The sequence below is a fragment of the Leptolyngbya sp. CCY15150 genome, from assembly GCF_016888135.1.
In the GTDB taxonomy this organism is placed as follows: Bacteria; Cyanobacteriota; Cyanobacteriia; order RECH01; family RECH01; genus RECH01.
This window is the reverse complement of record NZ_JACSWB010000289.1, coordinates 115,343-157,228: the sequence shown is the minus strand read 5'-3', so window position 1 is coordinate 157,228 and position 41,886 is coordinate 115,343. Positions and strand designations below refer to the sequence as shown.

Annotated in this window: 40 protein-coding genes (1 of these 40 running past the window's edge); 16 read left to right on the top strand and 24 right to left on the bottom strand. The window is 52.6% G+C overall.

Annotated elements, in window-relative coordinates; genetic code table 11:
* Window positions 1-1,073: 1,073 nt before the first annotated feature.
* From JUJ53_RS22990 to JUJ53_RS22975, 5 genes are all read right to left on the bottom strand, one after another.
* Entirely contained in the window at window positions 1,074-2,147 is a 1,074-nt protein-coding gene (locus tag JUJ53_RS22990; protein WP_204154381.1) for a TIR domain-containing protein, read from the bottom strand.
* A gap of 166 nt (window positions 2,148-2,313) precedes the next feature.
* Window positions 2,314-3,267 carry a patatin-like phospholipase family protein gene (locus JUJ53_RS22985; protein WP_204154380.1) on the bottom strand — a complete coding sequence of 318 codons (954 nt, stop codon included), beginning with the start codon at window positions 3,265-3,267 and terminating at the stop codon, window positions 2,314-2,316.
* Between the two features lie 184 nt (window positions 3,268-3,451).
* On the bottom strand, window positions 3,452-3,586 hold the full coding sequence (locus tag JUJ53_RS25275; RefSeq protein WP_275415834.1) for a hypothetical protein: 135 nt from the start codon (window positions 3,584-3,586) through the stop codon (window positions 3,452-3,454).
* Window positions 3,587-3,598: 12 nt separating this feature from the next.
* Window positions 3,599-5,818: a DUF1796 family putative cysteine peptidase gene (locus JUJ53_RS22980; RefSeq protein ID WP_204154379.1), complete on the bottom strand. Its 2,220-nt coding sequence runs from the start codon at window positions 5,816-5,818 to the stop codon at window positions 3,599-3,601.
* A gap of 325 nt (window positions 5,819-6,143) precedes the next feature.
* Complete coding sequence (locus tag JUJ53_RS22975; RefSeq protein WP_204154378.1) at window positions 6,144-6,809, bottom strand: class I SAM-dependent methyltransferase; 666 nt, start codon at window positions 6,807-6,809, stop codon at window positions 6,144-6,146.
* Between the two features lie 538 nt (window positions 6,810-7,347).
* Between JUJ53_RS22975 and JUJ53_RS22970 the strand changes: the two genes are divergently transcribed.
* Window positions 7,348-7,752, top strand: coding sequence for a four helix bundle protein (locus tag JUJ53_RS22970; RefSeq protein WP_204154377.1), 405 nt, complete (start codon window positions 7,348-7,350; stop codon window positions 7,750-7,752).
* Between the two features lie 114 nt (window positions 7,753-7,866).
* Here JUJ53_RS22970 and JUJ53_RS22965 read toward each other — a convergent pair whose 3' ends face one another.
* The 3 genes from JUJ53_RS22965 to JUJ53_RS22955 form a co-directional block, all read right to left on the bottom strand.
* Window positions 7,867-8,643 (bottom strand): sulfite exporter TauE/SafE family protein, encoded by a 777-nt coding sequence (locus tag JUJ53_RS22965; RefSeq protein ID WP_204154376.1) that lies wholly within the window; start codon window positions 8,641-8,643, stop codon window positions 7,867-7,869.
* Window positions 8,644-8,718: 75 nt separating this feature from the next.
* Entirely contained in the window at window positions 8,719-9,249 is a 531-nt protein-coding gene (locus JUJ53_RS22960) for a rhodanese-like domain-containing protein (RefSeq protein WP_204154375.1), read from the bottom strand.
* A gap of 56 nt (window positions 9,250-9,305) precedes the next feature.
* Window positions 9,306-10,013, bottom strand: coding sequence for an MBL fold metallo-hydrolase (locus JUJ53_RS22955; protein WP_204154374.1), 708 nt, complete (start codon window positions 10,011-10,013; stop codon window positions 9,306-9,308).
* Between the two features lie 201 nt (window positions 10,014-10,214).
* Here JUJ53_RS22955 and JUJ53_RS22950 point away from each other — a divergent pair, with 201 nt between their 5' ends.
* Complete coding sequence (locus tag JUJ53_RS22950; RefSeq protein WP_239125304.1) at window positions 10,215-11,435, top strand: esterase-like activity of phytase family protein; 1,221 nt, start codon at window positions 10,215-10,217, stop codon at window positions 11,433-11,435.
* Between the two features lie 269 nt (window positions 11,436-11,704).
* Window positions 11,705-12,406, top strand: coding sequence for a hypothetical protein (locus JUJ53_RS22945; protein WP_204154373.1), 702 nt, complete (start codon window positions 11,705-11,707; stop codon window positions 12,404-12,406).
* A 390-nt stretch (window positions 12,407-12,796) separates the two neighbouring features.
* On the opposite strand, the gene JUJ53_RS22940 is transcribed toward JUJ53_RS22945, so the two are convergent.
* Window positions 12,797-14,059, bottom strand: a complete 1,263-nt coding sequence (locus JUJ53_RS22940; protein WP_204154372.1) for a hypothetical protein — start codon at window positions 14,057-14,059, stop codon at window positions 12,797-12,799.
* 547 nt (window positions 14,060-14,606) lie between these two features.
* Here JUJ53_RS22940 and murF point away from each other — a divergent pair.
* The gene (murF, locus tag JUJ53_RS22935; protein WP_204154371.1) at window positions 14,607-15,968 is read left to right on the top strand and encodes a UDP-N-acetylmuramoyl-tripeptide--D-alanyl-D-alanine ligase; all 1,362 of its coding nucleotides are present in this window, start codon (window positions 14,607-14,609) and stop codon (window positions 15,966-15,968) included.
* A 71-nt stretch (window positions 15,969-16,039) separates the two neighbouring features.
* Window positions 16,040-17,014 carry a protein-methionine-sulfoxide reductase catalytic subunit MsrP gene (gene msrP, locus JUJ53_RS22930; RefSeq protein WP_204154370.1) on the top strand — a complete coding sequence of 325 codons (975 nt, stop codon included), beginning with the start codon at window positions 16,040-16,042 and terminating at the stop codon, window positions 17,012-17,014.
* Between the two features lie 468 nt (window positions 17,015-17,482).
* Here the strand turns inward: msrP and JUJ53_RS22925 are convergent, their stop codons facing one another.
* From JUJ53_RS22925 to JUJ53_RS22910, 4 genes are all read right to left on the bottom strand, one after another.
* Window positions 17,483-17,914: an aspartyl protease family protein gene (locus JUJ53_RS22925; RefSeq protein ID WP_204154369.1), complete on the bottom strand. Its 432-nt coding sequence runs from the start codon at window positions 17,912-17,914 to the stop codon at window positions 17,483-17,485.
* Complete coding sequence (locus JUJ53_RS22920) at window positions 17,907-18,125, bottom strand: hypothetical protein (protein ID WP_204154368.1); 219 nt, start codon at window positions 18,123-18,125, stop codon at window positions 17,907-17,909. The genes JUJ53_RS22925 and JUJ53_RS22920 overlap by 8 nt, the downstream gene beginning before the upstream one ends.
* Before the next feature lie 197 nt (window positions 18,126-18,322).
* Entirely contained in the window at window positions 18,323-18,973 is a 651-nt protein-coding gene (locus JUJ53_RS22915) for an NADPH-dependent F420 reductase (RefSeq protein ID WP_239125303.1), read from the bottom strand.
* Between the two features lie 11 nt (window positions 18,974-18,984).
* Entirely contained in the window at window positions 18,985-19,755 is a 771-nt protein-coding gene (locus tag JUJ53_RS22910; RefSeq protein WP_204154390.1) for a type 1 glutamine amidotransferase domain-containing protein, read from the bottom strand.
* 69 nt (window positions 19,756-19,824) lie between these two features.
* Between JUJ53_RS22910 and JUJ53_RS22905 the strand changes: the two genes are divergently transcribed.
* Entirely contained in the window at window positions 19,825-20,772 is a 948-nt protein-coding gene (locus JUJ53_RS22905) for a LysR family transcriptional regulator (protein ID WP_204154367.1), read from the top strand.
* 247 nt (window positions 20,773-21,019) lie between these two features.
* Here JUJ53_RS22905 and JUJ53_RS22900 read toward each other — a convergent pair whose 3' ends face one another.
* The 7 genes from JUJ53_RS22900 to JUJ53_RS22870 all read right to left on the bottom strand — a co-directional run bounded on the left by JUJ53_RS22900 (window position 21,020) and on the right by JUJ53_RS22870 (window position 25,664).
* Window positions 21,020-21,700, bottom strand: coding sequence for a hypothetical protein (locus tag JUJ53_RS22900; protein ID WP_204154366.1), 681 nt, complete (start codon window positions 21,698-21,700; stop codon window positions 21,020-21,022).
* On the bottom strand, window positions 21,700-22,083 hold the full coding sequence (locus JUJ53_RS22895) for a RusA family crossover junction endodeoxyribonuclease (RefSeq protein ID WP_343328019.1): 384 nt from the start codon (window positions 22,081-22,083) through the stop codon (window positions 21,700-21,702). Before JUJ53_RS22895 ends, JUJ53_RS22900 begins: the two co-directional genes overlap by 1 nt.
* 190 nt (window positions 22,084-22,273) lie before the next feature.
* A complete protein-coding gene (locus tag JUJ53_RS22890; RefSeq protein WP_239125301.1) occupies window positions 22,274-22,840 on the bottom strand; it encodes a DUF4145 domain-containing protein in 567 nt (188 codons plus the stop codon).
* Window positions 22,841-23,282: 442 nt separating this feature from the next.
* A complete protein-coding gene (locus JUJ53_RS22885) occupies window positions 23,283-23,735 on the bottom strand; it encodes a ferredoxin (RefSeq protein ID WP_204154363.1) in 453 nt (150 codons plus the stop codon).
* Window positions 23,736-23,877: 142 nt separating this feature from the next.
* Window positions 23,878-24,264 (bottom strand): DUF1257 domain-containing protein, encoded by a 387-nt coding sequence (locus tag JUJ53_RS22880; RefSeq protein WP_204154362.1) that lies wholly within the window; start codon window positions 24,262-24,264, stop codon window positions 23,878-23,880.
* A 68-nt stretch (window positions 24,265-24,332) separates the two neighbouring features.
* Window positions 24,333-24,554: a DUF2997 domain-containing protein gene (locus JUJ53_RS22875; protein WP_204154361.1), complete on the bottom strand. Its 222-nt coding sequence runs from the start codon at window positions 24,552-24,554 to the stop codon at window positions 24,333-24,335.
* A 504-nt stretch (window positions 24,555-25,058) separates the two neighbouring features.
* A complete protein-coding gene (locus tag JUJ53_RS22870) occupies window positions 25,059-25,664 on the bottom strand; it encodes a hypothetical protein (protein ID WP_204154360.1) in 606 nt (201 codons plus the stop codon).
* Window positions 25,665-26,028: 364 nt separating this feature from the next.
* On the opposite strand from JUJ53_RS22870, the gene JUJ53_RS22865 reads away from it, so the two are divergent.
* The gene (locus tag JUJ53_RS22865; RefSeq protein WP_204154359.1) at window positions 26,029-26,526 is read left to right on the top strand and encodes an HNH endonuclease; all 498 of its coding nucleotides are present in this window, start codon (window positions 26,029-26,031) and stop codon (window positions 26,524-26,526) included.
* Between the two features lie 181 nt (window positions 26,527-26,707).
* Window positions 26,708-27,247: a tetratricopeptide repeat protein gene (locus JUJ53_RS22860; protein WP_204154358.1), complete on the top strand. Its 540-nt coding sequence runs from the start codon at window positions 26,708-26,710 to the stop codon at window positions 27,245-27,247.
* A 22-nt stretch (window positions 27,248-27,269) separates the two neighbouring features.
* Here the strand turns inward: JUJ53_RS22860 and JUJ53_RS22855 are convergent, their stop codons facing one another.
* On the bottom strand, window positions 27,270-28,028 hold the full coding sequence (locus JUJ53_RS22855) for a phycocyanobilin:ferredoxin oxidoreductase (protein ID WP_204154357.1): 759 nt from the start codon (window positions 28,026-28,028) through the stop codon (window positions 27,270-27,272).
* Window positions 28,029-28,251: 223 nt separating this feature from the next.
* On the opposite strand from JUJ53_RS22855, the gene JUJ53_RS22850 reads away from it, so the two are divergent.
* Together JUJ53_RS22850 and tatA are read left to right on the top strand one after the other, a co-directional pair.
* Complete coding sequence (locus JUJ53_RS22850) at window positions 28,252-29,064, top strand: serine/threonine-protein kinase (RefSeq protein ID WP_204154356.1); 813 nt, start codon at window positions 28,252-28,254, stop codon at window positions 29,062-29,064.
* Between the two features lie 412 nt (window positions 29,065-29,476).
* Window positions 29,477-29,659, top strand: a complete 183-nt coding sequence (gene tatA / locus JUJ53_RS22845; protein ID WP_204154355.1) for a twin-arginine translocase TatA/TatE family subunit — start codon at window positions 29,477-29,479, stop codon at window positions 29,657-29,659.
* A 39-nt stretch (window positions 29,660-29,698) separates the two neighbouring features.
* On the opposite strand, the gene JUJ53_RS22840 is transcribed toward tatA, so the two are convergent.
* A complete protein-coding gene (locus JUJ53_RS22840; protein ID WP_204154354.1) occupies window positions 29,699-29,998 on the bottom strand; it encodes a DUF3593 domain-containing protein in 300 nt (99 codons plus the stop codon).
* Between the two features lie 118 nt (window positions 29,999-30,116).
* Between JUJ53_RS22840 and JUJ53_RS22835 the strand changes: the two genes are divergently transcribed.
* Window positions 30,117-32,219: a DNA methyltransferase gene (locus JUJ53_RS22835; protein ID WP_204154353.1), complete on the top strand. Its 2,103-nt coding sequence runs from the start codon at window positions 30,117-30,119 to the stop codon at window positions 32,217-32,219.
* Between the two features lie 12 nt (window positions 32,220-32,231).
* Here the strand turns inward: JUJ53_RS22835 and JUJ53_RS22830 are convergent, their stop codons facing one another.
* Window positions 32,232-34,889, bottom strand: a complete 2,658-nt coding sequence (locus JUJ53_RS22830; RefSeq protein ID WP_204154352.1) for a hypothetical protein — start codon at window positions 34,887-34,889, stop codon at window positions 32,232-32,234.
* 530 nt (window positions 34,890-35,419) lie between these two features.
* Here JUJ53_RS22830 and JUJ53_RS22825 point away from each other — a divergent pair.
* Both JUJ53_RS22825 and JUJ53_RS22820 read left to right on the top strand, forming a co-directional pair.
* A complete protein-coding gene (locus JUJ53_RS22825) occupies window positions 35,420-36,757 on the top strand; it encodes a homoserine dehydrogenase (protein WP_204154351.1) in 1,338 nt (445 codons plus the stop codon).
* 176 nt (window positions 36,758-36,933) lie between these two features.
* Window positions 36,934-37,455, top strand: coding sequence for a hypothetical protein (locus JUJ53_RS22820; protein ID WP_204154350.1), 522 nt, complete (start codon window positions 36,934-36,936; stop codon window positions 37,453-37,455).
* Between the two features lie 181 nt (window positions 37,456-37,636).
* Here JUJ53_RS22820 and JUJ53_RS22815 read toward each other — a convergent pair whose 3' ends face one another.
* A complete protein-coding gene (locus JUJ53_RS22815) occupies window positions 37,637-39,937 on the bottom strand; it encodes a bifunctional (p)ppGpp synthetase/guanosine-3',5'-bis(diphosphate) 3'-pyrophosphohydrolase (protein WP_204154349.1) in 2,301 nt (766 codons plus the stop codon).
* 575 nt (window positions 39,938-40,512) lie between these two features.
* Between JUJ53_RS22815 and patD the strand changes: the two genes are divergently transcribed.
* The 3 genes from patD to JUJ53_RS22800 form a co-directional block, all read left to right on the top strand.
* Window positions 40,513-40,908 (top strand): heterocyst frequency control protein PatD, encoded by a 396-nt coding sequence (gene patD / locus JUJ53_RS22810; protein ID WP_204154348.1) that lies wholly within the window; start codon window positions 40,513-40,515, stop codon window positions 40,906-40,908.
* An 82-nt stretch (window positions 40,909-40,990) separates the two neighbouring features.
* Entirely contained in the window at window positions 40,991-41,545 is a 555-nt protein-coding gene (locus JUJ53_RS22805) for a zf-TFIIB domain-containing protein (RefSeq protein WP_204154347.1), read from the top strand.
* 65 nt (window positions 41,546-41,610) lie between these two features.
* Window positions 41,611-41,886, top strand: the 5' portion of a protein-coding gene (locus JUJ53_RS22800; protein ID WP_204154389.1) for a GH1 family beta-glucosidase. The gene runs 1,098 nt beyond the window's last position; 276 of the gene's 1,374 nt are visible here — the first part of the coding sequence; it begins with the start codon at window positions 41,611-41,613; its stop codon lies beyond the right edge, outside the window.

Below are 41,886 nucleotides of genomic sequence, written 5' to 3'. Positions count from 1 at the left end.
CGTGGGACAGGTCATCTCAATGGTCATGGGTCTGACTCCCTTCTAATCGCAATGGCGTAGTCTGATTTTCCTCCGTCCCGTACATTAATGCACTACCGATATAGTCTTTTGTGCTCAGTGCGATTCATTCTCTAGGTTTTCTGGCTATAGCAAACAAAGGGTGGTACTGTTCAACGTGTGATGATTTGCATCTCTAGAATCCCTTAAGACAGTATGTTCTAAACCACCATCATTACTGATATCAAGTCCGGTTGATCGGCCATTTATTAAAGATCATGATGGAACCTAAGAATTGATATAGTATCTAGCACTACCTAGTGGGTTTAAGTAGACTCGCATTAAATCTGCTTGAGCATGTAATGTCTACTGCACTGCCCTTATTAAAAAAAAATCATAAGCGGGACTGCCACAGATTTAAATCAATAGCATGGCTACCCGACTTTAAGACTGGAATCTTTGCGAAGACAGAGAGAAATAAATAATCAAGCATGTCAAAATCAGTTTTTAGTCATGATCATGTTACAAACGAATATCATCATCTTTTGGTGTCTTTTCGTATCTTCTTTGATTTGCCTTATTTTTTTTATGTCCTATGAGAATTCTCCGAATTCCCTGGAAAAATGGCATTGCTAGAAGTCCTGTCAAGAATCCTGCAATAAAAGAGGCTTGTCGAAAGCCTTGAATAAGATCTAATATGAATCTCATTTTTTTCTGCCCGATACTGTTGTTTCAACTCTCTTTTAAACTTACAGCAGCTCCGAGATTAGTGAGGTGCATCTGAAGCCTTGAAAGACAAACATTACAGCAGTGAACCTGTGCCTCACCAAAGCAAGAAATGCTGTATATTTGCAAGTAATGAAATTAACATATATGCTTTCCGGTTGTCTCACATTTTTTTTCGGAAAAAGGATGTTTTGCAGACATTGATAAGAGGCTCCATTGAGTTACATGGTTTTTCTTTCATGACTCACACAGGCCGTCCGGAAGATTTTAAATTTTCGCGCAACAATAAATAGTTTCTCTAGAAGTTCAAGGGCAATGGACAGAAATGCGATCGCCCAGCGGAGAACCCTCTACTTTTTTGCCTGCAACGACTCCACCGCCCGCCGAATCCCCTTCACTGCATCCAGCAACGCCTCATCCTGATCAGCCCACTTGGTCACCGGCTTCGCATCCTTCGGCAACACCTGCAGCTTACTAAATGGCGATCCTTGCCAATCACAGGGCTTCATGATGATCGGAATCACCCGCGCCGTGCCTGCCTCGTGGCGCTCCATCGCCCGCTGCATCTCCTTGTCAAAACAATAGTCTGAGTTAATAAACCGAGGCGTAATCAACAGCAGAATGATCCCCGCCGACTCCAAGCGCGCCTTAATTTCTGCATCCCACTCCGCCCCCGCCTCAATCTGCCGATCCTGCCAGGGTTGGATCTTGCCCTCCCGCCGCAGCCCCGCCAAGTGAATGTATAGCTCATCCTTGAGATCCTCATCTCCATGGGAATAGGAAATAAACACCTCAATCGGCTCGGTCGAAGGAGCTGGGTTTATCGACATCTTGTCTAGTTGTGTAGGTTGGGGCGATCGCTCAGATTTTAGCAATACCGGCGTCAGATGTCCTGCGGCCCCCTCCAACTGCATCGCGCTGCAGCCCAATCGATGGGCAAAGTCCACATCCCGTCCTGCCCCTAGTGCATCATAAAAGCCTACGGAAAAAGCGATCGCCCCCCGATCACCGATGGCGGCATTCATGCCAATCACGTAGGGAATATGTTGAGCGATCGCCTGGGCTTGCACCTGCGAATAACAGCCATTCAGCACTACACAGGTAAGCTGATCCGCAAACAAGGCAAACAGAGCCGCCAACGCTGTGCCATCTACCAACTTAGCCTTGCCAGCAGCATCCTCAAACACCAGCCCTGCTTCCCCTTCCCCATGTCCCGAAAAATGCACAATATGGGGTTGGGTATCCAACATTGCCCGTTGAATATCCCGCGGCCGCACCGCCGATCGCTGCTCTAGCCGAAACTGGTCGCGGTGCTGGGCCCGCCGCAGCCCCTCATCGATATCCCGCAGTTCTTGGTCAAGCCGCAGGCGACTTGTATCCTTAGGATTGGCAGATAGGAATAGGATGGTTTGGGTAGGATTCATAGGAGACGGCGTTGGTGTCGAGACATCAGGTTGCCTCCAATTATGACCCGAGACCTGGAAACTTGCGATGATCTGGGAAAGCGATCGCTCTTAGATAGGTTCATCAGGGAGCGATCGCCCGCCATCGCATCACAACGACCATGAACTGCTATGCTGCCATAGGTCGCTAGACCGGCTGCAATGTATCTTGGCTCAAGATCTTACAGATTCTTTCTAAGTCATCTGTGTGAGCTTGAATGAGTTTTGTGGCTTCAAGCTTCAGATTTTCAATGTTGTTATCCGTGACATTATCCATATCATCTGAGGCAGTATCTAGGCTTGTTTGCAATCGGATATAGCCATCATCGAGAAGCATATTCATTTGATAATGGGATGCATCTGCCACCCCATCAAACATACAGTCCAGCAGGGGAATTAGCCAGCCAGCCTTACCCCAATTCTTCGCCTCATGATGGAAAATCTTTCGGACTAATTCCCCAGTCCCTAGAGATAAGAAAAAGAAGTCCTGTTCGTCAGGAAATAGCTTTTTAGCTTCAACGTAGGCAGATACTGACGGAGAGTTGATAAATACACCACCATCTACCAAAGCCTTGATAGTATCGCCAATAGGGATTAGTGCAGGTTCAAAGTAGGTGGGTGCTGCTGAGGTTGCCCGTGCAGCATGTTTCATCAGCACTGAGCTAAACTCTTCCCGCCAACTTTTGAAGAAAAGCGGCTCCCTATTTTCAATATCGTAGCTGGTAATCAGCGTTTTGGTTAACCCTGTGCCGAGGGTGTCATGACTGAAATACTCATCTAAAACGCGATCGAGACCCTCATGGGAATATAGCTCATCGATTAATCCACCCACGGAAGCTATCCCTTTCCAAAGCGAACGAGGGAATATTTCCTTACCTCGGGATTGATAGATTTCTGCCAAGTCGTGGGCAGAGTACTTAGGCTTACCGGTTTCGCCTTGCTTGGAAAAACCTAGAGCCAAGATGCCTCCGGTTGAGGTGCCAGAGATTAAGTCAAAACACTCAGCAACGGTCTTGCCGGTCTTTTCTTCGATATGAGCGAGGACAAGAGCGGGAATAAGTCCTCGAATACCGCCTCCATCAATACTTAAAATTTTCTTCATGATCGCCTCCTATAAGCAAGGATTATTTTACTCAGGCAAAAATGTTCATCTAGCGCCAACCATATAGGCCAGATGAAATATTGCCCTAGATTCTCGAAAAGATCATTAACGTAAGGATACTCGCTTAACATCTCAGACCTAGATAATTAGGCTGCAAAATTTAGTATAAACCGCTTTTGTGATCTTATGAAAGACCGTTTAAATCATTAATATTACCCGCAAACAGGGAGGCGATCGCCCCCACAGTCCCGGCAGGCGATCGCTCCTGATCAATCACGGCACTCCCAGGCAGCGATCGCCCGTTAGAATCATGACCCATGGCGATCGCGGGTCACTGCAGCGACAGCGACGGCACCGTAGGCGGGCACCAAAACAGATTCTTACTTGATACGCCTAGGGACTCCAAAATATTGCGTAAAATTTCCGTGCGGTCAAGCCAATGATCTAAATCGTCATACATCCGGTCAGGGTTGAACTCTTGGCTATAGTGGAGAACGTGGGGCATGTCGGAAAATTCGCTCGATCGTTGAGGAGACAGCAGCAGCAGATGGAATGGTTTACCCTGACACTGTGCTTCTAGCTTTCCCACGAGATCAAGCACTCCATCTCGATCAGCCCAGCCCGTTCGGATAAAGAGCACCTTATCGCAGTGGTTGAGCGTATACCAAAACCGATCAGAGCGAGATGTATACCGTCGCCGCATTCGCTGATAGATGGGCGTCATATCGTCTAGGGGGCGATCGCTCTCGTCTACTTCATGGGCAAAGGAGAGCCCTGTCCATTTGGTATGATAGATTCGGCCGGCGCTGGGGCTATAGTGCAGCAGATCTGGATTCCACATGTCGGCGAAGCGATTTTCGATCATATCCGCCACATCAGATATGAGAGTTGTGCGAGTTAGGTCAAACGGAAAGGCTGGGCCGTCGTAACCCATTTTGTAGAGCATCATCCGCACAGCGCAGCGATCGCCTAGGGGAAGGATGGCTACACGGTTGACATCAGATAAGGCACATTGGTAGCGAAATAAAATGGCCGATCGTGGCGATATCTTAGCTCGACTTTCTAAGCCATCTGGGCCAATCATCAGGGTGCGAAACGGTGCATCGGGCTCAAGCGGATCGCTGTAAACGCCAGGGGGTATAGCCCGTAGCGATCGCCGTACTGCCTGCCACATCGGATGGATATTGAACTCATACTCGGACTCATTCATGATCCACAGATGCTGATCATCCTGCTTGAGGATTCCCAACTGCCCATCATAAAACAGCAGATTGGCCTGACCTGGAGACTCCGTATAGGCAGCGTGGTAGGTCAGGCAGCAGCCAGGCGGCACAACCATGGAGGAGGCGATCGCCCCGTCGTCTTGAACAAATAGGAATGGCATCTGCCCCGGCTGAGGCTGGGTGGTGAGATAGAGTCCTGGAATGAGATACGTTTGCCCTAGGGCGGTATGCAGAGACGTCCACTCTGGGGTGAGGTCATACTCGTAGGATGATGCGTTGCGGATCGTGATCGCCTGACCATCAGGACTCACCGACAGCTCAAAGCCAGCAGCATCGCGGAAGGTGGGCTGATCGACCTCGGGCAGGCGATCGCTCCCCAAGGTCTGCTGGTCTAACACAGCCAGCGCCGCCTCATACATCCTTTGATGTCCTAGGGTATTGGGATGAGCTGGATCGTAGGAAATACAGGGCTTCCAGCGCCCTTGATCATCGGCGATCGCATCCAACCAGTCTAAAACCGGCACTCCCCAAGCCATCATGCGGCGATGGGTCTCCCATAGGTAAGCAGCATGGTCAGACGTGTAGTCATTGTGGGCATAGACATCCCCCAAAACCGGCTGGGCTCCTAGGGCCCGCACCATGGCTATCAGTCGTTTCAAGCCATGCTCAAATCGTTGCTGCAGCAGCGATCGCTCTTCAGGAGGACAATGGGCAAACCCTTCATTCCCCAACGATAGGGCTAGGATGACCACATCCGGGCGCTCGGGGGCAACGACAGACGCAAAGCGAGCGATCGTGCGGGTCACCGAGGCACCCACCTCCGATCGGTTCACCCAGATCTGCCCTCGTGGCTGCATCGTCTGCGCCAACTGCTGCGCCCAGCCCTGCAGCCGCCAAGCCTTATGCCCTGCCGCTACAGAGCTACCTAACGCCACCACCTTGAGCCCGGTAGACGAAGGTGCAGGCTCACGCACAGGCACCAGCGGATAACTAAATGGATAAGGCTGGACATAGCCAAAGACGCCATCATCAACGACCCAAGTGTCGGCATCTGCCCCAGCTATGGGCTCGATAGGCACCCAGCGGTTTGAGCCCCAGGATTCCCATTCAACCTGTCCATCGGGATGCAGGCGGATATATTTGTACTCTAACTGGGAGCGATCGCCGAGCTGGATGGTTAGATCTGTCCACCATAGGGGATAGCGATCGCGACTCGTCTGAAGGCGAATGCAGCGGGCAGGATCCCAAGCTCCTAGCTCAGGGGTATTGCCCACAAGACCAATGCATTCACCCGGCTGGGTATGGGCACCAAGTTGAAATTGATACATAGATGCTGCCTGGTGGAGAGTGTCGAAGACAGGCTGGTTAGTAAGAACTATCCTGACGGTATCATGAAGAACTCTCGGCGTATGTCTTGCACTTAACACTCCCAGGCTAGAGTTATGGATATATCCTGTTAAGCTATGTTTTTATGTCTATCTTTATAGAGAAATAACTTAACAGAGCTATAGCTGATCTAAGCAAAAGCTCGCAGGCAGTCTAAGTCTTGGCAGGGCTTAAAATATAATGTTGTCTATCACCAGAACCTTTTAAGAATCAGACGTCTCATGCCGCTATTGTTGCCAATTCTGAGTGTGACTAAGTTCTAAATTCTCATTTTAGTTTCAGCAGAAATAGAATATGCTTGCAGGGATCAACCAGGTTAAATCGGAACGTTCTCTGGTGCTCAATGGACAAGCCACACTGCTGTTCGATCAAATGTGTCCAATCTGTTTGACTTAGGAAATTATAGGGTAAGTGAATGCCGTAGGGTTCATTGCCAATATAGTCTGCAAATTTCAGGCGAGTAAAATCTTTAGGGCTTTTCCAATAATGATCTTTAATTAAAATATATTGGCGAGATACTCGCTTCGCCTCTTGTAGCATCTGTAGTGGATTGTGGGTATGATGCAGCATGTCTGTCATCAACACCACATCAAAGGTATTGTCTGCAAAGGGCACTTGCTGTCCATCATACTGCACCACTGGGATATAGGTTTTGGATGGCACATGTACATCACATCCAATCATATCAATCGTTTGATGGCGCTTCGCTAAGGATTTCTGTAGTCTGGCTGCCAGTATTCCATTCGATGCGCCTAGGTCTAAAACACTCTGCTGGTCTTGGAAGTGTGCTGCTAAAATCTGCGTGAGGTAATGGCGGCGTAGCGGAAATAAGATATGTTCATTGAGCGATCGCATGATGCCAGTGGGGCAGGTTTCCGTGACACTATCCAGAAATGATGCATAGGTTGAATCAGATAAAAGGAGGCTAAGCATCGTTAGTACCTAAGTAAAATTACTACGTCTTCAGCAAAGCTCATGAGCATAATACCCCATCACCCAAGACTACCTCATGGGGCTGCTGAACTAGACGATGAACCTCTAGCTACAGGATCTGAAACTCCATGCAACATGTTGCGAAATCATGCCGCTATTCAGCACTGCCTAACCCATGAGCCATGAGACCAGCATCCTCAGGACGACTTGGAGGGCTGCCCTCATCAACGGTTGCCATAACTGTGCTTTGCTTCCAGGCCCATGCACCCATCGTAGACAACCCCTCTCTTGGAAGCGTGTGGGATCCATCTGGGATGACGCGATCAAACTGCTAAGAATCCTTCAACTGTTCGGATTCTTAAGACAACAGCTCGAACGTTGTAGAAGAACGTCACGGTCTACACGGTCTACACGGTTTAAATGGTCACTGTCTGATTGAATTGGCTTGAGTTTCACCTGAAATGTCCTGACACATATCCGACTAGAGAGAGATGTGTGGAAGGGAGCGGGACTAGCAGAGAAGGACTGAAGAGGGTACGTGTTGGACGAGCAAGGACTAAAGCAAAAAACTCGGGGCTTTGCCATACAAGCTATTCGGCTGGTAGAAACCTTACCCCATGGGCTATCAGCCGACGAACTCGGGCGACAATTTTTACGTTGTTCCACAACGCTGGGCATCTTTTGCCGCCACACCTGCTGGCGATCGCCCCAGGCTCGTCTTCAGCAACTGCACGATACTGTTTATGTGGCGGAGGAGTGTTTATACTGGCTGGAGCTGTTATCCGAGAGCGGCTTTTTAGCCAACAGCAAGGTCGAAACGGTGATCGTGGATATTACGGAGATCCTCGCCTACTGCTTCCACGAGATTCATCATCTCGATCGTTCCACAGCCGTTGATCAAGGTTCTGATGTCGTCCCCCATGTCGATCCATTTCATATATAGATCACGTAGGGATCGATGACGTAGGGATCACGCAAGGTAGATCCAACAAAAGGAGGCGATCGCACCCTCCTAGCGATCGCCGCCTGCCAACGTTGAGCTATCCTGTTCACACCTCTAGGGCGATAGGTTCTGCCAGAGAATGAACCCAGCCATGGCAAACAGTAAATAGCCAAATCCTTTTTGCAGATGCTGCGCCTTGATTGACGGGAGAAGCTGAACGCCCAGCACCATGCCTAGCGTCGCGGCCAGGGTAAAGCCAAGCATCAGGGGCCAGTCTAGGGTCACCTGTCCTAAATAGCCTAGGAAACCTGTCACCGACTTCATGGCAATAATCAACAGTGACGTGCCCGTTGCCTGTTTCATGGGCACATTTCCCAAGAGCACCAGGGCAGGCACAATCGCAAATCCGCCGCCCACACCCACCAAACCAGTTAAGACGCCAACCGCTAAACCTTCCACCGCGATCCAAATCCAGCGGTGCTTGTGGGGATGGGAGGCAGCTTCAAGGGCGATCGCCTCTGGATTGCCACGCTTACGAATCATCAACAGGGCTGCCGCCAGCATGGTGATGGCAAACAACCCCATCTGCACTGTTTCAGTAATCCACGGCAGGGCTGCCAATCGTGCGCCCAGGTAAGCACCCACCATCGCCGCTGGGCCAAAGAGCAGAGCCGTTTTGAAGCGTACATTGCCCATGCGCCAATGGGGAATTGCGCCCACTAGGCTGACCACCCCCACAATCACCAGTGACATGGCGATCGCTGCCTTGGCGGGCACACCCATCACATAGACCAGCACGGGCACCGCCAAAATCGACCCACCACCGCCAATTAACCCCAAACTTAGCCCAATGAGACCCGCTAAGAGATAGCCAACGATTATCAGAACCATAGAACAGTATTACCCGTGAATCATGGAATAGGGTAGGCGGCAGCAGCACCCAGCGCGCCATACCCTGCCGGACATCTAGCGGTTGTAGGGAAGTTTTCCCAGCAGAGTGGCCATCATGCAGGTGCCGCTGACGCCAGCAAAGGTCAAGCCAGCTCCCACAAACCCGCTCAGGAGCAAAAAGGCAGGAGATACAAAGGCTCCCAGCAAGGTACCGGTTAATACCAAGGTTCCAGCAATAATTTGCACCTGCCGCATGATGCTAATGGGAGCGTTGGGATTGACAACGGTGGCTTGCCCAGCCGCTTTCCAAGCCTGTAGGCCGCCATCTAGATGGATCACCTCCGACCACTGATCTGCAAAGAGGCGCTTAGCAGCTTCGGCAGAACGGTTACCGGTTTGGCAATAGAGCACCACGGAGCGATCGCCCTTAGGGAGTTGTTCAGGCTTAAAATTCGATAAGGGCAACGAGTAAGCATTAGGAATATGTTCACCGCGATATTCACTACGTTCTCGTACATCCACAAGCAGGACGCGATCGCTCTCCAGTTCTTGCTGAAGGGTATAAGCGTCAATGGTTTTCAGGGAAGGGGTTTTAAGGATCGTCATAGAAATAATTGAAGTTCAAGGTAAACAACAGAACAATAGACGCACGAGAAACCAAGTTAACCTTGGCGCAGAGTCGTCACGGCATTGCCACACTTCTGGTTAGCAGGAACAGCTTCAGCAATCTTTTTAGGATCGGGTAAGTTAAGGTTATTCATCAAGGTCACAAATTGATCGCGATCGTGACCTGCAAGTCGCGGATTGTAGCGCTTCTCTTCGCCAATGGTGGACACCGTCTGGCCGCGATAGTCGTGCCCTGGATACACCAGCGTGTCATCCGCCAAGGTAAATAGCTTCTGGGTGATGTGGTCGTACAGCGTGCCCGCATCCCCACTTTGAAAGTCCGTACGTCCACAGCCGCGAATCAGCAGAGAGTCACCGGTCAACACGCGATCGCCGTTGATCCAATAGCTCATGTGACTGTCGGTGTGCCCTGGAGTGGCGATCGCCTGAATGACAATACTCCCCACATGAACGTTTTCTCCATCAGCAATGTGGCGATCGGCACAGGCAGCCTCGGCCCGCTCCGGCACAATGCCCTTACATGCCGTCAATTGGCGTAGCTTGCCGGTGCCGGTGATATGGTCGGCGTGGATATGGGTTTCCAAACAGTAGCGCAGCGTTAGATGGAGCTCGCTTAGAAGTTTCATATCACGCTCCACCTGCTCCAACACTGGGTCTATGAGCACGGCGTCTCCAGTTTCAGGATCCGCCACCAAATACGTATAGGTACTCGTCTCTGGGTCGAAGAGTTGACGAAACAACATAGAGAATCTCCTAACTAAGGCATCTAAATCATCGGCGGCAGTTATCTGGAACTATTCCGTCCTTTGACTAATTTAATTATATAGCTATGTAGTAATAAAATGTCAAGGAAGACAGTACGGGATTCACCATCTGCAGATCTAGATGGCCGTCCACCCAAGACCCTCTAAAATCAGGGCAGTACCGACGATAGGCAGCAAGGCATGAACCCACAGCATTGGCAGGCAGGACAGCGACTCACTCAAGCTTTCATGGCGGTCGTTCTAGCGATCGCCCTGGGATTAACCAGTTGTGCCATTCCTCAAGTTCAGGCTGAAGATCGGCTGTTTCTCCCTCTCGCTGTCGATATTTTGGGTCACTACCAGCTCCCCGCCACCGTCGTAGACGATACCCCAGTGGGAGGCTTGTCTGGGATCACCTATGATCGTCAACGCGATCGCTTCTATGCCATCTCCGACGATCGCAGCATCCTTGCCCCAGCTCGCTTCTATACCCTAAAGATGGCGATCGGCACCGATGGGGAAGGCACACCGACGCTCGACCAAGTCACCGTCGAAAACGTCACCCTGCTGCACAACCGTGAAGGAGAGCTCTTTGCTGCCAACACCATCGACCCAGAAGGCATCGCCCTCTCGCCGCGATCGTCTGTTTTTATCTCCAGCGAAGGCAGCGATCGCCAAGCCATTCCGCCCTCAGTGCAAGAATTTGACCTGGAAACCGGTGAGTGGCTCAGCCAACTGCCCATCCCCGATCGCTACCTACCGCAGGACGTCGATGATCAACCCCAGGGCGTGCGCGACAACCTTGGCTTTGAAGCCCTGACGATTAATCCCGGTGGCTACAGCACCGCCTGGCTAGAACCCTTTCGCCTGTTCGTGGCTACCGAGTCAGCCCTACACCAAGACTTGCAGCCCAGCCAAACCACCTCGGAACTCGAACGCCTCCTCAATGATGACCCCGACAGCACCCAGAGCCGCAACCGCTTTCTGCACTATCTGGTCGGCGATGGTCAATCCACCCTCATTGCCGAGCACCTCTACCTTCTCGATACCGATCCGCCCAATACCGTCATCCATGGCCTGGTGGAACTGATCACCCTCGACCAAGCCGGTCATTTCCTTAGCCTAGAACGCACCCTCGGTCTGGCGGGATTTGGCGCAACATTGTTTCAACTGGCCACCGGTAGCGCCACCGACATCTCGGGTCTAGAATCGCTCAGCGCCTCGGTTGATGGCATCGAAGCCATTCGCAAACAGCCCCTCTTCGACCTCACCACCCTCGATCTCACCCTCGACAACCTCGAAGGCATGACCCTCGGGCCCCGCCTCCCCGACGGTAGCCAAAGCCTGATCCTCATCAGTGACGACAACTTTGATGAGGCCCAAGTCACCCAGATTCTAGTCTTGCGGCTGCGGCAAGCCTAGTCATAGCCTAAGTTTGCAATCAACTCAACGATCCGGCGTTGCTGAATAGCGGGATGCTTCCGCAGCCTGTTGCATGGCGTCGGTGCCAGCGCTCCCGCCTAGACACCTGCCTGGGTCGCTCCTGTGACGATTTGAATTTTCAATAAAGTTATACGGACTCCAACGACTAAAAAGTCTTTTACATTAAATCTAGGTTAACGTGAGGTTATGGGTGCTTCTTCGGATGCACCTGAAATTGGACAACCTTAATCCCTGGAAATTGAATTAGGATGAAGCTAAAAAACATATATCTTGAACCGCTTCTCAGCTTACTGCTGCTGACAGATTTAGGGTTTATTGTGGCCCATGTCATTGCATCTCTCTTGCCAGTGCCCAATGACATGTTTTTTCTAGATCGCGATCGCTCCTATCCAGAAATGTTCCAGTACATTAAATTCTTCTGGATTGCTATTGTCCTAATTTATTTAGGATTAAAGCAGGGAAAATCTTATCTTGCTTGGTCAGGTTTCTTTACGTTTTTGCTGCTCGATGATTATTTTGGGCTTCATGAAACGGGCGGTGGCATGATAGCTTCACAGCTAGGCTTTACAAGGTGGCTAGCCTTAAGACCTGTTGACTACGGAGAGATGGTGTATGCTGCGTCTGCGGCGCTGCTGTTCTTTGTCATCATTGCACTAACGTACAAAAGCGGTTCGGCCGAGTTTAAACGCTTTAGCCAAAGAACCCTATGGCTTATGGCAATCTTCGTCTTCTTTGCAGTAGGTGTCGATATGGTTCACGTCATGACGACTAGTTTCCCTCAGCCCCTGATTAGTTTTCTCTTGGAGAATACCTTAGCGATCGTTGAGGATGGCGGTGAAATGATGGTTTTGAGCCTCATCATGTATTATATCTTTGCTCAAATTCCTAAGACTGAAGATAAGAGCCAGAAATACTATCCTGTACGTTCTAAAGAACCATCTGCGTTCTAAAGAATCATCAATCCATTAAATAACGTGAGTTCGGGTTAAGGGGATTTTTCAGCCTGTTGGATGAAAGAATCAAGATCTCAGCCCAAGAGAGAAAGAGGCTTTCAGCTTATCCCGAACTCAGGTTAAATAAACTGACTCACCTTTAGCGATCGCTTCGCTGCTGCGGCATCAGGCGTTGCTGAATCGCGAGAGGCTTGGCGCTAGCGAACCGTGAGCGTCTCGCTCACCCTTCATTCACAAGGCAGGGTGAGCATCTTGCTCGCATTCCGATTCCATAGCCTCATTCAGCAACGCCCGGCATCATGCTGCCATTCAGCAACACCTCGATAGGTTTGCTCTGCTTTTTGACGTTCAAGACAATCGCTACAATCGCTACAGATGGTGCCGGCACTAGCGAATGAACGATAGGTCAATATTGCCGAAATGTAGACAGAGGGCTAGGTTCATAGTTTCAAGTACCTGAACGAGCCACTGCACCGTCCCCTGTTCACAGCTTTCATAATGGTTGAACAAAATTGAGAGGCGGCGTTCTAGATAGGGCTTCACCTTGCGGCAAATGAGCACAATCTTCAGCAACAGCCCAGCCGTGACCACCGGGCCGAGGTTGCTGATCAGATCCATGAACACAAAATGTCGGGGATTTTGGGGACTTTCGACCACCAAGAAGTTCAGGAGCTGGCTACAGGTGCGCACCACCAGGAAATCACTGAGACGGCGATCGTCATTTTCCGGTGAGGCAACTCGGAGCTGTTGATAAAGCTGATTGCTAAACTGCCGAGCCCCATAGTCGCCATCGACGGATGATGTGATGTATTCAAACAAATCATTCTTAAACAATCGGTAGGACGGCGTATGCTGGCTGCGGGCCATAAACCCTTGGGCTAGGTCGCGATAGGTATTGGAGCCATCTACGCGCCCTAGATAATGCTTTAGCGCTCCCCCTAAGGCGCGATCGCCCAGGAGAGTAGGATTTGGCACCGTTGGTGCAGCGATCGCAGCGGCGGTGGGAGACATTGTAGGCGATCGCCGCACCATCGACGTTACATAGCGGCTCAGGTCTACTTCAAACTGGCGCTGACGTTCCGCTTGGAGCTTGCGAACGGTAGATTTTTGTTCTGAAACGCTATCGTCATTCAGCAAACAATGCTCGTAGAGGTAGGGATAGCGAGGAATCAACATGCCTAAATCTTGGGAACCAGAGCTACTGGGCTCTAGGTGTTCGCTCAAGACCCTGGCCAAGCGCCGGAGGGTGAGGCATTGCTCGGTGCTGGTGAAATCAACCACCAAGTCTTGCAAGCGGCGGGTGCTGCGAGAGCGATAAAGCCCTCCTGATGTTGGCCGCCCTTGCACTTGATCGAACAGGCCAATCAAGTCCAGCACGGCGGGCTGAAACTGCGATCGCGCCTGCCAGCGGTTAATTAAAATGTGGCAACAGCGATTCACCACAAAGCGAAACTCTTCATCAGCCGAGCCCGAACAAACAATCTGCGCTAGGGCCTTGGATATCTCGCGATCGCTGTAGGCTCCACCATCAATGAATAGTGCCTTGAACCGCTGAATTAGGGCTTCTGGCGGTTCGCAATCAACCCACTGCAAGAAGTGGTCATACAACGCCTGTTCGCTAGATTCAATCGGTCTGCTATAGCTGCTCATGAGCTGAGTGGACAGAACGAGCTCGTTCTGGAGTGAGGGTGAATGATCGTAATCTAAATAGCGAAGGTGTTTTAGCTCAACCTGATGGTGGGAGAAGCGCTCATTAATTTAACTCAAGTCAGATCCTCATGACTATACCCATGTGATGATTGACAAGAGCGGCTGAATTAAGGTTTAGAAGATGATGTTAGGAATAATCGTGCCCTATATGGTACTACAGCAGAGGGTAACCTCAGGGTGATCACGGTCATATCATCGGTTAAATCTATCCAAAAATGATGATTTTTTAGTGAAGACTCCGTGAAGTTGCGGAGATGATCAATGAGGGGTAGATGAACCTTTCGATCTTCAAGACCATCAGCACCCTGCTCTAGGCCTCCAGAGGGGCGGTATGATAGCACCTAGATTATGGGTCGTACGGATTGGAGAGTGATTCACCTTGACGATCGCTCCTTGACGATCGCTCTCCAGTCCTTGGGCTGCGGGGCATGTTCACCCTTCGCTACTGTCGCTACGCTTGCTACTGTTGTCCGTTGTTGCAATCTCTATGGTCAAACCCTTTACCCTGGCCGATCTCGATGCGCTCCTGCCATCTGCCATCTGCCCATCTAGCCTGGATCTACATCAGGCGATCGCCCATGTGACTACCGATAGCCGTGCCCTACAGCCGGGGGATCTGTTTGTGGCGCTGCGGGGCGATCGCTTTGATGGCCATGACTTTGTGGCCCAGGTGTTAGCCCAGGGGGCGATCGCAGCGGTGGTGGATCAGATTCCCCCAGGGTTGGAAGCCGCGCCGTTGTGGGTGGTGCCGGATACCCTGGCGGCCTACCAAGCCTTGGGTCGCGGTTGGCGGCAGCGTTTCCCAGGGCCCGTCGTGGCGGTGACGGGGTCGGTGGGTAAAACGACGACGAAGGAGCTGATTGCGGCGGTGCTGGGCACCCAAGGCGCGGTGCTGAAAACCCGCGCGAACTACAACAACGAAATTGGCGTCCCCAAGACGTTGCTAGAACTGACGGCGGCGCATCAGTTTGCGGTGGTGGAGATGGGGATGCGGGGGGCGGGGGAAATTGCCCTGTTGACCCACATTGCCCAGCCCGATATTGCGGTGATCACCAATGTCGGCACGGCGCACATTGGTCGCCTAGGCTCGGAGCAGGCGATCGCCGATGCCAAGTGCGAACTGCTGGCCAACCTCCGTCCTGATGGCATAGCCATTCTCAACCACGACAACCAGCGGCTGATGGACACGGCCACTACGGTCTGGAACGGTCGCGTCCTCACCTACGGTCTGGACGGGGGCGATCTCCAGGGGGAATGGACAGCTCCTGAACAACTGCGGGTGCAGGGGAAGGCGATCGCTGTGCCGTTGCCCGGTCGCCATAATGCCATCAACTACCTCGCGGCCCTGGCTGTGGCCCAAGCAGTGGGTATGGATTGGACAACCCTCGGTGACGAGGTGCCGGTGACCTTACCCGAGGGGCGATCCCGTTGCCATAGCTTGCCCCAGGATGTGATGGTGCTGGATGAAACCTACAACGCGGGGGTAGAATCCATGACCGCAGCTCTGCAATTGCTAGCGGATACGCCCGGTCAGCGCCGCATTGCCATTTTGGGAACCATGAAAGAGCTGGGAGAGCGATCGCCCGCCCTCCACCAGCAGGTGGGTCAGGTGGCCCAGCAGCTCAAGCTAGACCAGGTGCTGATCTTGGCCGATCCTGAGGAACGAGATGCATTGATTGCCGGCGCTGGATCGATTCCCTGCCATGCCTTTGAGACCCATAAGCAGGTGATTGACTATCTCCTAGACAGCGTTCAACCCGGCGATCGCTACCTACTCAAGGCATCTCGGGCCGTGGGGCTAGATCAGGTGGTCAACGCGCTGCTGACCCAGTGGTCGCCCCCAGCATGACCATTGCCCAGATCCTGATGATTGCGTCAAGATAAAGACGCAGAGGATTAGTCAGATGATGGGGACGCAGTATGGTCTTGATTCGAATTCCAAAACCCTGGCAGGTGATCGACCAGCCAGTCACCGCTGAAGCCGCCTTCTGGGGACGGCGTAAGTTTATGAAATCTATGATTGGTCTGGGGGCGATCGCTGCCGCAGCGCCGCTCACAGCCTGCCAAGCCTCCACCCAGCGCGATCGCGATCCCTTAGCAGGGGTGCAGGATCTCAATGCCGTAGCCAATGCCAACTTTCGAGAGGGCGATCGCCCGATCACCGGCCGTCAAATTGCCGCCACCTACAATAACTTCTACGAATTTGGCGGCACCAAGTCCATCTGGCAAAATGCCCAGGCCTTACCCACCAATCCCTGGACGCTGAACGTCGGCGGTTTGGTCAAGAATCCTACCACCTACGGCTTAGAAGACCTGCTCAACTTTCCCCTAGAGGAACGGGTCTACCGCTTCCGCTGTGTAGAAGCCTGGGCCATGGTGGTGCCCTGGATTGGCTTCCCCATGAGCCGCATCTTAGAGGCCGTGGAACCTAGCAGCGACGCCAAATACGTCCGCTTCACCTCCTACTACGACTCCGAGGTGACCAAAGGCCCAGGTCTGCGTTCGTCGTTCCTACCCTGGCCCTACACCGAAGGGCTGCGCATCGAAGAAATGGCTAACGACCTTGCCTTTTTCGCCGTGGGAGCCTATGGGCAAACCTTGCCGAAACAGCACGGTGCTCCTATTCGCATGGTGGTGCCTTGGAAATATGGCTTTAAGGGTGCCAAGTCGGTGGTGGGCATTGAGTTTGTGGCCGAGCAGCCCGCCACGTTTTGGAACACCATCAACGGCAACGAATACAAGTTTGAATCGAATGTGGAGCCGGATGTCCCCCATCCCCGCTGGTCGCAAGCGACAGAACGCTTGGTTGGCCCTGGCTCTGAGTTTTCCTGGGAACAGCAGCCCTCTCTGCTCTACAACGGCTATGCCGACTACGTCGCCGATCTGTATGCCTAACTGATCTGTATACCTAGCCGGTTTCTAGAGCTAGCGGATCTGTGGATCGCACCAAGGTCTAGCCCTCTTGAATCCCGCTTGGAAAAAAGGAGATCACATACCGTTTCTCACCTTATCCCTCCTTGGTTATTCTCGAACCCAAGGAGGGCAATTTCTTATTCTTCCGTCAGATATTTTAGCAGTCATGACAAGAATTCGTCTGCCTGTGGTAGAGGTTTCGAGCTTCCTTCATCAACCCAAACGATAGGCAGGCGATCGCTCTCCCCAACCTAGCGACAACCACGCAGCCGAAAATATACTGGCAAGCAAGCTCTCTATCTGACTGATACAAGAGCGATCGCGCAAGCCTGTGCAAACTCATGGGCATGGTAGAGACTAACAACCCCATTGACCCGTCGCTAAAAATCTCCCAGCTTCAACGAAGAGGCTTTGTACGATTGTTGCACAACGGGATTATTAGACCGTACCTCACATATCACTGCCAATCTGTTTAGGACGAATCTCAAATTCAGAACGCGCACGGAAGAAACAGGCCTCAAACTCAAAAAAGAAATTAGCCTGTCCTAAAATCAAAGGCACATTAGTTGCTTGTGTCCAGGCAAATGCAAGGTTAACTGTTGGGAATGAACTGACTTGAGCATCAACAACGACTGCACGAGCTTCAAATCGAGCCAAGTTACCTGCTAGTACAACCGAGAGCGTTTCATTCTCCCAAATTAAACCTAGCTGTAGTCCTAACTCGTATGGCAGAACATTAACGCTTGCACCTGTATCTAGTAAGCCTTCAGCATCCAAGGATTGATTATTCAGGCTAAATGTTAATGGCAAATACGGCATTCTATCGACCATACCAAGACTGCTGTCAATAATCTTGTATGGAAATCTTTGAGGATCAGCCATTCTGTTCTTGCTGCTTTGTCGCTAGAAGATTCATTAAAACATTGGCAGCTTCTGAGCAATTATAAGGCGACCAGACAGGATACTCTTGGTTCGCAACAAAGAAGTTTGCGTCTTCTGCCTGAACTAGCTCTGTGGCAAGAAACTGCATCAATCGAAGCTTGTCGATTTTTGGAAGCTCCTGAATTTGTGACATAAGTTCAGCTAATGTCATTGGAAGTCTCCCCATACAAGGGCTGATAAAATAAAACGATCGCTCTCTCATATTAACCTGGCGATCGCCTCCAGGGTTGTGCCACCTTGATAGATTGTGAATGGCTGTTTTCTCTGCGTAGGATGCTGCGGAGATTGGTTAGTGACAAATGCCTGTGATGGAGTTTTGAGCTTCCTTCATTCTTTAAGCCTTTAAACCTATTTCTGTAGCCTTGCCCAAACAAATCCAGACCCCAATCCTTGTACCCGCGCCATCTGAATCCATAACAGGGTCATGTGTTCCAGATGCAAACTCATGGACAGGTTTCCTACATCAACGGGTTCCCAACCTAATTCCTGGCAAAGCGTAGAAACGGTTTGCTTGGCTATCCCATCATTACCTGCGATCAACATCGCTGGTTTCAGGTCGCCATAGCCTGGATAAATATTGTCCTCAAAGTTCTCAAATCCGTAAATGGTGAATGCCTTAACGACCCTGGCAGCAGGAACAAAGCTCTGGACAACCTCAGCACCCGATCGCTCACTCTTCAATCCATGAGTCAAATTTGCGCCCACTGGGTTGGTGCAATCCACTAAAATTTTGCCCTCTAGCGCAGAACTAACCTCTGACAGAGCCGCTTCATTGGCTGTAAACGGCGTGGCTAAAAACACAACCTCTGCTGATTTCACGGCTTCGAGCGGTGGCTCCACCTTAAAACTGGCATTGCGGCTTAAAGCAGCTTGTACGGATGGAGAATTCGGGTTCCGGGCGGCGATCGTGACTGAATGTTCCAGCTTTTGCAGATGATCTGCTAGGGGAGCCCCCACATTGCCAACTCCAATAAAGGTAATCTTCATTACTTTCTTCATTATGTTCCTCATTACCGTCCCAGGGCTTCAATTACTGCCTTTGCTGTTTCTGCGCCCGAAAAATTCTGCTGCCCGGTAATCAGGTTGCCATCTCGCACAGCAAAGCCCTTCCATAAACCGGCCTGAACGTAATTTGCCCCGATATTTTTTAGTTCATCTTCTATTCGCCAAGGCATCAGATGCTGATCGCGCGGCAAAAGATTCATCTCCCAAACGGCTTTATCTGCAAAATCTTCTTCCACATTGGCAAATCCCGTGACAGTCTTTCCTTTTGCTAAATACTCCCCATTAGAAAGCTTGGCGTAGCGCAGAATCGCAGTGCCGTGGCAAAGGGCACTGGCAATTTTGCCCATTTCATAAAATTGAACGAATTTATCATGCAAAGCGGTTGCTTTCTCAAAGGTAAACATGGGGGCTTGCCCACCTGCTACAACGATCGCATCAAACTGCGCCACATCAATTTCATCAACTGAGCAGGTACAGTCAATCATGCTAACGAGATTTGATGTCGCAATAAATCCCATGCTGATTAGATCAGAGGCCGAGTAACCGGATGGATCGCGAGGATCAGACATGGCATCGGGTTCGCACTTGCCACCCTCTGGGCTAAATACTTCAACGCTGTAGCCCACCTCCGTCAATTCGTAGTAAGAATGGGTCAGTTCACTCCACCAAAACCCAACGGGCCAACCTGTGGTTACGGACACGGCTGGATTGGAAATGACGATCGCTACCCGCTTTTTGTGGTTGGGGTTCACCGAGTTTACATTCTTTAGACTCATTAGGCGCTTCCAAGTTACACAAATCCATCCTGGATCGGTCATGATAGATTTGTCCAATGGATAATTGATATGACCAATATTCACCACATCAATTTGGCAGGGATTGATCTCAATCTGCTGGTCGTGTTTGATGCGTTGATGACGGAGCAAAACGTCACCCGTGCCGGAGAACGAGTTGGATTAAGTCAACCGGCAACCAGTAATGCTCTAGCTCGACTACGAAGTTTAGCCAAGGATGGCTTATTTACTCGAACGGCTGCCGGACTTCGCCCCACACCCACCGCGATCGCTCTGCATCAACAATTGCGCCCCGCGTTGCAGCAAATTCAAGTGGTGCTTCTGGATCAATCCACGTTTGATCCAGCAACGAGCGATCGAGTTTTTGCAATTGGCATGTCTGATTATGTAGAATTCACCTTGCTGCCACACTTGATGCAAGCGATACAGACCCTTGCACCTCAAATCAGTGTGCAGATTCGATCCGGCGATCGTCAAAAATTACTGTCTCTACTGGATAATGGTGAAATTGATCTGGCTTGTGGTGTGTTTCCTGAAAAAATTGCGTGGCATCAGGAACAATTGCTATTACAAGAAAGCTATGTTTGCGTCTGCCGTAAAAATCATCCCATCATTGGCAGTTCTCTCTCTTTGGAGGAGTACCTATCAGTTTCTCACTTGCTTGTTTCGGTCAAACAAGATCGTATCGGAAGGGTAGATACACTCCTTGCTGAACAAAATCTGAAACGACACATTGCTCTTTCAACTCCCCATTTTCTGACTGCACCCTTTATTCTGGCGCAGACTGATTTAGTTGCCACCTTAGCCTATCGGGTCGCCCTTGCCTTTGTAAATAATCAACAGTTGAAACTACTACCCCTGCCGTTCGCGATTTCAAACTTTTCAGTGTTTATGCGTTGGCATCAGTCTACTGAAACTTCCCCAGCTTGCCAATGGTTGCGATCGCTTGCATTATCGATCGCATTAAAAGTAGATAAGACAATTTCAGGAACTATCTAGGGCTTGCTTTAAGGAATTTACGACCATGGTGCGTTCCCAAAAATCTATCCGTGAGGTGGTAGGAGTTGCAGTAGGGAACGCACCCTACAAGATCAGCGATCGCACTTATCTTACTTATGGTGCTCAAGTCGGCATATCTTACAGCTCATTTGAATTGAACCTTTCCGCCTAATGATTCAAATCAGCGGCGACAGATGACCTTTAACTCAGTACCAGTGGCCCGGAATTGTCCGCTTCATTTGAGTTGTTAGTCTGCTTCGGCACCAATGTGCAAAGTTTTCAACAATTGCTCTGCGACATCAATTAGCTGATATACAGACTCTTGCGTAATTTGGGTTGCTTTGAAGCCATGAGCAATTGCATTACGTAATGAAAGCGCATCCATAAGTAACTGGTATTCAGGACGTGAAATCACACCCTCAGTCACTAATTGTTTTACTAAATAAAGCGAATCAAGTCTTTGCAAACTCATTCCCTCATGCTCTGCAACCAGCCTTAAAGTTGCCTCAACAAGAGACCAGGAATAGAGGATTGCTGATTCTGGGTGTTGTGTTGCAAGTTGCCTTGCTACTTGAAGTCTTGTTTCTATTTCAGACTGTTGAAGAGAGCTTTCAGCTCTTGAAGAATATACAACGTCCTCTGGATTGGTCATCACTAACTCAAATCGCCAACCAGGATGCTGTTCCACAGATTGGGCTAGATTCTGCAAATACTGCCTAGAGGAGGAATTAAGTGAGCGACGTGACTTCACTTCAATAATCACAGCTTCATCTCCCCGCCGCACGATCATATCAGGGCGATAATTTCTAAGAAAATCAGGTAGGTCTTCAGGGTTTGGATGAAAAGAAATCTCGTATCCCTTGTCACGATATTCTTCCGCTAGTTGAAGTAATCGCTCTCTTTCTAGGTTTGCAGTTGGGGTTGCCATCAGATCAGTACCTCTTGGTCAGGAGCCTCAATTACGACAATATGCAAGAATTCGTTTCCACGAGAAAAACCTTCTGCTAGGGTTGAGGTCATGTTTTCTACTTTAAAGTTACCTGACAAATTTCGCTTCCTGACAAGAACGTCAGTGACTTGATCATCGTCAATGTAGGCTAATCCAATTATGGCATCCTGAATTGGCTTGACAATATTGTCCACATCTATAGCAACAGAATCATAGAAATAGGTGATTTGCAGCATGATTAGACCTGTAGCTGCTTTTTGCCCTGGTGACCAATATTTCTCTGCCTCTTGCCGTACCACTATTTTCCAGGCTCTAAGACGTTCACGCCTGCGAGTCTGTTGTGATACGGGTGGTCCATCCACTATGAACTCAAATCTCGTCAACGTGCTTTCAACTAAAAGATATGGATGATTTTATACGCCTGTGAGCGGTACAACTACCTCTTCGAAAGGTTGGGCAGGCTAACGCCTGAGTTCAGCGGCATTTGAGGCGACGCCCGTTTCTGCGGCAGCAAAAATGGGTGGCGGGTCAAATGTCCGCTGCAACGATTTGTTATGCGAAATACCGGCACATGAAATCACGGATATCTCGAATCATTGCAGTGACATCCTCGGATGTGAATTCTCCCCAATTCCCATGTGCCGCATTGTTCCTTATATCCGCTAAAGCCGTCACTTTCTTTTGAATTAATTTGTTGTAGGCGCCAACTTTAGCGAGCTCCGAATTCATCCAATCAAGCTTGGGACGATCAGGAAGCGTTACGTTGTGTTGTCCACAAAGTTTTCTTAGGCCATCTTCCAGAACACTTCCAGCGACTACGGCAGCCGGCTGAAAATATCCAGACGAATGGAGTTGTTCAGCTTGGTCTAAAAACTCATCAAAGACCTCCGCCTCTATGAGTTGCTTGATAGAGAAAAGCGCTTCTTTCTCGAAGTCATCGATGGCGGCGAGCAACACACCATAAGCCTGCTCTACATTCGGCCACTTGGGATAACTAGGAAACTGTTCATTCAACCTCTTGTAATGGGCACTATCTTCGCCAAAAACCCGCCCGAATAGACTAAGGCAACTCGTGAGCCAACGGTTGGCGATCTGCACATCAACAAAATCACTAGTCATGTGCCCTGCGGACGGAGATCTCCGTGTTCGCCTGACTTCATCTCCCAGAGCGCGTAACTCCGCGAGCCTGTCGGCAATTCTTTGTTCAACGCTCAAAGATCTCCCCTTTTCGCATAACAACTTATTAGATCGATCCAATCTGCCTATATGCCTCCTACTAGGTGAATAGGCAGATTATTTGCTGTCTATTCACCCTCTAGGGGTAGATAGGCTTCGAGTAATCTGCATAATAGCCCTCTGCAGGGTAGATAGACAGCAAAGATCTGCATATCTTCCATTTTGTTGTTTAAGTACTCACGTATTGCTAGCGTTGTATTTGATACTTGTCCGTGGAGTTGTTATCGAGCATCTTCGTTCCGATCGCCACCCAACGCCACCCCCAAAGAGTCGAAGCAGATGCGCCGATCGGTTGAGCGATGAGGGTGTATTTGTTCGCTAATGATCAGGACTTACGATCGCTTTTCTGCCGTCGGCGATTGGTTTGCACTAGGGACTGATCGATGGGCGCACCGGCCCGAGGAATCACTTGGAACTGGCGATCGCTCTCTAGCTGCTTGAGTTCGGTATAGTCCACCCAATGGATGCAGTCTACAGGGCAGGTATCGATTGCCTCTTGCAGAATCTCCTCCGAATCCGCATCCTGACGAATCACCCGCGATCGCCCATAGTCTGGCTCGATATAGAACGTATTGCGGGCCACATGGGCGCAGTGCTTGCAGCCAATGCAGGTGACCTCATCCACATAGACACCCTTCTGGCGCACCAGACCGCCCAACTCCGGCTCCAGCCCCGTACGTTCTGGCGCATTGCGCAGATGTCCGCCCAATTCTGGCTCTAGACCCGTTTGGGAGGAATCGGGGGCGATCGCATTCATCTCTGAGAAGGATTCATCCATGCCTACACTCCATAATCATCGGGTTTGGGTCTAGATGGCTCCAGACCCCTAGTAGATTATTAGCCTACCAAATAGCTGTGGGGCACAGAAACCCGCACCCCACAAGTCTTTGTCCTATTCACAGTGAGACGACCAACATGGCCTACGCCGTCCAGCGCTGGAGCACCAAGCGAATGGAACCATCTGCATTCTGCTGCTCTTCAGACACTTGGAAACCTTGCTGAGCGGTTTGTCCAAGCACGGTGTGGTAGGCATAGCGCTGAGAAATGCGGTTCAGGAAGCCATCCACCGATAGGGGCTGTTGCCAATATTGCAGATCCGACACCAGCTCGTAGTGGTTGCCATTCCAGCTAAACCCGACGTCATAGCCATTGTTTTGCTCAATGACGACAGCGGCGGTGTGGGTTTGTCCTTGGTAGCCTCGCACCGGCGCAGGGCCAGACTTCCAGTCGATTTTGAGGTCTTCTAAGGCAGCCTGGAGGGCGGTCAAATCACGAAGCTGAGTCTTAATTTGGCTAAAGTGTGACATAGGAAAAAGCTCGATAGTTAAACGCTAATAATGAACAACACAATCAACACAAAACGGTCAGCGATCGCTTACCACTGGCTATGACTGACTTGGGCAGCAGCAACATCAGCCTGCGTAGACACCTGCAGAGATGGTTGAGCAAAAAACTCTGACGTCTCCTCTTGTTGAACGACGCGCCCTAGCTTTTCCTCAATCGCAGCGGTGACCTCTGCACAGGAACGACCCACAATGCCAGTGACGCGCTCTTGCACTCGCCCATCGGGATAGATAATGAACTCTAGGGTTTCCATCAGTCTTTACAAGCCTTCTGCGCTAAGCCTACAACTCAATGATGTGCCGACGGCACACATGGAGCTTGAACGGTTCATTAGGGGAGTCACGTCTAGCAGCGATCGCCCCAAAGTAATCTTTCGTATTAAGACGTTGGAGGATGTTAGAAATCTTCGCAAAAGATGAGAAGTTCCCTCATTTAGTGTTAGTGTCGCTTAACTTCCAACTTCAGTCAAGGTGAGATGGAAAAACCTAGGGTTTCTCGCCGTGGTGGGGCCTATTATGGGGCGATCGCATTGGACAGCGCCTAGGCCAGGGGTTAAGGCCGTTTAGACTCTAGTGTCAACCCAGTATTCATAGAGAAAAGCTTGGGATCGTCCCCAGGAAAAAGTAATCAGGCAATGCTCAAGCCTGATAAACAGAGGATTGAGCGAAGCTGAAACCCGACAACTCAGCTCCATTACAGGAGAAGAGGGTTGAGCGAAGCCGAAACCCGGTCACCCAGATCTCTTCATAGGCCCTACCTACTGGCCATCTAGCTCAGGCATCACCGTTTCAGGCGTAGAGACCGGTTCCTCATCCAGATCATCCTCAGGCGTCTGCACCGTTTGAATCACGTAGGGTAAACAGGCTCCGCGCAGACCTTGGCGAATGCGTTCTGGAGTATCGGGAAACAGGACAAACAGGGGACGGGTATCGTCGGTGCCTTCGCTGAGAATATGCTTATAGCGCGAGGGCATCAGCCACTCATACTCTTTGTCTAACCAAATTTGGGTTTGCCGCCAGCGGGCCAAAAGATCCGAAAAATCTTCGTAGGGGCGATGGATGAAGATGAACACCTCCACTCCCGTTTTCACCTTCCATTCTGGATCGCACATCAACACCGCCACATCACAGGGCAGGCGGATCACATCTCCAGGGGCGATCGTGGTGCCCGTTGTTCCGGAAGCCGGCACAGCATTACGAGTACGCACCAAGGGCAGCGGGATGGGAATCACGCTCTCCTTAGGGCGGCGCATACTGGGAATCATTTCTAGGTAAGGGCGATACTTTTTGAACAGGGCGATCGCTCCGGCATGGTTGCTGTAGGCAGCGAGTAGTGTTTCATAATGAGATTGCCGAATGCTCATAACCTCTCCTGTCTGCTCCTATGCGCGGGGATTCGATCTCGTCCACCTGCATTCTAACCAGCCAACGGTTGAGCGACTATCCCCTGATGGGACGAGTCACGCTTGGCTAGGTGCATGGGTGCATCCCAGTTTTGCAAGTTGACCCACCCTTCGGGAAGCGCAAGCTCTACATCCCCCAACCCCTTCTCCCAAAAAAAGGGAGAAGGGGAGCCGGATTCAAAGTCCCTCGCCCGACTTGGGAGGGGGATTTAGGGTGAGGGCTATAAAAGTGGGATGCACCCAGGTGCATCCTCCACGCCGTGCCGAATCTGACTGTGTTAGTATTCTTAAAAAATCCCTAAACCAAATCTTTAGCATTTAGTCAATGGCCAAGGTACTGGTTCTTAATGCCTCATACGAACCGCTCAACATTACCAGTTGGCGTCGGGCGGTGGTGTTGTTGATTAAGGGAAAGGCCGAACAGATTGAACATAATGGCAAGATTGTGTACGCCGATCTTCCCTTGCCGACGGTGATCCGTCTTCGGCATTATGTGCGGGTTCCCTACAAAGAAATTCCTCTTACTCGTCGTAATCTGTTGCATCGAGATGGGCATTCTTGCCAGTACTGTGGCTATATGGGCGATGATCTCACCCTCGACCACGTGGTGCCGCGATCGCGGGGCGGCGTGGATACCTGGGAGAACATGGTGACGGCCTGTGTGCGCTGCAATGTCCGCAAGGGCAACCGCACGCCCAAGGAAGCCAATATGCCCCTGCGCCGACCACCCCACCGGCCCCACAGCAGCCTTTATTTTGAGGTGGTGAAGCAGGTGAAGAGCGGGGTTCACAAAGAGTGGCAGAAATATGTGATTGGTACTTGACCCCAGCGGTTTGATCCGACTGGGGTTTTCTGCAGGTGCTTTTCCCCAGGCGTTGATCATGCTGCCCCTGTTCTTTGATGGTCTCTGGTTAGGACTGGGAGAAGCAGGGCTATGAATGGTCTACGTTTTGTCTTAGTCTGAAGGAAGCTAACGATTGTTTAGATAAACGTTTTAGATCGCTATGGATGAACGCCTACTGGCTGTAACGTATCTCAGCATTTTGGTGGTGCTGCTTTTGGGGGGAAGCTGGTTCTTGGTGCGCCAAGTGTTACGAACCCGCCGGGTGGAAACGTCCTTAAGCAGACTGCAAGAGAAGCTCTCCAATGGTAAGGGAACGTCTCAAGACTATTACGAGCTGGGTGGGATTTTTCTAGACAAACGACTGTATTCTCAGTCGATTGTCCAGTTTCAGAAAGCCCTGAAATGTAAGGACTTGAAGGGCGCGGAGAATATTGCAGTGGTCTACAATGCCTTGGGGTTTTCCTATGCGGCCCAAGAGCAGTATGACCTGGCCATTCGCCAATATAAAGAAGCTCTCGACCAAACCCCAGATTATGTGACCGCGCTGAATAATCTGGCCTATGCCTACGAAAAGAAGCAACTCATCGCCCAGGCCCTAGAGACCTACGCTGAAGCGCTCAAGTATGACCCGACGAATTCGATCGCCAAACGGCGGGCTGAGTCGTTGAGTAAGCGCGTCACACCGTCCTCAGCCTCCTAGGGCGATCGCCCTTGGTTGCCCTTTACTGGGTCGGTAGGTCAAACAACACCGTGGTCATATATCGCTCTGCCCAAGCGTCGCCGAAGGCTTTTTCTAGCACTCGGCGCGTTTTGTCATTTTGCTGCTGTTGGCTGCAGTAAAGCTGCTGCCCAGCCAGCAGGTCGGCCTGGTGGTCGGGCGTAGATGGGGTGGCGATCGCCAACTGGCAGTGGAGTTCTAAGATCGCCCGCACGTGGGCCAAAAAGGCTTCTTCTTCCGCTGCATCGCTAGGACGCACAAAGAGGCAAAACTCTGAAAAGATATGCCCCCAGGGTGGTAGATCCCGAGGTTGGCTGAAGCTGGGGGCCGTGTAGTCTTGCAGCGCCGTTTGGTAATTGGCGGGCAGCGATCGCCGCAGAGCATCCGGATTAGCGGGCGGCGCAATGGGAGATAGGTCTACAATGGCAGCGCTAACCTGCCCGCGTCCGCCGACAATATCGGTACCAAACATCGGCAGATTGTAGTCTGGTCGCGGAAACATCACGCAGTGCAAAATATCCAGGGATTTGCCCACTTTGGCAAGTTCTAGGTGCAGTTTGCGAAACTCCCGAGTTTGATAACACTGGTTTTCAATGGTGAGCTTTTCTCCTTCCAAGCGTCCTTCCACATACCCCAGATCCTCCGGGAGTTGGTAGGGCGATAGGTCGAGATGGGTTTGCCAGACGTCTTCAATGCAGTGGGCTAGACGCTGAATCAGAGGATGTTGCTCTTGTCGAATGGATGTTGAAGAATTGGATGCCATAATACTTGAATCAAAAACTGCGAGCGTCATCGATGGGGGGCAATGGCAGAACCTTAGACCACACCCATGATCCGCACCAAATAGAGATATAACTGTAATTGGTACAGGGTGGCGCAGACTGCAAAATCAAGTAATGTTAATGTTCAGGGTTTTCAAGGCATCACCAACTGGCACATCCTTGCGGTCAAGGATAACCTGGAAAATCACCAACCTCAAAAGACTTATGGCAGGGCAGATACTAGGCGATCGCTATGAGGTGCAACAGCAACTGGGTAAGAAGTCAGGGCGCTGGACGCTGCTGGCTCGCGATCTCACCAATGAGGCGCTGGTTATCTTGAAGCTGGTGTTTGTAGACGACGAACTCAAGCCAGATGACCTCAAGTTGTTCAAACGAGAGGCAGAAGCGCTCAAGTCCTTGAAGCATCCTTCGACCCCAGAATATCTGGGTAGCTTTGAGATGGATTTGCCGATGAATGGCAAGGCTATGGCGCTGGTGCAGTCTTACATCCAGGGCAAGTCTCTGGATAGCTACCTAAAAGAAGGACGCAACTTTACAGAGCGGGAGTCGAAGCGCATTGCCCGAGAAGTGCTGAAAATTTTGGAGTATCTCCATAGCCGCCAGCCGCCGATTATTCACCGCGACATTAAGCCCAGCAACGTTTTGCTGGTCACCCATCCAGGGCGATCGAAAATTCAGGTCTTTTTGGTGGATTTTGGCTCCGTCAAGTCCCTGTCTGCCAGCGAAAACACCTCCCTCACCCTAGTGGGCACTCGCGGCTATATGCCACCGGAGCAGGTGGGCGGCCGCACGGTACGAGCGTCGGATATCTACGGGCTAGGGGTCACCTTAGTCACCTGTTTGACGGGCATCGAGCCATCGGAAATCCCTAGCCGAGGCATGCGCTTGGAGTTTGAGACAATTACCGACCTATCTCCCGACTTTACGACCTGGCTGAAGAAAATGGTTCACCCAGCCCTCGATCGCCGCTTTGCCACCTCCGAGGAGGCCATGGAGGCCCTGCGCCCGTTGATGTAGCTAGTACCGCAAGACAAAGAACGAAGACAGAAGAACGAAGACAGAAGAACGAAGACAGAAGAACGAAGATAGAAGAACGAAGATAGAAGAACGAAGATAGAAAAGCGAAAAGGAATTCATGCATATTGTTCCTACGCTGAGCTTGGGCATGCTCCTAGGGTTGCTCCCGCGCCTAGACCTAGCTGCAGGAGAAGCGTTGTAGGAGCTAGGAGACAGGCGTCAACGGGGGAGTGCTGGCACCCTACGATGCGGTTTTCAACAAACTCGGGCAACATGTTTAACCTGAGACTTGTTGGGCGATCGCTGCCTTGTCCTATCCAAAAACCAGCCTCCTGTATAATGTTGACCAGGATGCCTCTAGGGCATCGGATCCATCGTGGATGCTGGAATACTCGGGCATTAGGAGAAATCTATGTTTCCATTTAGTCTCGGTTGGCCTGAGGTCGTCATTATTGGAGTAGTGGCGCTAGTGATTTTTGGCCCCAAGAAAATTCCCGAATTGGGAGGGGCGATCGGCAGAACCCTACGGGGTTTCAAGGAAGAAATAGGAGGCAATGGGGAGCCTGACGACGACGACTCGGATACCACGATCTAGATAGCTGATCCACTAGGTCTCGGAGTCTCTAGGGCATGGCTAGGGCGTTTCGTTCTCGTTTTGGCGTTGACGAATAGCTTGCTGAAACCCTAGCACCACTAGGATATTCGAAAGCGTTAGGAAAAATTCTGCTCCGCCATGGAGCCAATCCACATTGGCTAGGGTTTCTCCATAGGCAATTTGCGCATAGATGCCAGCGGGAATGGTGACGGCGACGAAGACCAGGGTCATATAAAAGCCAATCAGCGCTAGCCGTGGCGTTTGCCCCGATCGCGTCAAAAACCATAAAAAGCCTAGGTAGGGAAAGAGCGATAGCGCAAACAGGGTTTCCTTGGACATCGGATGTTCTCACAACAGGTCAGGGATACAGCAATTGCCGCCCCGTCTCTGATCATGCCACGAATAGTGAACCCGAGTCGTCAATCCAATAGCCTCATGATGCAGGATGGGATGCTTGGTGCCACAGCTTTTGCGGCGCTGTCAACATTGGCAAGGGGCGATCGCCCGTGATCTCGCCAGACAGCAGGATGGATGGGACGAATGGCAAGGGAGCCAACGTTGGCTGCTGAAGTGGCTGATGGCGCGTCAGTATGAGCAAGCCTGCGGTCTAGTGCCCAGCGCATCCTGGGGGCAGTTGCAGGATCGTCTTGCCGCGATCGCCCAAGCTGATCCGGGGCTGATTCCGGCGGATTGGCTCATGGATGACCCCCAACCCAGCGATCGCCTGTGGCAGAAGCTCACGGCCGATCTATCCCAGCAGTCTCTAGACCCTAGTCTGCTAGCTGCTATCTATGAGCGATCGCCTCGGGGACAGGGTATGCCCGCAGAAGCGATCGCCCGTAAAGCTGCCCGCAAAACCGCCCGCAAAACTGACGGCGTGTACTACACCCCAGCGCCGCTGGTGCAGATGATGGTGCAGCAAACGGTGCAGGCCCGCCTGCGTCAGCCAGGGGCTGTTGTCCGGATCTTGGATCCGGCCTGTGGCTGTGGGGGCTTTTTGCTAGCCAGTCTGCAGGTGCTCCAAGCTTGGTATGGGCAGCAGTATCAGCAGCAATCCCCCCAGCATCCCGCTCTATGGACAGATGAGGATGGTCAGACCCATCTCACCCTAGAAGCGCGATCGCACCTGGTGCAGACCCATCTCCATGGCTTAGAGCTGGATGAGCAAGCCGCTGCGATCGCCCGTCTCTCCCTAGGGCTAGCTCTCCTCCAGCCGCCCACGCCCGACCCCCAAGTGCCCCTGGGCTTGATCCTGCAGCGGGCTGTGCAGGTGGGCAACACGCTCTTGCAGATCGACTGGCAGCCGCTCTTTCCTGCCGCCATGGAGCAGGGAGGCTTTGAGATAGTTTTGGGCAATCCCCCCTACCTAGATGCAGAGCAGATGACCGCGGCGTCTCCTACCTGGCGGTCGTTTTGCACGGCTCACTATCAAACGGCGCGGGGTAACTGGGATAGTTTTTGTATCTTTATTGAACAGGCGCTCAACCTTTGCCAAGTGGGAGGATGGGTGAGCTTAGTGGTGCCGAGTAAGCTGCTCTCCGCTGATTATGCTGCGGCTACCCGATCGCTGCTGCTGCGCCATCGCCTTTGCTGGATGCGCGACTACACCCATGCCAACACCTTTCCCGCCGCATCGGTCTATCCCATTGTGTTTTGCGTAGAAAAATGTGCCCAGGCGATCGCCTCCCATCCCCCTGTGCCCTACCAGGTGATGCAATCGCTCGATGATGTAACCGCTGCAAACACTCCAGCGGCTGAACTGCAGGTGGGCGATCGCCCCACTGGCCCAGACCCTGGCCCTTGGCGGGTGGTGCAGATCACGACCCCGCCGCGCCTGCTTGCCCACTTTGAACGCCAGACCCGACCACTGGGGGCGATCGCCTCGGTGCATGGCGCGGCCACCGTCGCGGAAGCCTATGCCCTCCAAGCTTTAATCCAGGATTTGGCTGAGGGTGAAGAGTTGCCGCCCCAAGCGCTGCCCATGGTCAACAGCGGCACCTTGGATCGCTACCGGGTGCTGTGGGGTAAAAAAAAGCTGCGCTACTTAGGAGCTCACTACCAGCGTCCCTACCTCGGCCCTGAGCATCTGCATCAGCTATCGCCTAAACGCTGCCGCCAGGCCCATCATCCCAAAGTGATTGTGGCGGGGCTCACCCGTCGGTTAGAAGGTGTGCTGGATGAACAAGGTAAGATCTTACCTGCTAAATCCACCTCGATTATTTTGGCAGATAGCTCGGTTGATCTACGTTATTATCTGGGCATTCTCAACAGTCGAGTTATGGATTGCTATGTGCAAATACAGTTTGCCAGCCATGGTCTACGGGATGGTTATCTATGCCTAGGGCCACCCCAACTGCGCCAACTGCCGATTTTACCCCGGTGCTATCGCGCTCAATCCTTACTTGCCTGGGTGGATCACATGCTCACCCTCATGGCTCACCCCAATCCTTCACCCGATGACTATCGGCGGCTGGATGAATGCATCGATCGGGCCGTTTGTGCGCTCTATGGCCTAGATGCAGCAGAAACCGAATGGGTGTTGTTGAGGGGCGATCGCTGACCCGGTCACCGGCTACACGTCCAGCTCATCCAAGGCCAAATCGGGTAAGTTGGGCGGCATCACCCAACGGGTAACCGACACCTTGCGGCTCTCGCGCTGGGTGAGCATTTCCACTGCGATCGCTTCAAACCGCACCTCCATACAGCCCAGGGGAACAGCGATCGTCAAACTGCCTTCTAAATGTCCCTGGCTGTTGGGCAAAAAGTTAGACACCCAGTGGGGGCCATCCACCAACACCCGCTGCTGACAGTCGTGCAGCCAAACTTTGACGTAGATTTTCGACGGTAGATTGGGCAAACTGAGGCGCAGCCGCGTGGGTGTCCCGGCGGTCAGGTCATCGCCGGGAAGTTCTAGCACGGGGGTGGGAATCGCCTGATCCTCCGGCAGACAAAGCTCTGGCGGAGGCGTCAGAGCGGGTGACGTTGGAGGCGCAGGATCGTCGCTGCTGTCATCCATGACAATTTCTTCATCGGCTAAACCACCATCCCAACTGTTGGGAGCTGCCTGCCATTCGGAGGTGACGCTGTAGAAGGTATCCTCTAGGTCATTCTTGGGCTCAGCCTCAGGATCCACCGGGGTGCGGCTGGGAGGAGAAACCGCGCCCAGCCACTCCGCCAGCTCTACATCTTGGGCTAAGGACAACAGGCGTGACTGGAAGCGATCGCCTAAGTTGAGAGACTGAAACGCCGAGTCTTCAGGCGATAGATTAATCTCAATGGGTTCTGGCTCCGGCTCTAGGGCCGGGGTCGGCAAGGGCACAATGGGCAAGGAGACGGACATCTCCGGATCTTGGGGGCGATCCAGCTCAGGATGCCTGTCCTCAGCCACCGGCGGTTCCGGCTCCGACTCTAGAGGTGGCTGATCTCGATCAACGTCCAGGAATTCCGCCGCCTGCTCTGAGGGTTTATCCGAAAGCGCCTCGCCCTCAAGCTGCTCGTCATCGGCCAGAGCATTAGCGGAAAACTCTGCCTCGTCCGAGGGGCGATCGCTCTCCGGTTGATCGTGTTCAACCGACCCAGAATCCTCAAGTTCTGCCTCGGACTCCGTCCCCAGGTCTGAGGATTCCTCGGCACTAGGGAGCGGCTTGAACGATGGCAGGTCGATGGGTTTGGCGGGACGGGGTTCATCCTCCGCCGTTTCGGGCGATCGCTGACTGCGCAACGGTGGCGCTATGCTCGGCAGCCCGGAGGTTTGGAAGGTCAATCCGGTAGACTGGGGCGGACTGCTGAGGAAGTTGAGAAAGGTCAAGTCCGGGGCAATTACCTGCTGTCCCTGGAGGTTGAGGGGCGGCTGGAACAGTTCCGAAGCGGGCGTTTCGTTGGCGATCGCATTCAGTAAATTGTCCAAATCCACCGTCACGGTCAACGATTGGGTGGCGATCGCCTGGGTGGGATGATCCGCAGCCACCACGTCCAGTTCCCCCAGCAAGAGATGGCTGAGGGAATCGGGTTCAACCTGAAAGTCGCAGCGGAAGGCCAGGGGCAGATGATCGCGGGTCAGCGGTTGAGCTAGGGAATAGATCTGCTCAGGCAGCGATCGCCCCGATTGGGGATCGGTCAACCGCAGGCGCAATTGGTAGGAGGTCGCAGGGCGATCGCGGTCTAGGTCATCGCCTTCTACAACCGCAGGCGCGTCGGTCTGCAGAGCCAGCTCTCCACCTAGGGTCAAGTTCCCGGCTTTGGATAGTAGGTACACCTCTTCGGTGAGGCGCAGGGTCAGGGGTAGGGGTGGCGCAGGTGGCGCTGCATCGTCTGGAGGTGCTTCTACACTGGCGTCGAGGGAAACCTCCTCTGGGGTAGGGGCGGTTGGAGCGTTGGCGTTGGGATCCGGGTCTGGGGGAGCGATCGCTTCTGCCACAGGCGTCGCATCGTGGGGATCCAACGAGGTTTGGAACTGCTGAAAGACCGCATCAATCACATCATCGACGGCCTGCACATACTGCCCAAACTCGGAGGTATCGGGGTTGGGTTCGGCAGCCGGCTCGGAGTTGCGATCTGAGGAGTCGCTATCTGAACTAAGAGCCGCTGCGTCATCCGCTGCTGTTGGACTACCGCCATCGAATGGGGCGATCGCATCGGGGCCGTCTTCCTTGGTCGCCAGCGCCTCCGGCTCACCCTCAGATGATGTCGCGGGCTCTGGCTGTACGGAGGTTTCCGTCTGCACCCAGGTGTCGTCGGGATCCGCTGGCATTGGCTCGTCTGCCTGCCTCCAGGTGTCGTCTTCCCCAGATGTCTGAGCCGTTTGGGTGTCTGCCTGCACCATGTCGTCTTCGTCCACGGCTGGTGACCAATCTGAGCCCCAGTCATCGCCCACCTGGGCTTCATGGGGCAATACATGCAGGAGCACTCGCTGTTGCCATCCTTCTCCCATCAGATCCGCCATGACATCGCTGATGCAGCGGATTTCCCAGGTGCCGGGCTGCAGCCGGGTAAAGGGAATCACCATCATCAAGCCATCCCGATTGGTTTGGGCAGAACGGGCCTGGGTGCGGCGTTTGGGGGGCTCTTCGTAGACGGCGTCGTGGGTGATGCGAACTTCTACGGAACGGTTGGCATAGGTACTGCGGGCTACCACTCGGTAGCGACCCTCTAGGATTTCAACGTCGGGCGTATCCAGCGGCAACCAAGAGCGATCGCCCTCTTGTTGAATCAAAAACTCCCAATCTGCCATCTCGAACCCCGTATGAGAAAGGTTTCCTATATCTAGTATCTAGAGCGCAAGCTCGACCCAAGGGGAGCTTGACGCCCAATCATGTGTCCCGTTGTTAGCACTATCCCAGCTATATCTACAATATTGCCCTAGGAGGGGACGTGACTTCTAGCAGCGATCGCCTGTCATCGGCAGCAGACCACAGTTCTCGGACAATATCAACCCCATCCCTTGATCGCGATCGCCTCTACAATTGCTTCCACAATTGCCTTTACAATGACTCCTAGAATTGAACATAGTTTACTTGGTGCTGCACTTTGGATCCATGGGGCTCCATGGAGGCGATGAACGAGATCGAACCGAAACGCCGGTTGATCATCGATCATAGAATCAGGTAGGACTGACGCACCAACCGCAACAGCTTGGAGGCAGCGATCGGATAGGATCACTCTCGGAGCAAGGAGTGCGTCGGTTCACGTCTAGCATAACGGCTTGCAGACAGAGTAGCTGTCCAATCAAGGATGTCCAATCACTGTTACTAGGATGAAACTGTGGGATTTAAGGTAGGTTTACTAGGGCTGGGAACGGTAGGAACCGGAACCGTAGATATTATGCTGCATCCAGAGCAGCGCCATCCCTTAGTGGGGCAGTTGGAGCTTCACCGAGTGGGGGTGCGATCGCTAGATAAACCTCGTCAGGTTGCAGTTCCCACCGATATCCTCACGACAGACCTAGAGGCGATTGTGACCAGTCCTGAGGTGGATATTGTGGTGGAGCTGATCGGCGGGCTAGAACCGGCGCGATCGCTGATCCTCAAGGCGATCGCCCATGGTAAGCATGTGGTCACGGCCAATAAGGCGGTGATTGCTCGCTATGGCGATGAAATTTTTACCGCTGCGGAAAAGGCTGGGGTGTATGTGCTGCTGGAGGCAGCGGTGGGGGGCGGCATTCCGGTGATTGAACCCCTGAAACAATCCCTGAGCGCCAACCGCATTCAGAGCATCTTGGGCATTATCAACGGCACCACCAACTACATCCTCACCCGCATGACCCAGGAGGGCGGTGACTTTGCTGAAATCCTTGCCGATGCCCAACAGCTTGGCTATGCCGAAGCCGACCCCACTGCCGACGTGGATGGTCTCGATGCAGCGGATAAAATTGCCATTTTGGCCTCCCTCGCCTTTGGCGGTCGCGTGAAGCGATCGGAGGTCTATTGCGAAGGTATCCGCCGGGTGAGTGCCGCTGACATTGCCTATGCGGAAAAACTAGGCTTTGCGATTAAGCTCTTGGCGATCGCTAAACGGGATGATGATGCCCCAGCCTTGTTGGATAAGTTCCAGCAAGCGGATCATCTGCAAATTCGCGTCCATCCTACCCTAGTGCCCAAGAGCCATCCCCTGGCCAGCGTCAATCAGGTCTATAACGCCATTTTGATTGAAGGCGATCCGGTGGGAGAGGTGATGTTTTTTGGCCCAGGGGCCGGGGCCGGGCCAACCGCCAGCGCGGTGGTATCCGATATTTTGAACATTGCTGCCATCCTCACGGTGGATCGAGCTGGGCCAAGCAGCGATCGCAAACCCCTTGACCCACTCCTGGCCTGTGCCCATCAGCACTACTGCACCCTGGCCCCCATGGACGACCTGGTCACCCGCTTCTACGCGCGCCTGATCACCCATGACTATCCCGGCGTGATTGGTCAACTCGGCACCTGTTTTGGTCAGCATCAGGTCAGTTTAGAGTCTGTGGTGCAAACCGATGTGAAGGGCGATCGCGCTGAAATTGTGGTGGTTACCCATGATGTACGGGAAGGCAATATGAATCAGGCCCTAGAGGAGATCCGCGGGTTTGATGCGGTGGAAGAGGTGGCCAGCGTTCTGCGGGTGCTGTAGCACTTGTAACCCAGCCTTCTCAGGGAATACACTACACTTGAAACGCCCTTCACACGTTCAGCCGCAGCAGCCCGTGGTGTCAGGGCGATCCCCAATCTCATCCATTCATCCTGATCGCGATCCATTTCCGCTGAAAGAGGATAGAATTTCCCATGCCACGCAGTCCTGCACAAGCTATGAACAAGAAACTTGCTCTCGCACTTATGTCGGTGCCTACGGTAATGGGTGGAGCGCTGGCTCCAGCGATGACCCGCCCAGCCCATGCCAATGACATCATTGCTCCCCAAACGGGGATCGTCTGTGCCCAGACGTCTCGTTTTGATGCCAGCCAGCTCGTCTGTCGCCGTCTTCAAACCTCTGCCCAGTCTGGTGCTCAGCTTGTGGCAGCCGCCCCCGGTGAGAGTTCAGAAACTCTCACCAGCGCAGCATCCGGTGCCTCAGAACAGCCTGACCTAGACTTTAGCTACGCCGAAAGCCATGCAGCGATCGCCCTCTTTGGGTGCGACTGTCCCGCTTGTCTCAACTCGTTGCGTACCCTGAGGAACATGCTGCCCGTGGTCGATGATGGCCGGGATCCCTGCTGGGTGGTCAGCAATCAAGGCTATCGCAGCGACCCTGACCAGGTGCTGCAGGCTCTAGACGAGGCGGAAGCCAACCAAACGGACTTTCCCCTAGATGACTTCACGGGCTACGACTAGTACCGCAAGACAGAAGAACAAAGACAGAAAAACGAAAAGGAATTCCAGGAATTCCAGGAACAACAAGGTTTCCCGCCTTAGCACATAGACGGGCTACTGCCGCCTCATGGTGACAGACTCTGCGCCTAGACCTAGTCCAGCCCCGCAGGACTAGGTCTAGATGACTCATGACGGCTGGTACCTAGCCTTCCACCTGTCCTGTGCGATGGAGGTTGAGGATATCGCTCATCTTGCGAATTTGGGTGAGGGTGCGATCGAGCTGGTCGCGATCGCAAATGTCGAGCCCAAGGTCAATGATGGCGGTTTGCCCAGGGAAGGTTTTCACCTGAGCGCTACGCACGTTGATGTGGTAGTCACTCAAGCGCGACAGAATATCCTTCAAAACCCCGACTCGGTCTATCACCTCAATCTGAATCTGCACCGGATAGGTTTGGGGACGAGAACTGCGGGTTGCATGGGCATTCCAACTGACGGGAATCAAGCGATCGCCCGGTACATCCATGACATTTTTGCAGCCCTGACGGTGGATGGAAATTCCTCGACTGCCAAGGGTAACCACCCCCGTAATTGATTCTCCCGGCAGAGGATTGCAGCAGCCAGCTAGGTGATACAGCAACCCTTCTACGCCAGCAATGGGTGAATCATGGCTAGGAGGCGTCGTTTTCGCGGGGGCTGGGGCGGCCGCCAGCCGCATTTGTTCGGCCTCATCCGGGTTCACATCCACCGCTGTGGGTAATGGCTGCGTTACCTTAATGGCCTCCCGCAGACGGTTGACCACATGGTTGAGGGTGACTTCCCCATAGCCCAGCCCCGCTAGCAGATCATCCACGGCTTGGTAATTGCAGCGCTCGGCCGTCGTTTGCATAGGCGCAGACTTGAGTTGGGATTCAAACCCAGGTTTGCCCAGCTCTTTCTCCAGCATGTCGCGGCCACGGGCAATGTTTTCATCCCGGTGCGATCGCTTATACCATTGGCGAATGCGATTGCGTGCCCCCGGTGTCACCACAAAGTTGAGCCAATCTAGGCTCGGGTGAGAATTCTTCTGGGTCATCACCTCCACAATGTCGCCATTGTGTAAATCGGTGTCGAGGGTGACGATGCGACCATTCACCCTTGCACCAGAACAGTGGTTGCCCACCTCCGTATGGATGCGATAGGCAAAGTCAATGGGGGTGGCCCCGCGATTTAGCGCCACCACGTCTCCATTGGGCGTGAATACATAGACATCGTCGTCAAACAAATTGTCGCGAACGCTGTCGAGATATTCCTGGGCATCTTTCAGGTCGTTCTGCCAGTCCAGCAACTGCCGCAGCCAAGTGAACTTTTCATCATCGGTGGTTAACCGCGCATTGGAATGTCCGGTCTCCTTGTATTTCCAATGGGCCGCAATCCCATATTCCGCCACATGGTGCATGGCCATGGTGCGAATTTGCACCTCAATGGGCCGTCCAGAACTGCCAATGACCACCGTATGCAGCGATTGGTAGCGGTTGGGCTTGGGTAGACCAATATAGTCCTTGAAGCGTCCGGGAATGGGGCGGAAGGCATCATGCACCACGGCCAGCGCTCGATAACATTCATCATTGTCTTGCACAATAATGCGCACCGCTGCAATATCGTAGATTTGCTCAAATTCCTTGCCCTGGCGCTGCATTTTTTGGTAGATGCCATACAGATGCTTGGGGCGACCGCTGACATCCAAACAGTGAATGCCCAACTGATCGAGGCGATCGCGAAGGATGGAGGCCACCTGCTGTAGGCGATCTTCCCGATCCGTTCGCTTATCGGCCACCAGTTGCTGGATCTCACGGTAGCTGTCAGGCTCCAAATACTTGAAGGCCAGATCCTCCAGTTCCCACTTAAAACGCCCGATCCCTAAGCGGTTGGCTAAGGGGGCAAAAATTTCCCGAGTTTCCCGCGCAATGCGACGGCGTTTATCATCAGGCAGATGCTCCAGCGTTCGCATGTTATGTAAGCGATCGGCTAGCTTCACGACGATGACCCGAATATCCTGGGCCATGGCCAAAAACATCCGCCGGAAGTTTTCAGCCTGACGCTCAGTTTTACTAGAAAAATTAAATTTAGAAAGCTTGGTGACGCCATCGACCAACTGGCGCACCTCTGCCCCAAAGCGTGCCTCAATTTCTTCCGAAGGCACCTCCGTATCTTCCACAACATCGTGTAAGAAACCAGCCGCAATCATATCGGCACTGCCACCCAAGTCTCGCAGGAGTTCGGCTACGGCTACAGGATGAGCAATGTAGGGCTCTCCCGACGCCCGCCGCTGATCGCGGTGCAGACAGTAGGCAAACTCAAAGGCCTGACACACTAGCGCATCGCCTTGGAGCACCGGCGGAGAATCTCTGCTCGACGCATCATCCTGGGGCTCGTCACCACAGTCTTGGTGAGACAGGATGCACTCACGCAGCCAAGTTGGCAGGGTTAGATCAACGGGGAGAGTTGGGAGAGCGGTCACATTCATACTGTTAAGCCCATTGCGCCTAGGGTGGACTGAAGAGAGTAAAACTCAGGTGGCTTGGCAGTGTAGACTTAGCAATGACAAAGTAGGGCTATGCCCTTACGCTAGTTCTGACCATGCACGACATCTGAATCAAAGCATAGTACCAGCACTGTATTCGCCAATACCACTGGTATTTGTGTATCGAAATACACAAATGTCGCACCCCTGCCTTTCATTACCATAGAAAAGGCTAAAGATGCGGCATGAAAGCCGTTAGCACTGAGTGATTGAGACTTGGGGAAAAGCTTAATTAAAGTCTATCTACGGGCGGCTCTTGCCCCAACCCGAATCATTCGCCAAGCTTGCCAATGATTGTTACATATCCTTGTATTGTCAGATTGACGCGCCAAAGATGCAAGAGGATGAGCGATCGCTCCACGCTGGTTAGCGCTTCAAGGGTACGCAGGATGTAGATGACGAGTCCTTGATTCCACACCCAGATGGTGAGCCTTAGCCTTTATCACATTCTGACACACTCAAAATAAACCATACAGATTTCTTTATGTTTTGATCAGAACGTGAGGTCGATGATCCCGATGGTCTCTCTCCCCTATCCGTCTCGCTATCAAACCCTCAAAGAGCAGTTGCAGGTTGTGGAGCGTTTGGCGATCGCGCCCCAACCCGAAGTTGCTCAGATACAGGCCGCCTTCCTGCAGGCGCAGCAGTGGTTTCAGCAGGCGATTTTGGATGATACAGAGGCTGCGATCCCCGAGGCGATCGCGGGGGAGGTGCAGGCCTATGGGGTGGAGCTGAATAAGCAGATACGGTTGCTGGGTATCGATGTGATGTTTTTGCAATCCTCGCGCCAAGCCCAAACCCGTATGCAGCGCCAGGCCCAGATGCGCGATCGCCTGCAGTTGCTACAAACCTATTGCGATCGCGTCCTGTCCCTAGGATCTGATCCCGCCGCCGCAGATGGCCCCGACGCATAGTCATGAGGCGAAGCTTGGTGCTTTAATCGGAAAGGGGATCGGCAAGGATCGCCTGCGGGCTAGACCAGGAAGGAGAAAGGTTGTGCAGTGTCCAAAAGATAAGAACGTTGAACTCACCAGCAGTCTACTGGCGGACGCCATGCAGGTGCAGTGCTGCCCAGATTGCAAAGGCACCTGGATTCCTCCAGAGCAATATATTGAGTGGAAACAGCAGCAGCCCGCCGTGGAGTCTACGTTACCCAAGCCCACGCTGGATGTAGATTATGCCACGTCGCCCTTGGATGCTCGGGCCGCCCTCTGTCCTGACTGTCGTCATTACCTGGCCCGGGCCAAGGTGAACTTAAAGCAGCCTTTTTACGTGGAGCGCTGTCCCAACTGTGGCGGCATCTGGTGCGACCACGGCGAATGGGAGGTGCTGCAAGAGTTGGGATTGCACACGTCAATTGAACGGCTCTTTTCTAGTGAGTGGCAGGCGCGGGTGAAAGAACAGAATTATGCCGAACGGGAGCGCCAGGCTACGCGGGATAAGCTGGGCTCTGAGCTGGCGGAGAAAATTTTTGAATTGGCCGGACTGCTGGAAAATCATCCCAACGGGGATTTTGGCGTGGCCTATTTAATGCGACGGTTTGATCGATAACGCCACCGGGGATGCATGTCGATCCCCAAGGGCGATCGCAGGCAGCAGTAGTCGGGAGCAGTCCTATGGTCAGCTATCAATTTCCATCTGGGTTTCAGTGGGGGGCAGCCACGGCGGCCTACCAAATTGAAGGGGCGATCGCTGCCGATGGACGGCGACCCAGCGTGTGGGATACGTTCAGCGAAACGCCGGGACGGGTGCTAAATGGCGATACCGGAGCGATCGCCTGTGATCACTACCACTGCTATGACGATGATGTAAAACGCATGGTGGATCTAGGCATCCGCCACTATCGCTTTAGCATTGCCTGGCCGCGGATTATTCCGGAAGGACGAGGAGCG

Coding starts and splice junctions, on each gene's coding strand:
- JUJ53_RS22850 (WP_204154356.1), top strand. CDS start 28,252: ATGGCAGGGCAGATACTAGGCGATCGCTATGAGGTGCAACAGCAACTG.
- JUJ53_RS22900 (WP_204154366.1), bottom strand. CDS start 21,700: ATGGCAACCCCAACTGCAAACCTAGAAAGAGAGCGATTACTTCAACTA.
- msrP (WP_204154370.1), top strand. CDS start 16,040: ATGGTCTTGATTCGAATTCCAAAACCCTGGCAGGTGATCGACCAGCCA.
- JUJ53_RS22830 (WP_204154352.1), bottom strand. CDS start 34,889: ATGGCAGATTGGGAGTTTTTGATTCAACAAGAGGGCGATCGCTCTTGG.
- JUJ53_RS22940 (WP_204154372.1), bottom strand. CDS start 14,059: ATGAGCAGCTATAGCAGACCGATTGAATCTAGCGAACAGGCGTTGTAT.
- JUJ53_RS22980 (WP_204154379.1), bottom strand. CDS start 5,818: ATGTATCAATTTCAACTTGGTGCCCATACCCAGCCGGGTGAATGCATT.
- JUJ53_RS22840 (WP_204154354.1), bottom strand. CDS start 29,998: ATGTCCAAGGAAACCCTGTTTGCGCTATCGCTCTTTCCCTACCTAGGC.
- JUJ53_RS22945 (WP_204154373.1), top strand. CDS start 11,705: ATGAAGCTAAAAAACATATATCTTGAACCGCTTCTCAGCTTACTGCTG.
- JUJ53_RS22985 (WP_204154380.1), bottom strand. CDS start 3,267: ATGAAGAAAATTTTAAGTATTGATGGAGGCGGTATTCGAGGACTTATT.
- JUJ53_RS22875 (WP_204154361.1), bottom strand. CDS start 24,554: ATGGAAACCCTAGAGTTCATTATCTATCCCGATGGGCGAGTGCAAGAG.
- JUJ53_RS22820 (WP_204154350.1), top strand. CDS start 36,934: ATGAACAAGAAACTTGCTCTCGCACTTATGTCGGTGCCTACGGTAATG.
- JUJ53_RS22920 (WP_204154368.1), bottom strand. CDS start 18,125: ATGACATTAGCTGAACTTATGTCACAAATTCAGGAGCTTCCAAAAATC.
- JUJ53_RS22870 (WP_204154360.1), bottom strand. CDS start 25,664: ATGAGCATTCGGCAATCTCATTATGAAACACTACTCGCTGCCTACAGC.
- JUJ53_RS22955 (WP_204154374.1), bottom strand. CDS start 10,013: ATGTTGTTTCGTCAACTCTTCGACCCAGAGACGAGTACCTATACGTAT.
- patD (WP_204154348.1), top strand. CDS start 40,513: ATGGTCTCTCTCCCCTATCCGTCTCGCTATCAAACCCTCAAAGAGCAG.
- JUJ53_RS22905 (WP_204154367.1), top strand. CDS start 19,825: ATGACCAATATTCACCACATCAATTTGGCAGGGATTGATCTCAATCTG.
- JUJ53_RS22860 (WP_204154358.1), top strand. CDS start 26,708: ATGGATGAACGCCTACTGGCTGTAACGTATCTCAGCATTTTGGTGGTG.
- JUJ53_RS22975 (WP_204154378.1), bottom strand. CDS start 6,809: ATGCTTAGCCTCCTTTTATCTGATTCAACCTATGCATCATTTCTGGAT.
- JUJ53_RS22915 (WP_239125303.1), bottom strand. CDS start 18,973: ATGAAGAAAGTAATGAAGATTACCTTTATTGGAGTTGGCAATGTGGGG.
- murF (WP_204154371.1), top strand. CDS start 14,607: ATGGTCAAACCCTTTACCCTGGCCGATCTCGATGCGCTCCTGCCATCT.
- JUJ53_RS22855 (WP_204154357.1), bottom strand. CDS start 28,028: ATGGCATCCAATTCTTCAACATCCATTCGACAAGAGCAACATCCTCTG.
- JUJ53_RS22815 (WP_204154349.1), bottom strand. CDS start 39,937: ATGAATGTGACCGCTCTCCCAACTCTCCCCGTTGATCTAACCCTGCCA.
- JUJ53_RS22925 (WP_204154369.1), bottom strand. CDS start 17,914: ATGGCTGATCCTCAAAGATTTCCATACAAGATTATTGACAGCAGTCTT.
- JUJ53_RS22885 (WP_204154363.1), bottom strand. CDS start 23,735: ATGGATGAATCCTTCTCAGAGATGAATGCGATCGCCCCCGATTCCTCC.
- JUJ53_RS22990 (WP_204154381.1), bottom strand. CDS start 2,147: ATGAATCCTACCCAAACCATCCTATTCCTATCTGCCAATCCTAAGGAT.
- JUJ53_RS25275 (WP_275415834.1), bottom strand. CDS start 3,586: ATGGGTCATGATTCTAACGGGCGATCGCTGCCTGGGAGTGCCGTGATT.
- JUJ53_RS22910 (WP_204154390.1), bottom strand. CDS start 19,755: ATGAGTCTAAAGAATGTAAACTCGGTGAACCCCAACCACAAAAAGCGG.
- JUJ53_RS22890 (WP_239125301.1), bottom strand. CDS start 22,840: ATGACTAGTGATTTTGTTGATGTGCAGATCGCCAACCGTTGGCTCACG.
- tatA (WP_204154355.1), top strand. CDS start 29,477: ATGTTTCCATTTAGTCTCGGTTGGCCTGAGGTCGTCATTATTGGAGTA.
- JUJ53_RS22865 (WP_204154359.1), top strand. CDS start 26,029: ATGGCCAAGGTACTGGTTCTTAATGCCTCATACGAACCGCTCAACATT.
- JUJ53_RS22960 (WP_204154375.1), bottom strand. CDS start 9,249: ATGACGATCCTTAAAACCCCTTCCCTGAAAACCATTGACGCTTATACC.
- JUJ53_RS22880 (WP_204154362.1), bottom strand. CDS start 24,264: ATGTCACACTTTAGCCAAATTAAGACTCAGCTTCGTGATTTGACCGCC.
- JUJ53_RS22965 (WP_204154376.1), bottom strand. CDS start 8,643: ATGGTTCTGATAATCGTTGGCTATCTCTTAGCGGGTCTCATTGGGCTA.
- JUJ53_RS22950 (WP_239125304.1), top strand. CDS start 10,215: ATGAACCCACAGCATTGGCAGGCAGGACAGCGACTCACTCAAGCTTTC.